The sequence below is a fragment of the Buttiauxella sp. AC038 genome (assembly GCF_979253565.1).
Map to the genome: position 1 here is coordinate 1 of NZ_CEEDCQ010000001.1, position 57,671 is coordinate 57,671.

The 57,671-nt window shown below is 49.9% G+C and carries 48 protein-coding genes, 3 rRNA genes and 2 pseudogenes (1 of these 53 running past the window's edge); 32 read left to right on the plus strand and 21 right to left on the minus strand.

Annotated features, from left to right (window positions below; all coding sequences use genetic code 11):
- On the plus strand, positions 1-83 hold an 83-nt coding region (locus AC0IXI_RS00005; protein WP_471683185.1), incomplete at its 5' end, for a hypothetical protein.
- Between the two features lie 8 nt (positions 84-91).
- The gene (gene glnG, locus AC0IXI_RS00010; RefSeq protein ID WP_064514955.1) at positions 92-1,501 is read left to right on the plus strand and encodes a nitrogen regulation protein NR(I); all 1,410 of its coding nucleotides are present in this window, start codon (positions 92-94) and stop codon (positions 1,499-1,501) included.
- Positions 1,502-1,607: 106 nt separating this feature from the next.
- Here the strand turns inward: glnG and hemN are convergent, their stop codons facing one another.
- Positions 1,608-2,981 carry an oxygen-independent coproporphyrinogen III oxidase gene (hemN, locus tag AC0IXI_RS00015; protein ID WP_413499601.1) on the minus strand — a complete coding sequence of 458 codons (1,374 nt, stop codon included), beginning with the start codon at positions 2,979-2,981 and terminating at the stop codon, positions 1,608-1,610.
- A 149-nt stretch (positions 2,982-3,130) separates the two neighbouring features.
- Positions 3,131-3,652 (minus strand): Der GTPase-activating protein YihI, encoded by a 522-nt coding sequence (gene yihI, locus AC0IXI_RS00020; RefSeq protein ID WP_064561467.1) that lies wholly within the window; start codon positions 3,650-3,652, stop codon positions 3,131-3,133.
- 587 nt (positions 3,653-4,239) lie between these two features.
- Between yihI and yihA the strand changes: the two genes are divergently transcribed.
- On the plus strand, positions 4,240-4,896 hold the full coding sequence (yihA, locus tag AC0IXI_RS00025; RefSeq protein ID WP_064515122.1) for a ribosome biogenesis GTP-binding protein YihA/YsxC: 657 nt from the start codon (positions 4,240-4,242) through the stop codon (positions 4,894-4,896).
- A gap of 96 nt (positions 4,897-4,992) precedes the next feature.
- Here the strand turns inward: yihA and spfP are convergent, their stop codons facing one another.
- Both spfP and polA read right to left on the minus strand, forming a co-directional pair.
- Positions 4,993-5,040: a small protein SpfP gene (gene spfP / locus AC0IXI_RS00030; RefSeq protein ID WP_071892919.1), complete on the minus strand. Its 48-nt coding sequence runs from the start codon at positions 5,038-5,040 to the stop codon at positions 4,993-4,995.
- A 153-nt stretch (positions 5,041-5,193) separates the two neighbouring features.
- On the minus strand, positions 5,194-7,986 hold the full coding sequence (polA, locus tag AC0IXI_RS00035; protein WP_471681781.1) for a DNA polymerase I: 2,793 nt from the start codon (positions 7,984-7,986) through the stop codon (positions 5,194-5,196).
- A 369-nt stretch (positions 7,987-8,355) separates the two neighbouring features.
- On the opposite strand from polA, the pseudogene AC0IXI_RS00040 reads away from it, so the two are divergent.
- Positions 8,356-8,821 (plus strand): annotated as a pseudogene (locus tag AC0IXI_RS00040) (hypothetical protein).
- Between the two features lie 31 nt (positions 8,822-8,852).
- Here AC0IXI_RS00040 and dsbA read toward each other — a convergent pair.
- The 3 genes from dsbA to AC0IXI_RS00055 form a co-directional block, all read right to left on the minus strand.
- Positions 8,853-9,476 carry a thiol:disulfide interchange protein DsbA gene (gene dsbA / locus AC0IXI_RS00045; protein ID WP_134187730.1) on the minus strand — a complete coding sequence of 208 codons (624 nt, stop codon included), beginning with the start codon at positions 9,474-9,476 and terminating at the stop codon, positions 8,853-8,855.
- Positions 9,477-9,504: 28 nt separating this feature from the next.
- Entirely contained in the window at positions 9,505-10,491 is a 987-nt protein-coding gene (locus tag AC0IXI_RS00050; protein ID WP_471681782.1) for a serine/threonine protein kinase, read from the minus strand.
- A 76-nt stretch (positions 10,492-10,567) separates the two neighbouring features.
- The gene (locus AC0IXI_RS00055; RefSeq protein WP_034461496.1) at positions 10,568-10,837 is read right to left on the minus strand and encodes a YihD family protein; all 270 of its coding nucleotides are present in this window, start codon (positions 10,835-10,837) and stop codon (positions 10,568-10,570) included.
- A gap of 72 nt (positions 10,838-10,909) precedes the next feature.
- Here AC0IXI_RS00055 and mobA point away from each other — a divergent pair, with 72 nt between their 5' ends.
- Entirely contained in the window at positions 10,910-11,491 is a 582-nt protein-coding gene (mobA, locus tag AC0IXI_RS00060) for a molybdenum cofactor guanylyltransferase MobA (protein ID WP_134187716.1), read from the plus strand.
- Entirely contained in the window at positions 11,492-11,995 is a 504-nt protein-coding gene (gene mobB / locus AC0IXI_RS00065; protein WP_424221681.1) for a molybdopterin-guanine dinucleotide biosynthesis protein MobB, read from the plus strand.
- Positions 11,996-12,096: 101 nt separating this feature from the next.
- Here the strand turns inward: mobB and rrf are convergent.
- The 3 genes from rrf to AC0IXI_RS00080 all read right to left on the minus strand — a co-directional run bounded on the left by rrf (position 12,097) and on the right by AC0IXI_RS00080 (position 17,015).
- Positions 12,097-12,212 (minus strand): 5S ribosomal RNA (gene rrf / locus AC0IXI_RS00070).
- A 111-nt stretch (positions 12,213-12,323) separates the two neighbouring features.
- Positions 12,324-15,231: ribosomal RNA gene (locus AC0IXI_RS00075) — 23S ribosomal RNA — on the minus strand.
- A 244-nt stretch (positions 15,232-15,475) separates the two neighbouring features.
- Positions 15,476-17,015, minus strand: a 16S ribosomal RNA gene (locus AC0IXI_RS00080).
- The 16S, 23S and 5S rRNA genes sit together here, the layout of an rRNA operon.
- Positions 17,016-17,513: 498 nt before the next feature.
- Here AC0IXI_RS00080 and AC0IXI_RS00085 point away from each other — a divergent pair.
- Positions 17,514-18,212 (plus strand): FadR/GntR family transcriptional regulator, encoded by a 699-nt coding sequence (locus AC0IXI_RS00085; protein ID WP_064514910.1) that lies wholly within the window; start codon positions 17,514-17,516, stop codon positions 18,210-18,212.
- Between the two features lie 42 nt (positions 18,213-18,254).
- Positions 18,255-19,637 carry a multidrug transporter subunit MdtD gene (mdtD, locus tag AC0IXI_RS00090; protein ID WP_064514908.1) on the plus strand — a complete coding sequence of 461 codons (1,383 nt, stop codon included), beginning with the start codon at positions 18,255-18,257 and terminating at the stop codon, positions 19,635-19,637.
- Here mdtD and rbsR read toward each other — a convergent pair.
- From rbsR to kup, 7 genes are all read right to left on the minus strand, one after another.
- Positions 19,634-20,626 carry a ribose operon transcriptional repressor RbsR gene (gene rbsR, locus AC0IXI_RS00095; protein ID WP_134186015.1) on the minus strand — a complete coding sequence of 331 codons (993 nt, stop codon included), beginning with the start codon at positions 20,624-20,626 and terminating at the stop codon, positions 19,634-19,636. The genes mdtD and rbsR overlap by 4 nt on opposite strands.
- Positions 20,627-20,628: 2 nt before the next feature.
- Positions 20,629-21,558, minus strand: a complete 930-nt coding sequence (rbsK, locus tag AC0IXI_RS00100; RefSeq protein WP_134186013.1) for a ribokinase — start codon at positions 21,556-21,558, stop codon at positions 20,629-20,631.
- A gap of 71 nt (positions 21,559-21,629) precedes the next feature.
- Complete coding sequence (gene rbsB, locus AC0IXI_RS00105; protein ID WP_064514934.1) at positions 21,630-22,517, minus strand: ribose ABC transporter substrate-binding protein RbsB; 888 nt, start codon at positions 22,515-22,517, stop codon at positions 21,630-21,632.
- A gap of 28 nt (positions 22,518-22,545) precedes the next feature.
- A complete protein-coding gene (gene rbsC, locus AC0IXI_RS00110; RefSeq protein ID WP_064514902.1) occupies positions 22,546-23,511 on the minus strand; it encodes a ribose ABC transporter permease in 966 nt (321 codons plus the stop codon).
- Complete coding sequence (gene rbsA, locus AC0IXI_RS00115; RefSeq protein ID WP_064514900.1) at positions 23,508-25,022, minus strand: ribose ABC transporter ATP-binding protein RbsA; 1,515 nt, start codon at positions 25,020-25,022, stop codon at positions 23,508-23,510. The genes rbsC and rbsA overlap by 4 nt, the downstream gene beginning before the upstream one ends.
- 7 nt (positions 25,023-25,029) lie before the next feature.
- Entirely contained in the window at positions 25,030-25,449 is a 420-nt protein-coding gene (gene rbsD, locus AC0IXI_RS00120) for a D-ribose pyranase (protein ID WP_413499567.1), read from the minus strand.
- A 194-nt stretch (positions 25,450-25,643) separates the two neighbouring features.
- A complete protein-coding gene (kup, locus tag AC0IXI_RS00125; RefSeq protein WP_064514895.1) occupies positions 25,644-27,512 on the minus strand; it encodes a low affinity potassium transporter Kup in 1,869 nt (622 codons plus the stop codon).
- A 227-nt stretch (positions 27,513-27,739) separates the two neighbouring features.
- On the opposite strand from kup, the gene ravA reads away from it, so the two are divergent.
- Entirely contained in the window at positions 27,740-29,233 is a 1,494-nt protein-coding gene (gene ravA / locus AC0IXI_RS00130) for an ATPase RavA (protein WP_471681783.1), read from the plus strand.
- On the plus strand, positions 29,233-30,684 hold the full coding sequence (gene viaA / locus AC0IXI_RS00135) for an ATPase RavA stimulator ViaA (protein WP_471681784.1): 1,452 nt from the start codon (positions 29,233-29,235) through the stop codon (positions 30,682-30,684). Before ravA ends, viaA begins: the two co-directional genes overlap by 1 nt.
- A gap of 3 nt (positions 30,685-30,687) precedes the next feature.
- Here viaA and asnA read toward each other — a convergent pair whose 3' ends face one another.
- Complete coding sequence (asnA, locus tag AC0IXI_RS00140; protein ID WP_064514891.1) at positions 30,688-31,680, minus strand: aspartate--ammonia ligase; 993 nt, start codon at positions 31,678-31,680, stop codon at positions 30,688-30,690.
- Positions 31,681-31,836: 156 nt separating this feature from the next.
- Here asnA and asnC point away from each other — a divergent pair, with 156 nt between their 5' ends.
- The 13 genes from asnC to AC0IXI_RS00205 all read left to right on the plus strand — a co-directional run bounded on the left by asnC (position 31,837) and on the right by AC0IXI_RS00205 (position 43,290).
- On the plus strand, positions 31,837-32,295 hold the full coding sequence (asnC, locus tag AC0IXI_RS00145; protein ID WP_034460708.1) for a transcriptional regulator AsnC: 459 nt from the start codon (positions 31,837-31,839) through the stop codon (positions 32,293-32,295).
- Between the two features lie 90 nt (positions 32,296-32,385).
- Positions 32,386-32,835: an FMN-binding protein MioC gene (gene mioC / locus AC0IXI_RS00150; RefSeq protein ID WP_134186005.1), complete on the plus strand. Its 450-nt coding sequence runs from the start codon at positions 32,386-32,388 to the stop codon at positions 32,833-32,835.
- Between the two features lie 372 nt (positions 32,836-33,207).
- Positions 33,208-35,097 (plus strand): tRNA uridine-5-carboxymethylaminomethyl(34) synthesis enzyme MnmG, encoded by a 1,890-nt coding sequence (gene mnmG / locus AC0IXI_RS00155; RefSeq protein WP_064514886.1) that lies wholly within the window; start codon positions 33,208-33,210, stop codon positions 35,095-35,097.
- Between the two features lie 56 nt (positions 35,098-35,153).
- Positions 35,154-35,777 carry a 16S rRNA (guanine(527)-N(7))-methyltransferase RsmG gene (gene rsmG, locus AC0IXI_RS00160; RefSeq protein WP_064514884.1) on the plus strand — a complete coding sequence of 208 codons (624 nt, stop codon included), beginning with the start codon at positions 35,154-35,156 and terminating at the stop codon, positions 35,775-35,777.
- 618 nt (positions 35,778-36,395) lie between these two features.
- Positions 36,396-36,776, plus strand: a complete 381-nt coding sequence (gene atpI, locus AC0IXI_RS00165; protein WP_064541969.1) for a F0F1 ATP synthase subunit I — start codon at positions 36,396-36,398, stop codon at positions 36,774-36,776.
- A gap of 8 nt (positions 36,777-36,784) precedes the next feature.
- A complete protein-coding gene (gene atpB, locus AC0IXI_RS00170; RefSeq protein WP_064514881.1) occupies positions 36,785-37,603 on the plus strand; it encodes a F0F1 ATP synthase subunit A in 819 nt (272 codons plus the stop codon).
- 48 nt (positions 37,604-37,651) lie between these two features.
- A complete protein-coding gene (gene atpE, locus AC0IXI_RS00175) occupies positions 37,652-37,891 on the plus strand; it encodes a F0F1 ATP synthase subunit C (protein WP_000429386.1) in 240 nt (79 codons plus the stop codon).
- A gap of 61 nt (positions 37,892-37,952) precedes the next feature.
- Positions 37,953-38,423, plus strand: a complete 471-nt coding sequence (atpF, locus tag AC0IXI_RS00180) for a F0F1 ATP synthase subunit B (protein WP_034460698.1) — start codon at positions 37,953-37,955, stop codon at positions 38,421-38,423.
- A gap of 14 nt (positions 38,424-38,437) precedes the next feature.
- Positions 38,438-38,971, plus strand: a complete 534-nt coding sequence (gene atpH, locus AC0IXI_RS00185; RefSeq protein ID WP_064514880.1) for a F0F1 ATP synthase subunit delta — start codon at positions 38,438-38,440, stop codon at positions 38,969-38,971.
- A 12-nt stretch (positions 38,972-38,983) separates the two neighbouring features.
- On the plus strand, positions 38,984-40,525 hold the full coding sequence (gene atpA / locus AC0IXI_RS00190) for a F0F1 ATP synthase subunit alpha (RefSeq protein ID WP_064514878.1): 1,542 nt from the start codon (positions 38,984-38,986) through the stop codon (positions 40,523-40,525).
- Between the two features lie 50 nt (positions 40,526-40,575).
- Positions 40,576-41,439, plus strand: coding sequence for a F0F1 ATP synthase subunit gamma (gene atpG / locus AC0IXI_RS00195; RefSeq protein ID WP_064514876.1), 864 nt, complete (start codon positions 40,576-40,578; stop codon positions 41,437-41,439).
- A gap of 28 nt (positions 41,440-41,467) precedes the next feature.
- Positions 41,468-42,850, plus strand: coding sequence for a F0F1 ATP synthase subunit beta (gene atpD / locus AC0IXI_RS00200; RefSeq protein WP_064514874.1), 1,383 nt, complete (start codon positions 41,468-41,470; stop codon positions 42,848-42,850).
- A 20-nt stretch (positions 42,851-42,870) separates the two neighbouring features.
- A complete protein-coding gene (locus AC0IXI_RS00205; RefSeq protein ID WP_124025055.1) occupies positions 42,871-43,290 on the plus strand; it encodes a F0F1 ATP synthase subunit epsilon in 420 nt (139 codons plus the stop codon).
- A gap of 67 nt (positions 43,291-43,357) precedes the next feature.
- Here AC0IXI_RS00205 and AC0IXI_RS00210 read toward each other — a convergent pair whose 3' ends face one another.
- Positions 43,358-45,535, minus strand: a complete 2,178-nt coding sequence (locus tag AC0IXI_RS00210) for a right-handed parallel beta-helix repeat-containing protein (protein WP_424222123.1) — start codon at positions 45,533-45,535, stop codon at positions 43,358-43,360.
- Between the two features lie 339 nt (positions 45,536-45,874).
- Between AC0IXI_RS00210 and glmU the strand changes: the two genes are divergently transcribed.
- Both glmU and glmS read left to right on the plus strand, forming a co-directional pair.
- Entirely contained in the window at positions 45,875-47,245 is a 1,371-nt protein-coding gene (gene glmU, locus AC0IXI_RS00215; protein WP_413499569.1) for a bifunctional UDP-N-acetylglucosamine diphosphorylase/glucosamine-1-phosphate N-acetyltransferase GlmU, read from the plus strand.
- 241 nt (positions 47,246-47,486) lie between these two features.
- The gene (glmS, locus tag AC0IXI_RS00220) at positions 47,487-49,316 is read left to right on the plus strand and encodes a glutamine--fructose-6-phosphate transaminase (isomerizing) (RefSeq protein ID WP_134186001.1); all 1,830 of its coding nucleotides are present in this window, start codon (positions 47,487-47,489) and stop codon (positions 49,314-49,316) included.
- A gap of 72 nt (positions 49,317-49,388) precedes the next feature.
- On the opposite strand, the gene AC0IXI_RS00225 is transcribed toward glmS, so the two are convergent.
- Positions 49,389-50,660 (minus strand): MFS transporter, encoded by a 1,272-nt coding sequence (locus AC0IXI_RS00225; protein ID WP_064514864.1) that lies wholly within the window; start codon positions 50,658-50,660, stop codon positions 49,389-49,391.
- A 319-nt stretch (positions 50,661-50,979) separates the two neighbouring features.
- Here AC0IXI_RS00225 and rluF point away from each other — a divergent pair.
- The 6 genes and pseudogenes from rluF to phoU form a co-directional block, all read left to right on the plus strand.
- A pseudogene (gene rluF, locus AC0IXI_RS00230) lies at positions 50,980-51,702 on the plus strand (23S rRNA pseudouridine(2604) synthase RluF); the annotation flags it as partial.
- Between the two features lie 143 nt (positions 51,703-51,845).
- A complete protein-coding gene (gene pstS, locus AC0IXI_RS00235; RefSeq protein ID WP_134185997.1) occupies positions 51,846-52,886 on the plus strand; it encodes a phosphate ABC transporter substrate-binding protein PstS in 1,041 nt (346 codons plus the stop codon).
- Between the two features lie 79 nt (positions 52,887-52,965).
- Positions 52,966-53,928 carry a phosphate ABC transporter permease PstC gene (pstC, locus tag AC0IXI_RS00240; RefSeq protein ID WP_064514859.1) on the plus strand — a complete coding sequence of 321 codons (963 nt, stop codon included), beginning with the start codon at positions 52,966-52,968 and terminating at the stop codon, positions 53,926-53,928.
- Positions 53,925-54,815 (plus strand): phosphate ABC transporter permease PstA, encoded by an 891-nt coding sequence (gene pstA, locus AC0IXI_RS00245; protein WP_413499570.1) that lies wholly within the window; start codon positions 53,925-53,927, stop codon positions 54,813-54,815. Before pstC ends, pstA begins: the two co-directional genes overlap by 4 nt.
- Before the next feature lie 47 nt (positions 54,816-54,862).
- Positions 54,863-55,636, plus strand: coding sequence for a phosphate ABC transporter ATP-binding protein PstB (gene pstB, locus AC0IXI_RS00250; protein WP_034460764.1), 774 nt, complete (start codon positions 54,863-54,865; stop codon positions 55,634-55,636).
- Between the two features lie 13 nt (positions 55,637-55,649).
- Positions 55,650-56,375: a phosphate signaling complex protein PhoU gene (phoU, locus tag AC0IXI_RS00255; protein ID WP_034499841.1), complete on the plus strand. Its 726-nt coding sequence runs from the start codon at positions 55,650-55,652 to the stop codon at positions 56,373-56,375.
- A gap of 81 nt (positions 56,376-56,456) precedes the next feature.
- Here phoU and yieH read toward each other — a convergent pair whose 3' ends face one another.
- Positions 56,457-57,122: a 6-phosphogluconate phosphatase gene (gene yieH, locus AC0IXI_RS00260; RefSeq protein ID WP_424221931.1), complete on the minus strand. Its 666-nt coding sequence runs from the start codon at positions 57,120-57,122 to the stop codon at positions 56,457-56,459.
- A gap of 180 nt (positions 57,123-57,302) precedes the next feature.
- Here yieH and AC0IXI_RS00265 point away from each other — a divergent pair, with 180 nt between their 5' ends.
- Positions 57,303-57,671 carry the beginning of an NCS2 family permease gene (locus AC0IXI_RS00265; protein ID WP_064514844.1) on the plus strand. 969 nt of this gene lie beyond the right edge of the window, so only the first 369 of its 1,338 coding nucleotides appear in the window; it begins with the start codon at positions 57,303-57,305; the stop codon falls past the right edge of the window.

The window sequence follows — 57,671 nt, forward strand, 5'->3', positions numbered from 1 at the left end:
TCGATCAGCATTCGGGGAAAATCGAATTTAACAGTTGGCCTGGTCATACCGAGTTTTCGGTTTACCTGCCTATTCGTAAGTAGAGGTCTTTATGCAACGAGGGATAGTCTGGGTCGTTGATGATGATAGCTCCATCCGTTGGGTGCTGGAACGTGCACTGACTGGGGCTGGTTTAAGCTGCACCACATTTGAGAGCGGCAATGAAGTTCTGAACGCTCTCGCAACCAAGACCCCGGACGTATTGTTATCTGATATCCGCATGCCAGGCATGGATGGTCTGGCACTGCTAAAGCAGATTAAACAGCGCCACCCGATGTTGCCGGTCATCATAATGACCGCTCATTCAGATCTTGAAGCAGCGGTGAGTGCTTATCAGCAAGGCGCTTTTGATTACCTGCCAAAACCATTTGATATTGATGAAGCGGTGGCACTTGTTGAGCGCGCTATCAGCCACTATCAGGAACAGCAGCAACCGCGCAATGTGCAGGTTAATGGGCCAACCACCGATATTATTGGTGAAGCGCCAGCTATGCAGGATGTATTTCGCATTATTGGCCGCCTCTCCCGTTCATCAATAAGTGTGTTGATTAACGGTGAGTCTGGTACCGGTAAAGAGTTGGTTGCACACGCTCTGCATCGCCATAGCCCACGAGTGAAATCACCTTTTATTGCGCTGAACATGGCCGCAATCCCGAAGGATTTGATTGAGTCTGAGCTGTTTGGTCACGAGAAAGGCGCGTTTACCGGTGCGAATCAAATTCGCCAGGGCCGTTTTGAGCAAGCCGACGGTGGCACACTTTTCCTCGATGAAATCGGTGATATGCCGTTGGATGTGCAGACTCGCTTGTTGCGCGTACTCGCTGATGGTCAGTTTTATCGCGTTGGCGGTTACGCACCGGTAAAAGTCGATGTGCGAATCATTGCCGCGACCCACCAGAACCTTGAGTTGCGCGTGCAGGAAGGGAAATTCCGTGAGGATTTATTCCATCGCCTGAACGTTATTCGCGTGCATTTGCCACCGCTGCGTGAACGCCGCGAAGATATTCCGCGTCTGGCTCGCCACTTCTTGCAAGATGCGGCCAAAGAACTGGGCGTGGAAGCGAAATTGCTGCACCCGGAAACAGAAAATGCGTTAACGCGCCTTGCCTGGCCTGGAAACGTGCGCCAACTGGAAAACACCTGTCGTTGGTTAACCGTGATGGCTGCGGGCCAGGAAGTGTTGATTCAGGATTTGCCTGCTGAGCTGTTCGAGACAACCATTCCCGATAGCCCAGCGCATTCTCAGTCAGACAGTTGGGCAACACTTCTGGCGCAATGGGCGGACCGCGCATTACGTTCCGGTCATCAGAACTTACTCTCTGAAGCTCAGCCTGAAATGGAGCGTACATTGCTAACAACAGCACTGCGACATACGCAGGGGCACAAGCAGGAAGCGGCTCGTTTACTTGGCTGGGGGCGAAATACCCTGACGCGTAAATTGAAAGAGTTGGGAATGGAGTAAAAAAAGGGATAAGTCAGCACCATCTGGCTCTTTCTGGTGGATGTCGCTTCGCTAATCCCCCTACGGATCGTGTAGGTCGGATTAGCGAAGCGACATCCGACACAGATCAGATAACGCGAGAGAACTGCTGCAACCGCGCCTTCTGACGCAAGTAACTATCAAAACACATGCAGATATTACGGATTAGCAGGCGACCTTTTGCCGTCACCTGAATGTGTTTTCCGTCGATATCCACCAGCCCATCTTTCGCCAGTGGTGACAGCAATTTCAGGTCTTCTGCGAAGTACTGTGCAAAATCCAAATCCCAAAGCTGCTCGATTTCCACAAAGCTAAGCTGGAAATTACAGATAAGCGCCTTGATCACGTCACGGCGAATGCAGTCATCACGGGTTAGCGCCAGACCTCGCCACAGCGCATCGCCTTGCTGATCAACCTGTTGATAGTAGGTTTTAAGCTCTTTCTGGTTCTGCGCATAGCAATCGCCAATCATGCTGATGGCAGAAACGCCCATCCCAAGCAAATCTGTATCGCCCTGCGTGGTATAGCCCTGGAAATTACGATGCAATTTCCCTTCACGCTGCGCGATCGCCAGTTCGTCATCTGGCCGGGCGAAGTGGTCCATACCAATAAACTGGTATCCGGCATGGGTCAGCGAGCCGATAGTTTCTTGCAGAATATCGAGTTTTTGCTGAGCGCTGGGTAAGTCTGCATCTTTGATTTTACGTTGTGCGGCAAACAGAGTCGGTAAGTGCGCATAGTTAAAAACGCTTAACCGATGCGGGCTCAGTTCTGCAACACGCTTGAGCGTGAAGGCAAAACTTTCTGGCGTCTGTTTTGGTAGGCCGTAAATCAAGTCGATATTGGTCGAGGTGAAACCGAGTTCACGCGCACGTTGAATCAGCGCAAAGATAAACTCTTCATCTTGCTCACGGTTAACCAGGCGCTGCACTTCTTTGTTGAAATCCTGCACCCCCATACTCAGGCGGGTAAACCCTTCCTGACGCAAATGGTCCAGCACATCGAGTTCAATTTCACGCGGATCAATTTCAATAGAGAGTTCAGCATCTTCGTTGAAACTGAAATGACCCCGTAGAAGCCCCATCAGACGGCTTATCTGCGTTTTACTGAGGTAAGTGGGTGTACCGCCGCCCCAATGCAGTTGACTGACGTGACGGCCCTTAAAGAGCGGTGCACGGTGGGCAATCTCTTGCTCCAGGGCATCGAGGTACTGATCGGCCTTATGCGTCTGGCGAGTCACGATTTTATTGCAGCCACAGAAGTAGCAAAGCTTGTGGCAGAACGGAATATGGACGTATAGCGAAAGCGGGCGCTCAGGATAACGAGCAACCGCTTCAAGAAATGCCGCCTCGCCGAAGCCTTCTGAGAACTCCAGCGCGGTAGGATAAGAGGTATAACGCGGCCCTGAATAATTATATTTCTGGATCAGGGCCAGATCCCAATCAATTAACTGCTCAGACATGCTTACTCCCTCCGGTGATGCCGCATTCGTTGACGGCGCAACGATTTTTGCAATCGCGACAACCGCCGTAGTTTAACGAATAACCACAGCAGATAACACACCAGAGGAATAACCACGCAAAGAACAGGTAATCCCATTGAGATTTACCGTTAGTCGGTGCCTTTGAGCAGACGCATCAAATCATCGCCTTTCTCTTTTTCTTCTTCATCTTCGTCATCTTCATAGGCGATGCCGAGTTCAGCCATCAGCGCATCGATGCGATCAAGCTTAGCGTTAACCCAAGCCTGCTCTTCTGCGTTGAGTGTTTCACCTTCTTCAAGACGCTCTAACAGCGCATCCAGGCGCTCATCGTTCTCCAGCAAATCCAGTTCAGCCTGTGGTGTTAGCATAGGTTTCTCGACTTTAGGTTTGTGCTGTTTAGGTTTTTTGACCTGGACTTCAGTTACGCCCAGGGCGATTGGTTTTTTGCTGCCAATGCGCGGATCTTTAGCCTGTGAGCTGCCACTTCCACTTTTTTCCTGCGTGCCACCGGTTGAACGGCTACCCGCTGCGTGCCCGCTGCGTTTTTTCTCACGCTTACGGTCACGTGCTTCACGATCGATCTCTTCACGTGTTTTGCGACGTGCTTTTGAAGGTTTAGAGCCAGGTGCTGCTGAGTTTTGTTGCTTCATAATAAATTATCTTGAGCCATTTTTATTCAGTATAGAATTGCGGCGGAATCTAGCAGAAAGCAAGCAAAGAAAAAAGGCGGCAGGTTAACCTGTCGCCTTTTTCTTGTCTTTGGACCCTTCATAAGTCACACAATCCCTGTTTGCACTCGACGCCCTGTCTTTCCCTTGCAAACAACTTCCGTGTAAATCCTTGTCCTTTTTAAACGTCTCCAGACGTTGCCTCCTGGCATTTTCCTGGTTCTTCGCCATCCTGACGATCCTGAACCCTCATCCTGAGTTGCTATCCTTGGTGGCTCTCCTTTGCCTGTGCCGCTTACTTTACTCTTACCCTTTGATTCTACAAGACGACTAATTGGGTTAAGTTATTAATGTAATCCATCGAATAACATCTAATGCATTGTTATATATATTCTTTTAATTATGTCTGCATCTAACAACACTGCGTTGTCTGTCATTATGAATGGTCAATGTCTTACAAACCAAGGGCGTATTTCTGTAATCCTGTAAGCCTTGCCCGAGAAACACGGCGTTTTCCCCATGTTCAGGTATAATCCTCCACAATGCTCATCCTGAGGGAGACAACCGTTTTGAAAAACTGGAATTACCAGCTGACCCACTTCGTGCTTAGCGCACCGGACATTCGCCATTTACCTTCTGATACCGGTATTGAGGTTGCTTTCGCAGGCCGCTCCAACGCAGGGAAATCCAGCGCATTAAATACGCTGACCAACCAGAAAGCCCTGGCGCGTACCAGTAAAACACCTGGCCGTACGCAGCTCATCAACCTGTTTGAAGTGGCTGAAGGCTTACGTGTGGTGGATTTACCGGGCTATGGCTACGCCGAAGTACCGGAAGAAGTAAAACTGAAATGGCAGCGCGCGCTTGGCGAGTATCTGCAAAAACGTAATAGCCTGAAGGGTTTAGTCGTGCTGATGGATATCCGTCATCCACTGAAAGACCTTGATCAGCAAATGATTAACTGGGCTGTTGCGAGCGGCATTCCAGTGATGCTGCTGTTAACCAAGGCCGATAAACTGGCGTCTGGCGCGCGTAAAGCACAGCTGAAAATGGTGCGCGAAGCGGTGGTAGATTTTGGCGGTGATATTCAGGTAGAAGCGTTTTCGTCACTGAAAAAGATCGGTGTCGATGTACTGCGTCATAAGCTTGATGGTTGGTATAACGATATCCCGCCAGCGACCGAAGAAGATGATGTAGAAGAAGACGACGAAACAGCTGGCGAATAAAAAGAGGCATGGGTTCGCCCGTGCTTTTCCTTATTTTCCTGACTTGCGCGCAATAAAAAACGCCCCAGTCATTACTGACTGGGGCGGCTAAAATATTCAGCCAAATCCGATTACGTGAAGTAAAAGGTCTGAAAGATAGAACATCTTACCTCTGTACCCTACGCAAATAACTCTACTCCTTTTTATTCGGTTGAAAAAGCATTTTTTGTAGTTTTTTTTCACCCTTTACACTCCGATATTGAAGCGTCATCACAAAAAGCTATGAGTTATGTTGCTTAGTTACATAAATCGCTTTATTTAGTGAGCTTCATCCCAATTTACGCCACTTCCGACTTCCACCAGCAATGGCACATCTAGCGTCATACTGCCTTCCATCAGTTCGTGGATTTTCTTCGATACCGCTTCCAGATCGTCCTGATGAACTTCAAACACCAGTTCATCGTGTACCTGCATGATCATTTTTACACGTGGCTTTTCTGCTTCCAGCCAGGCATCAACCGCAATCATTGCTCGTTTAATAATATCAGCCGCAGTTCCTTGCATCGGGGCATTGATCGCCGCACGTTCAGCTCCGGCACGGCGGGCTGCATTGCTGGAATTGATGTCCGGTAAATACAGGCGACGGCCATCCAGCGTTTCGACATAGCCTTTATCTTTCGCCTGAGTACGGGTGCGTTCCATATACTCCAGCACGCCCGGGTAGCGTTCGAAATAAAGATCCATATATTTCTGCGACTCTTTACGTGGGATGTTGAGTTGGCGTGACAAACCAAACGCACTCATACCGTAAATCAGGCCAAAGTTGATGGCCTTAGCGCTGCGGCGCTGTTCGCCTGAAACACTATCCAATGGCAGCCCAAACACTTCTGCGGCTGTCGCACGGTGAATATCTTTGCCTTCGGCAAAAGCAGTGAGCAGCCCTTTGTCGCGGGATAAATGTGCCATGATGCGCAATTCGATTTGCGAATAGTCGGCAGAAACGATCAGGTAATCTTTTGGCGCAATAAAAGCCTGGCGAATACGACGCCCTTCTTCATTACGCACCGGAATGTTTTGCAGGTTCGGTTCTGTGGAAGAAAGACGGCCGGTTGCCGCTACAGCCTGATGATAAGAGGTATGCACGCGCCCGGTTTTCGGGTTAATCATCAGTGGCAATTTATCGGTGTAAGTCGATTTCAGTTTTGCCAGGCCACGGTGCTCAAGAATAACTTTAGGCAGTGGGTAATCCAGAGCCAGTTCTTCCAGCACTTCCTCAGAAGTTGACGGTGCGCCACCCGGGGTTTTCTTCAGCGGCTTAATGCCCTGCTTTTCAAACAGAATAGTTTGCAGCTGCTTAGGAGAAGCCAGATTAAAGGCTTCGCCCGCGATTTCATGAGCCGTGATTTCCAGTTCAGCAAGACGTTTGGTGAGCTGCTCAGAATGTGTGTGCAGCACAGCCGGATCAATCTTCACGCCATTACGTTCAATGCGTGAAAGCACAGGCACCAGCGGCATCTCAATGTTTTTAAAGATGCTCAATGGCCCTTCGCGCTGCTCAAGTTTCGGCCACATTTTCAGGTGCAGCTGCAACGTAACATCCGCATCTTCTGCGGCGTAACGCCCCGCCTGTTCCAGATCTATTTGGTTAAAGGTCAGCTGCTTTTTACCCTTGCCGGCAATCTCTTCAAAAGTGATGGTTGTGTGCTTCAACCAGCGAGAAGACAAACTGTCCATATCATGGCGGCCCGCGACGCTATCAAGAATGTAGGACTCGAGCATGGTGTCGAACGCGATACCACGCAGTTCGATACCGTAGTTCTGCATAATGCCACGGTCATACTTGAGGTTCTGCCCAACTTTAAGAACGCTTTCGTCCTCAAGCAATGGCTTCAGCAGTTCAAGGGCACGCTCACGTGGGATCTGCACCGGAGCACCAATATAGTCATGCGCAACGGGGATGTAGCAGGCAACTCCGGGTTCAGTAGCAAATGAGAGGCCCACCAGGTTCGCACTGACGTTATCTAAACTGTCTGTTTCCGTATCAAAGGCAATAACCGGCGCTTTCTTCAGGCGGGCAATCCACTCCTCAAGGACGCTTTCTTCAAGAATGGTGACGTAGTTGTCATGCGAGAGTGCATTAGCTGGCTCTTCCGGTTCAACCTCGGCTTCAATCTCTACCGTTTTCGTGGATTGTGCCGCAGGTTTTGCACCCTTAGCTTGCATCCACTTGCCGGCTTCGACGTCCGTGATCCAGCGTTTAAATTCATATCGTTTGAACAAGTCGAGAAGCTCTTCATCTGCCGGCTGCTGGACTTCTAACTGTTCGCAGCCCAGCTCAAGCTCCACATCTGTTTTGATGGTGGCCAGCTTATAGGAGAGGTAAGCAAGGTCTTTGCTTTGCTCAAGCTTCGCGGCCATGGTCTTCGCACCACGGAACGTCAATTCTGCAATTTTCTCAGGGTTGGCATACAGCGTGTCCAGACCTCCTAAACCTTGCAGCAGCGCCTGTGCGGTTTTCTCACCCACACCTGGCACACCAGGGATGTTATCTGAGGAGTCGCCCATTAATGCCAGGAAATCGATGATAAGTTCTGGAGGAACGCCATATTTGGTACGGACTTCATCCGGGCCAAGAATGGTATTCGTCATGGTATTGATGAGCGTGACACCCGGCGTAACCAGTTGCGCCATGTCTTTATCGCCGGTACTAATCAGCACAGGGCGGCCAACACGTTCCGCCTCAAGTGCCAGAGTACCAATAACGTCATCGGCTTCCACGCCTGAAACAGCCAGCAGCGGCAAGCCCATAGCTTTAACCATTGCATGGAGTGGCTCAATTTGAGCACGCAGATCGTCAGGCATTGGCGGGCGGTGAGATTTGTAATGCTCAAACAGCTCGTCACGGAAGGTTTTGCCTTTAGCATCAAACACCACAGCGGCATGCGTCGGTTGATACTGCAACAACAGACTGCGCAGCATGTTCAACACACCGTACATTGCCCCGGTCGGTTCACCTTTGCTATTGGTCAGCGGTGGAAAGGCGTGATATGCACGATAGAGATAAGATGAGCCATCAACGAGGATAAGTGGGTTTTGCGCAATCTGAACCATAATGTTCCGTTCCGTGACTGGTTTTTTAGTTTATGGCTAAAGGATGCCATAGCCTGGCTGAAAACATGAACTTTTGAGGCAGATAAGGTGAAAAGTTTTGTTGATCTTCGAGATCGCCCTCAAGATCAATACTGTGGATAAGTTTGTGCATAATTCTTTAAGCAATTGATTACTTAATACAAAAGAAATCCAAACCCCAATAAATACCTTTATTTATCATGTCTTTATGTTTTGTCTATTCATTGAGAGGCGATTTCACGAATGATCTATAAATGTGGATATAAAAAATAACTATGTCTTAGCGCAATAATATCGGAACCTCATCACACACTGTTCTTTAATGAGCAGTTTTAGTTTCATCACCGACTAATGTTTTCTAATAAAATTTCCCCCTTATTATCCTTTCCCCAACAACTGACACTCTCTAACCAACTGAAAAATTTACTTATGACGAGATTATTCGCCGCAATAACGTTGATTCTGAGTGTCGCTCTTACCATTCTGGTAACTATTGCCTGCTCAGTACCCATTATTATCGCCGGCATCATTAAGCTGCTATTACCCGTTCCCGTCATCTGGCGCTCAATGTTTAGGGAAACAGTTCGACAAGCTGCTCAATGTGACGCTCTGCTATCCTGAAAACGCGCAAAGCCCGTTCTACGATATGTTAACCGGCAAAATGACACGGATCGTAGTGAGAGTTTCGCTTGTGCCGATTGCAGAGGATCTGCATGGAGACTATGTGAATGACAAAGGATTTAAACGACGCTTCCAGCAATGGCTGAATGCGGTGTGGCATGAGAAAGACGCTTTACTTACGAGTATCAAACAATAGAAGAAAGCCGGTCAATGACCGGCTTTTTTAATTACTTTTTCTCAACCAGGAACTTGGCCACATCAGCATACTGCTGGACGAATACGTCCATATTGCTGGTGTCCATTCCTTGTGGATTCAGTTGGTATTTACCATTGACGAAAATAGCCGGGACACCCTGCAATTGCAGGTCAGCTGCTGCTTTCTCTTGTTGAGCAACCAGAGATTTCACCACAAAGCTGTTCCATGCCGCATCGTATTCTTCTGCTTTAATGCCAGCATCAATGAACACTTTACGGATGTCCGCAACGTTTTGAACAGATTGGGTTTTCTGAACAGCTTCAAACATTGGAGCGGTGATTTTATCTTCCACGCCCAGTGCCAATGCAACAGCCCATGCCTGAGTCAGATCCTTGCCCAATGGGCCGAGGAACTCAACATGGTATTTAGTCATTTTGGTGCCTTCTGGGAGTTTTTTCTTCACGGTATCAGAAACATGAAGCACTTCTTCAAACTGGTAGCAATGCGGGCAGTAGAAAGAGAAGAACTCTAAAACCTGTGGCTCACCAGCAACAGGTTTTTCCAGAGTCACGAACTCTTTGCCGTCAGTGAACTGCGCTGCAGACACGCTAAATGCCAGGACCATCCCCGCCAGCGCCAGCCAAATCTTTTTCATCATCAAATCTCTCCTGAATAAATACTGATTAATACATTGGCGTTAATGTTAGTGGTGGTTCACGTAGAACCCGAACCTGCTCTGTAAAAGTCGCAGTTTGTGTTCTCCAGTAATCTTCGTCGGTAAGCCACGGAAAATTTCTGGGGAAAGCAGGATCATCCCAGCGTCGAATTATCCACGCGAGATAATAGACCATACGCATCGCTCGTAAAGGTTCTATGAGCGAAATTTCATCTGAATTAAAGGGGGCAAACTCTTCATATGCCTCAATAATCATTTCCAACTGCATTCTCTGCTCAGCTTTATCGCCATTAAGCAGCATCCAGATATCCTGAATTGCCGGGCCATTGCGGGCATCATCGAGATCGACGAACAAAGGGCCGTCGCGCCAGAGAATGTTCCCAGGATGGCAGTCACCATGTAGACGCAATGGTTGGAAATCAGAATGCCAGTGAAGCTTAACTTCCTCGATTAGAGCATCTGTCGCTTTAAGGAAATTTTGCTTCAGGGCTGATGGAATGAGAGGCGTATGCTCAAACAGTGCGCGTGGCTCAAACAAATATTCACTCAAACCTATGTCAGGACGCGCTGCAAAGAGCTTGCGTCGCCCAGTTTGATGGATACGGCCAAGATAACGGCCAACCCATTCCATTTGATCGAGATTATCTGTTTCGTATTGTCTCCCACCTAAGCTGGGAAACACGGCGTACATAAAGCCTTGATGGCGCAGCAATGTCTGGCCGTTGAAATGCAGCGGTGCGGCTAGCGGAACCTCATCAGCTTGTAATTCTAATGCAAACTGATGCTCTTCTTCTATTTGCTCTGGGGACCAGCGATGAGGGCGATAAAACTTCACCACATAACGTTTACGATCCTCATCCTGAAACTGATAGACGCGGTTCTCAAAACTGTTTAATGGCGTCAAGCCGGAATCCACCCGTAAACCCTGTTCGAAAAGGGCATCCATGATGGTATCCGGATGTAGTGTTTGGAAATTGAAAGCGCTGTCTGTCATCCAGCCAACCAACTGTAAATGCGAATAGTTGAGGATAACATTTCGCAGCCATTTAGGTGGGCTGGCTTACAAGCTTTTACTCTTTAATTACGCCGCGAGCACGCAGTAATGCTGTCTTAAAATCTTCTTCGTAGTCTTTCTGAATACCAGGAATAACAGCATCTTTCGAAGAATCACGCATTTTCAGATGATAGATAAGCACATCATCAGTGAGATCGGTTAATTCACCGGTATAACCTGACTCTTTGCTGAGTTTCTGCAAAAATTGAATCAAGTTGAGATCCGGCTCTTTCTGCCATGCGGGCTGAAGTAGCTCGAGCAGTTCGTTAAGGCGTTTACATTTCATGATTGTGCTCCATTCACATGAGAGATGTCACACGTTAGCAGGCTCAAACCCACATTAAAAGAGGCGATATAGGTGAGATGTTTAACAGAAGTTACTGGTGTGGTGTTGGCCGGTGGAAAAGCAACAAGGATGGGCGGTCAGGATAAGGGACTCATAAACCTTAATGGCCGGCCACTGTTTGAACACGTCATGAGTAAGCTAGCACCTCAGGTGGGTAATGTGGTGATCAGTGCTAACAGAAATATTGAAATATATCAGTCTTTTGGGGTTAATGTCCTAAGTGATACGCTCCCTGATTATCCAGGGCCGCTGGCTGGAATCTTGTCTGCAATGCAGCATCTGATTGGTGAATGGTTTCTGTTCTGTCCTTGCGATACGCCTAATATCCCGGACAATCTGGCATACAAACTGTGGATGCAAAAAGGTGAATCCAATGCAGTATGGGTGAACGATGGCGAGCGAGACCATCCAACCATTGCGCTTATACACCGTAAGTTAGTCACAGATCTTGAGCAATATTTGGCTGCTGGCGAGCGCAGAGTGATGATTTTTCTGCGTGAAGTCGGAGGGAAACCCATACTGTTTGCGAAGCAGATACAAAACTTCATCAACGTAAATACACCTGAAGATCTTATGCAATGGGAGAAACAATAGATGCTGCCATTGTTAGCGTTTGCTGCTTGTAGTGGGACGGGGAAAACCACGCTGTTGAAGCGAGTAATTCCTTTATTGAATGAACGAGGTATTCGTCCTGGGCTGATTAAACATACGCATCACGATATGGACGTAGATAAGCCTGGAAAAGATAGTTATGAACTACGCAAGGCTGGAGCGGCGCAAACCATTGTTGCGAGCCAAAAGCGCTGGGCACTCATGACTGAAACACCTGATGAGAACCAGTTAGATCTTTACTACCTTGCCAGCCGAATGGATGAATCATCACTGGATGTGATACTGGTCGAGGGTTTTAAGCATGAATCAGTACCCAAGATACTGCTTTATAGAGAGGGTACTTCTCTGAATGCTGGCGATTTAGCGATCGATAGCCATGTCATTGCCATCGCCAGTGATGTAAATCTGCACACATTACTCCCTATCCTGGACATTAATCACCCGGAACAAGTCGCTGATTTCATCGTTAACTGGTTGAAAAAATAGAAATCTAAGAAACAAACTGAGAAAAGTAGGCAGGAATTTCATAAATCGCATAAAACAAAAAAGCCCCATGCTTTCGCATGAGGCTTGTTTGTTTATTTGGAGCCTGGCAGTTCCCTACTCTCGCATGGGGAGACCCCACACTACCATCGGCGCTACGGCGTTTCACTTCTGAGTTCGGCATGGGGTCAGGTGGGACCACCGCGCTAGTGCCGCCAGGCATATTCTGTTTCATCAACCGTCATGCTTTCACATAACCATCGACTTAAAATCTCGGTTCAAGCTGAAAATCAAATGCTTAGTCTCTCAACCAAAACACCTTCGGTGTTGTAAGGTTAAGCCTCACGGATCATTAGTACTGGTTAGCTCAACGTATCGCTACGCTTACACACCCAGCCTATCAACGTCGTAGTCTTCAACGTTCCTTCAGGGGAATCAAGTTCCCAGGGAGAATTCATCTCGGGGCAAGTTTCGCGCTTAGATGCTTTCAGCGCTTATCTTTTCCGCATTTAGCTACCGGGCAATGCCATTGGCATGACAACCCGAACACCAGTGATGCGTCCACTCCGGTCCTCTCGTACTAGGAGCAGCCCCCTCAATTCTCCAGCGCCCACGGCAGATAGGGACCGAACTGTCTCACGACGTTCTAAACCCAGCTCGCGTACCACTTTAAATGGCGAACAGCCATACCCTTGGGACCTACTTCAGCCCCAGGATGTGATGAGCCGACATCGAGGTGCCAAACACCGCCGTCGATATGAACTCTTGGGCGGTATCAGCCTGTTATCCCCGGAGTACCTTTTATCCGTTGAGCGATGGCCCTTCCATTCAGAACCACCGGATCACTAAGACCTGCTTTCGCACCTGCTCGAGCCGTCACTCTCGCAGTCAAGCTAGCTTATGCCTTTGCACTAACCTCACGATGTCCGACCGTGATTAGCTAACCTTCGTGCTCCTCCGTTACGCTTTAGGAGGAGACCGCCCCAGTCAAACTACCCACCAGACACTGTCCGCAACCCGGATTACGGGTCTACGTTAGAACACCAGCCATTAAAGGGTGGTATTTCAAGGTTGGCTCCACAAGAACTGGCGTCCTCGCTTCAAAGCCTCCCACCTATCCTACACATCAAGGACCAGTGTTCAGTGTCAAGCTATAGTAAAGGTTCACGGGGTCTTTCCGTCTTGCCGCGGGTACACTGCATCTTCACAGCGATTTCAATTTCACTGAGTCTCGGGTGGAGACAGCCTGGCCATCATTACGCCATTCGTGCAGGTCGGAACTTACCCGACAAGGAATTTCGCTACCTTAGGACCGTTATAGTTACGGCCGCCGTTTACCGGGGCTTCGATCAAGAGCTTCAGCTTGCGCTTAACCCCATCAATTAACCTTCCGGCACCGGGCAGGCGTCACACCGTATACGTCCACTTTCGTGTTTGCACAGTGCTGTGTTTTTAATAAACAGTTGCAGCCAGCTGGTATCTTCGACTGCCTTCAGCTCCATCCGCGAGGGACTTCACCTACCGACAGCGTGCCTTCTCCCGAAGTTACGGCACCATTTTGCCTAGTTCCTTCACCCGAGTTCTCTCAAGCGCCTTGGTATTCTCTACCTGACCACCTGTGTCGGTTTGGGGTACGATTTGATGTGACCTGATGCTTAGAGGCTTTTCCTGGAAGTGCGGCATTTGTTACTTCAGCACCGTAGTGCCTCGTCATCACACCTCAGCGTTAGATAAGAGTCCGGATTTACCTAAACTCTCCGCCTACATGCTTAAACCGGGACAACCGTCGCCCGGCTAACATAGCCCTCTCCGTCCCCCCTTCGCAGTCACACCGAGTACAGGAATATTAACCTGTTTCCCATCGACTACGCCTTTCGGCCTCGCCTTAGGGGTCGACTCACCCTGCCCCGATTAACGTTGGACAGGAACCCTTGGTCTTCCGGCGAGCGGGTTTTTCACCCGCTTTATCGTTACTTATGTCAGCATTCGCACTTCTGATACCTCCACCTACCCTCACAGGTAAGCTTCGACGGCTTACAGAACGCTCCCCTACCCAACAACGCATAAGCGTCGCTGCCGCAGCTTCGGTGCATGGTTTAGCCCCGTTACATCTTCCGCGCAGGCCGACTCGACCAGTGAGCTATTACGCTTTCTTTAAATGATGGCTGCTTCTAAGCCAACATCCTGGCTGTCTGTGCCTTCCCACATCGTTTCCCACTTAACCATGACTTTGGGACCTTAGCTGGCGGTCTGGGTTGTTTCCCTCTTCACGACGGACGTTAGCACCCGCCGTGTGTCTCCCGTGATAACATTCTTCGGTATTCGTAGTTTGCATCGGGTTGGTAAGCCGGGATGGCCCCCTAGCCGAAACAGTGCTCTACCCCCGAAGATGAGTTCACGAGGCGCTACCTAAATAGCTTTCGGGGAGAACCAGCTATCTCCCGGTTTGATTGGCCTTTCACCCCCAGCCACAAGTCATCCGCTAATTTTTCAACATTAGTCGGTTCGGTCCTCCAGTTAGTGTTACCCAACCTTCAACCTGCCCATGGCTAGATCACCGGGTTTCGGGTCTATACCCTGCAACTTAACGCCCAGTTAAGACTCGGTTTCCCTGCGGCTCCCCTATACGGTTAACCTTGCTACAGAATATAAGTCGCTGACCCATTATACAAAAGGTACGCAGTCACCCCATAAAAGAGGCTCCCACTGCTTGTACGTACACGGTTTCAGGTTCTGTTTCACTCCCCTCGCCGGGGTTCTTTTCGCCTTTCCCTCACGGTACTTGTTCGCTATCGGTCAGTCAGGAGTATTTAGCCTTGGAGGATGGTCCCCCCATATTCAGACAGGATACCACGTGTCCCGCCCTACTCTTCGAGTTCACAGCAAGTGCATTTTTGTGTACGGGAGTATCACCCTGTACCCTGCGACTTTCCAGACGCTTCCACTAATGCACAAACTGATTCAGACTCTGGGCTGTTCCCCGTTCGCTCGCCGCTACTGGGGGAATCTCGGTTGATTTCTTTTCCTCGAGGTACTTAGATGTTTCAGTTCCCTCGGTTCGCTTCGTTAAGCTATGTATTCACTTAACGATAGTGCAACGAATTGCACTGGGTTTCCCCATTCGGAAATCGTCGGTTATAACGGTTCATATCACCTTACCGACGCTTATCGCAGATTAGCACGTCCTTCATCGCCTCTGACTGCCAGGGCATCCACCGTGTACGCTTAGTCGCTTAACCTCACAACCCGAAGATGTCTCGTAAGACACACTCGTATGTTGTGAAAATTTGAGAGACTCGAACACACTTCTATTCCTTTCTTATTACGGAGAAAGGAAACAGTGTGTCGTTTCAATTTTCAGCTTGTTCCGGATTTTTAAAGAGCAAATACTTCGCAGCATACTGTTACCAGCACACTTGGAAGTATTTCATTACATTCATCAGACAATCTGTGTGAGCACTACGCGGGTTTGTATCTTTTAGGTAAGGAGGTGATCCAACCGCAGGTTCCCCTACGGTTACCTTGTTACGACTTCACCCCAGTCATGAATCACAAAGTGGTAAGCGCCCTCCCGAAGGTTAAGCTACCTACTTCTTTTGCAACCCACTCCCATGGTGTGACGGGCGGTGTGTACAAGGCCCGGGAACGTATTCACCGTAGCATTCTGATCTACGATTACTAGCGATTCCGACTTCACGGAGTCGAGTTGCAGACTCCGATCCGGACTACGACGCACTTTATGAGGTCCGCTTGCTCTCGCGAGGTCGCTTCTCTTTGTATGCGCCATTGTAGCACGTGTGTAGCCCTACTCGTAAGGGCCATGATGACTTGACGTCATCCCCACCTTCCTCCAGTTTATCACTGGCAGTCTCCTTTGAGTTCCCGGCCGAACCGCTGGCAACAAAGGATAAGGGTTGCGCTCGTTGCGGGACTTAACCCAACATTTCACAACACGAGCTGACGACAGCCATGCAGCACCTGTCTCACAGTTCCCGAAGGCACTAAGGCATCTCTGCCGAATTCTGTGGATGTCAAGAGTAGGTAAGGTTCTTCGCGTTGCATCGAATTAAACCACATGCTCCACCGCTTGTGCGGGCCCCCGTCAATTCATTTGAGTTTTAACCTTGCGGCCGTACTCCCCAGGCGGTCGACTTAACGCGTTAGCTCCGGAAGCCACTCCTCAAGGGAACAACCTCCAAGTCGACATCGTTTACGGCGTGGACTACCAGGGTATCTAATCCTGTTTGCTCCCCACGCTTTCGCACCTGAGCGTCAGTCTTTGTCCAGGGGGCCGCCTTCGCCACCGGTATTCCTCCAGATCTCTACGCATTTCACCGCTACACCTGGAATTCTACCCCCCTCTACAAGACTCTAGCTTGCCAGTTTCGAATGCAGTTCCCAGGTTGAGCCCGGGGATTTCACATCCGACTTGACAAACCGCCTGCGTGCGCTTTACGCCCAGTAATTCCGATTAACGCTTGCACCCTCCGTATTACCGCGGCTGCTGGCACGGAGTTAGCCGGTGCTTCTTCTGCGAGTAACGTCAATCACTGCGGTTATTAACCACAATGCCTTCCTCCTCGCTGAAAGTACTTTACAACCCGAAGGCCTTCTTCATACACGCGGCATGGCTGCATCAGGCTTGCGCCCATTGTGCAATATTCCCCACTGCTGCCTCCCGTAGGAGTCTGGACCGTGTCTCAGTTCCAGTGTGGCTGGTCATCCTCTCAGACCAGCTAGGGATCGTCGCCTAGGTGAGCCATTACCTCACCTACTAGCTAATCCCATCTGGGCACATCTGATGGCAAGAGGCCCGAAGGTCCCCCTCTTTGGTCCGAAGACGTTATGCGGTATTAGCTACCGTTTCCAGTAGTTATCCCCCTCCATCAGGCAGTTTCCCAGACATTACTCACCCGTCCGCCGCTCGTCACCCAGGAGCAAGCTCCCTGTGCTACCGCTCGACTTGCATGTGTTAGGCCTGCCGCCAGCGTTCAATCTGAGCCATGATCAAACTCTTCAATTAAAAGCTTGATTTGCTTCAACTCGTGAAGCGGTGCTCAAAAATTAACTTTCGTAATAATTCAACTAAATGAATTACTGCTTGGTCACTCTTCAAGACTTGATATTTTTTTGATACCCGGAGGTATCTGAGATATCAATCCTGCGAGTGCCCACACAGATTGTCTGATAAATTGTTAAAGAGCAGTGAGTTAGGCGCTTTCGCTTGCTAACTCGAGGTGGCGTATATTACGCTTTCCTCTTTCAGAGTCAAGCGTTTATTTTCGCTTTTCGTCTGGCTGACAAGCCGGTTTGTAAGCCGTTGTGCCGTGTCAGTGGAGGCGCAGTATAGGGATTTTCTGGAAGCTGACAAGTGTTTATTGCAAATAGATTACCAAGCGTCTTTTTTTCGCCAAAAGCACTGCAAAACAGCAGTAACACGGGATATTTGCTGTTTTAAGCATCAGGAAAGGACACCTGGTGGCATACTACTAATAGAAACAACGCTAAAGGAATTGCATTTATGTCTCTCTCTGCACAACAACTCGCGGCACAAAAGAACCTTTCCTATGTTCTTGCGGAAAAACTAGCGCAACGCATTCTCCGCGGAGAGTACGAAGCTGGCAGTATATTGCCTGGTGAAATCGAATTGGGTGAGATCTTCGGTGTTAGCCGCACAGCGGTACGAGAAGCAGTAAAGACATTAACAGCAAAAGGAATGGTTCTACCTCGCCCGCGTATTGGTACTCGAGTTATGCCTCGCAGTTACTGGAACTTCCTTGATAAGGAGTTGCTCGCGTGGTGGATGACAGAGGAGAACTTTAATGATGTGGTGGATTACTTCCTTGTTATGCGTAATAGCCTGGAACCACAAGCCTGTGCCATGGCCGCTATTAATGGTACTCAAGAGCAGAAAGCCTTTCTCAACGAGATGATGGTAGAAATGGTAACGCTGAAAGGCTCGTTTGACCGCCAGCGCTGGATAGAAGTCGATATGGCTTACCATGAACAAATCTATGCAATGAGTGGTAACCCTTTCCTTTGTTCTTTCGCTAACTTATTCCGTTCTATTTATTACAATTACTTTACCGCAATAACAGATAACGAAGTTATTAAGCTCGATTTGCACCAGGCAATTGTGGATGCCATTACCCAGAGCGACAGCCAGGCCGCGTTAATTGCAGGTCAGGCATTGTTAAAAGAACCTCTCGCTCAAAGGTAAGGACACGCATTTTCCTGGTTGCCTTAAAACATCAGGATAAAAATGACCAAAACAGCTCGCAGTATGGCCGGGTTACCGTGGATTGCGGCAATGGCCTTCTTTATGCAGGCGCTGGATGCCACCATTCTAAACACCGCGTTGCCCGCCATCGCTCATAGTCTTGGACGATCACCGCTGGCAATGCAATCAGCGATTATTAGTTACACGCTTACCGTTGCAATGCTAATCCCTGTCAGCGGCTGGCTTGCCGACCGCTTTGGCACACGACGTGTGTTTATGTTCGCGGTGTCTCTCTTCACTCTTGGCTCGTTTGCCTGTGCAATGTCAAACTCACTTGGTGAGTTGGTTGTCTTCCGTGTGATACAGGGTATCGGCGGGGCGATGATGATGCCGGTCGCCCGCTTAGCATTACTGCGAGCCTATCCGCGCAGTGAACTCTTGCCTGTTTTAAACTTTGTAACCATGCCAGGGCTCGTCGGCCCAATTCTTGGCCCATTGCTCGGTGGCGTATTAGTTACCTGGGCAAGCTGGCACTGGATTTTCCTCATTAATATACCTATCGGTATTCTCGGGCTCATCTACGCGCGAAAATACATGCCAAACTTTACGACTCCCCGTCGTGGCTTTGATATGACTGGCTTCCTTCTCTTTGGATTAAGTCTGGTAATGATCTCAAGCGGGATGGAGTTATTCGGGGAGCGTATTGTTGCCAGCTATATCGGCATTCTGACGATTTTGGGTGGCCTTGTTCTGTTGGCAACTTATATATGGCATGCACGCCGACACCCCACGCCGCTTATCGCCCTTCCGATGTTTCGCACCAGAACCTTCTCTATAGGTATTGTCGGGAATCTAGCTTCGCGCCTGGGAACCGGTTGTGTACCGTTCCTTATGCCTTTAATGCTACAGGTTGGCTTTGGCTATTCGGCGTTGATCGCAGGCTGCATGATGGCACCGACTGCGATTGGTTCACTATTGGCAAAATCCACTGTGACGCAAGTATTGCGTAAGCTTGGTTACAGGAAAACTTTAGTGGGAGTGACACTGGTTATTGGTTTGCTGATTGGGCAATTCTCACTGCAGTCGCCAGGGATGGAAGTGTGGCTACTCATTTTGCCACTGTTTATTCTGGGGATGGCGATGTCCACGCAGTTCACCGCAATGAACACAATTACGCTTGCCGATCTTACCGATGAAAATGCCAGTAGCGGGAATAGCGTGTTGGCCGTGACGCAACAACTGGCAATTAGCCTTGGCGTCGCGGTAAGTGCAGCAGTACTTCGTCTATATGAGGGCATCGAGAGTATTAATACTGTCGAGCAGTTCCACTATACGTTCCTGACGATGGGGGCGGTGACGCTCGTTTCGGCTCTGGTGTTCTTACTGTTACGCCCGAAAGATGGGCGCAACATGATTAAACGCTAGGCTGAACCACGCACCACCAGCTCAGGCGTCAGAAACAGGCGCTGTTTATCCAACGTGGGTTGCGCCATTCGATGTATCAGGACATCAACGGCCAGCTCACCTAGCTCATCTTTAGGCTGATGAATAGTGGTAAGCGGTGGCGTCATATAGCGGGCAAGTTCGATATCGTCATAACCGACCACGGCCATATCTTGTGGAACCTTAAGCCCGGCCTGATACAGCGCGTGGTAAGCCCCGACCGCCATCGCATCGTTGCCAGTAAACACGGCGTGCGGTGGCTCTTCCAGTGCAAGCAGCGAGTTCATAGCAGTGAAACCGCCCTGAAACTCAAAGTCACCGATAATCTCAAAGCCTTCATGAATCTCAAGACCGGCGCGATTCATCGCTTTGCGATAACCCTCGAGGCGCAACCGCGCCGGCGTTTTATCCTGCGGCCCTGTAATGCAGGCGATGCGGGTATAACCTTTATCAATAAGATGTTGCGTCGCGGTCTCACCACCAAGCAGTGAGTTGTCCTGAATAACATCGCTCTCACCTTCAAAAGGTGCCCAATCCATCATCACTGTAGGAATAGAAGGGTAGCGGCTCATTATTTCTGGGGAAGGGAGATGCGTTTCGGTGCACAACAGCAAAAGCCCGTCGACACGCTTTTGCAGCAATGTCTCCAAATTGCGGTTCATGCGCTGCTCGTCGCCTTCGGTATTGCAAAGCACCAGACTGTATCCACGCTCAAAGCAGCTTCGCTCAACCCCTCGCACCAGTTCAGAATAAAACGGGTTACTACTGGCGGTGATTAACATACCAATAGTATGTGTTTGATTGAGCTTGAGGCTACGAGCTAAAGCAGAAGGCGCGTAGTTAAGTGTTTTAATTGCCGCATCAACTCGTTCACGAATGGCATCACTCACGAAACGGTCGTTATTAATGACGTGCGAAACCGTAGAAGTCGAAACCCCCGCCATTTTCGCAACGTCTTTCATGGTGGCCATGATTATCCTTGCAGCTGCAAAAACTCGTCGATTTCATGACGCCACGGCACTGAAGGCTGTGCGCCTTTACGCGTCACGGCAATAGCGGCGGCGGCATGGGCAAAACGTATTGCCTCGGCCATTGGTTTATCTTCCAGTAATGCTGTGACCAGCGCACCATTAAAGGTATCGCCCGCCGCAATGGTATCCACGGCTTTGACCTTAAAGCCTGCAACGCGTTGCCCTTTACCCTTTTCACTCAGCCAGACACCACGGCTACCGAGGGTAATAATGACGGTTTCAATGCCTTTAGCGTGAAGCGCCTGAGCCGCAACCGCCGCGTCGTCATCATTTTCGACGCGCACACCTGTCAGTTTTTCCGCTTCAGTTTCATTCGGAGTGATCATATCCACCAGCCCGAGCAGTTCGTCAGATAACTCACAGGCAGGTGCAGGGTTGAGGATCACTTGGGTATTGTTCTGATGAGCAATTTTAGCGGCCGCCAGTACGCTTTCCAGCGGTGACTCCAGCTGCATTAAAAGCGCTGATGCTTCAGCGATTTTTTGATGTTGTTGTGCGACAAGCGCAGGCGTTAATGCCCCATTCGCGCCGGCATGAATGCCAATCACGTTTTCACCGGCAGCGTTAACGAAGATCAGTGCCACACCTGTAGAGGCTTCTTTAATAGTACTGACAGGGGAGGTATCAATTTTGTCGCTTGCCAGTTGCTTGCAAACACGGCTTCCGGTGTCGTCATCGCCTACACAGGCAATAAAGGCAATGTCTGCGCCGCTGCGCCCGGCTGCGACAGCCTGGTTGGCACCTTTCCCACCGAACGCGACCTGGTACTCTTGCCCGGTAACGGTTTCACCCGGCGTCGGGAAATGTTCGAGATTAAGGATATGGTCAGCGTTAATACTGCCCAGCACGACGAGATTGCCTTTAGTTTTCATTTTTATCAGTCCAGTTAAGTGTGCCACCCCATTTCTGTAGTGGCACGATGCCCTGCTTTTCTATTGTTTTCTTATTTAGTAATCAGCTTCAGGTCAACCGGGATTTTGGAGTCGACTTTTTCGCCTTTCAATACTTTGTCGGCAGTTTCTACGCCGATGACACCAATCTGGTCAGCCATCTGAGCCACAGTGGCCCCCAGTTTGCCACCTTCAACAGCTTTCACCCCGTCTGCTGTGCCATCGAAGCCAACAACCAGAACATCGGATTTACCGGCAGTTTGCAGAGCACGCAACGCGCCCAGTGCCATTTCGTCGTTCTGAGCAAAGACCGCCTGCACATCAGGATGCGCAGTCAGCAGGTTTTGCATGACGTTCAGGCCCTTAGTACGGTCGAAGTCAGCAGGCTGGCTCGCCAGAACAGTAAACTTGTGCGCAGCAGTCGCTTGTTTGAAGCCTTCGCCACGTTCACGTGCAGCGGATGCACCAGCAATGCCCTGCAATTCGATAACTTTCGCGCCTTCACCCAGTTTCTTAGCGATGAAGTCACCCGCCATTTTCCCGCCGGCCACGTTATCAGAAGCAATGTGGCTGACCACAGTACCCTGATTCGCCATACGGTCGAGTGTAATCACAGGGATTTTAGCCTGGTTGGCCATTTTTACCGCATTACCTACCGCATCGGAATCAGTTGGATTGATAAGCATCAATTTAGTGCCGCGAACGGTTAGGTCCTGCACGTTCGCCAGTTCTTTCGCTGGGTTATTCTGGGAGTCCAACACAATCAGGTTATAGCCCAGTTTGTCTGCTTCTTTCTGTGCGCCGTCTTTCAGGGAAACGAAGAACGGGTTATTCAGCGTGGAAACAACCAGCGCGATGGTATCTTTAGCCATGGCGTTAGCGCTGACAGTGGCGCTCAGTGCAACAGCGGAAACCAGAGTAGCCAGTTTTTTCATATTCATAGTCAGATGTCCTGTAGGGTTATGATTGTTACTGCTTTTTGTTGTCCACCAGCACCGCCAGTAAAATAACCACTGCTTTGACGATCATCTGGTAATAAGAAGAAACACCTAATAAATTCAGCCCGTTATTGAGGAAGCCTAAGATCAGCGCCCCGATCAGCGTCCCAACAATTCGCCCTTTCCCGCCAGCGAGGCTTGTGCCGCCAAGAACCACTGCCGCGATGGCATCCAGTTCATAGCCCGTGCCCGCCGTCGGTTGTGCAGAAGAAAGACGCGCCACTTCGATGATCCCGGCCAAAGACGCCAGCAGACCGCAAAGTGAGTAAACGATAATTTTGACTTTATTAACGCTGATGCCGGACAGGCGCGTTGCCGCTTCGTTACCGCCCAGCGCATAGATATAACGCCCCAGGCGAGTGTGGTGCAGCATGTACCACGCAGCCAGGAAAACGATACCCATGATCCACACAGGCGTTGGGATCCCCAGTGGGCGACCAATACCAAACCAGCCAAACAGATCGGCGTTATCAGAAAACCCCATGTTTACCGGGCTGCCATTGGTGTAAACCATGGTCACGCCACGCAGTAAAAGCATCATCACCAGCGTGGCGATAAACGCCTGCACTCGGCCTTTCGCGACAATAATCCCCGTCACCGCACCGATAGCCGCGCCTAACGCCAACGCACCAGCAATAGCCACCAGCGCATTGACTTCTAAACCCACAATCGATGCCGCAACCGCACCGGTCAACGCCAGCAATGAACCGACGGACAGGTCGATCCCGGAAGTCAGAATCACCAGCGTCATCCCAACCGCCATAATGGCGTTCACAGAGGTTTGTTGCAGGATGTTGAACAGGTTATTGACGGTGAAAAAGTTCGGGCTAAGGCTCGACACAATCGCAATCAGTACCAGCAGAGCGATAAGGGATTTTTGTTCTAACAGCCACGCTTTAGTGAACCAGCGACGGCCAGGAATAGCTTGGGTACTCATTTTACAGACTCCTGATTCACGCGATTGAGCTTGCCGACGGCTGCCGCCATTAAGACTTCCTGAGTGGCTTCTTCACGGGTAAATTCCCCGCCCAGATGCCCCTCGTGCATCACCATGATTCGGTCACTCATACCGAGCACTTCCGGCATTTCGGACGAAACGAGAATGATGCTTAACCCATCGGCTTTGAACTGATTGATTAACTGATAAATTTCTTTCTTAGCGCCAACGTCAACGCCGCGTGTTGGCTCATCAAGAATCAGCACTTTCGGGCGCGTCATCAGGCCACGGGCAATCGCCACTTTTTGCTGATTGCCCCCTGAAAGCAGGCCGATTGGCTGCTCCATTGACGGGGTTTTCACGTTGAACAAACGGATAAAGTCCTGCACCGCTTGCTGTTCATCTTTATGCCGCAGGCTACCCACGTTATGGCTGAAGTAGCGCAGCGCAGTCAGCGACATGTTCTCTTTGACTGACATGCCGAGCACCAGCCCGTCACGCTTACGGTCTTCGGAGATATAAACGATGCCGTTTGCCAGGCCATCTTGCGGTGAGCGCGTCACCACTTCACGACCATCAAGCGCAACATAGCCGCCGGTACGCGGCAGTGCGCCATAAAGCACTTTCATTAATTCGGTACGGCCCGCGCCCATCAAACCGGCAACGCCGAGAATCTCGCCCTTGCGCAAAGTGAAGCTGACGTCATGCACGCCTGGCCCGGAAAGGTTGTCGACGCGCAAAAGGGTTTCGCCAGGTTGTTTATCCAGGCGAGGGTATTGATCCTCAAGTTTGCGGCCGACCATCATTTCGATAAGCGTATCTTCGGTCAGCGTCACCACTTCACGCTCGGCAATAAATTGCCCGTCGCGGAACACGGTCACGTCGTCGCAAATCTCGAAGATCTCTTTCATGCGGTGCGAGATATAGACGATGCCACGCCCCTGAGCTTTCAGCTCGCGAATAACGCGGAATAAAGAATCGGTTTCGGTATCGGTCAAAGCATCGGTTGGTTCGTCCATCACAATGACTTTCGACTCGAAACTCAGAACCTTGGCGATTTCGACCATCTGCTGATCGCCAATCGACAAATCACCCACCAGCTTCTGGCTGTTAAAGCGCAGGTTGAGCTTAGCGAGCAACTTATCCGCCTCGGCATACATCGTTTTCCAGTCGATTTTGCCAAAGCGGTTAACGTATTCACGGCCGAGAAAGATGTTTTCCGCGATGCTGAGCTGCGGGATCAGGTTCAGTTCCTGATGAATAATGCCGATGCCCGCTTCCTGTGAGGATTTCGGGCCATTAAAGGTGGTTTCTGTGCCAAGCCATAACAACGAACCCGCATCACGTTGATAGATGCCGGTCAGCACTTTCATCATGGTGGACTTGCCTGCGCCGTTTTCGCCCACCAGCGCCATCACGCGCCCGGCGTACACATTCAACGCGGCACCAGAAAGGGCTTTCACGCCCGGGAACGATTTATCGATCCCTTTTAATTGCAGTAACGGTTCCATGCCGGCCTCAGAAAGTTACGCCAGCACAAAGAATGATATTCGCATACGGGGAACACTCCCCGCTGCGAATAACCGCCTGGCTATCAGCGGTATGTTGTTTGAACTGCTCATGGCTAATGTAACGAATAGAAATGGAGTTTCCCTGGTGTTGTTGCAGTTGCTCGATGTGCTTGAGCAACGTTTCATGGAGTTGGGGATTATGTTGTTTAATTTCCGAAGCTAAGACTGCAGCTTCAACCTGCATCTCTTGCGTTACGACTTCAACGACCTGCATAAAACCCGGTACGCCGTGAGTCAGTGCCAAATCAATACGCGGTGTATTGCGAGGAATGGGCAACCCGGCATCGGCAATCACCAGCGTGTCGGTGTGGCCAAGACGGGAAATAACAGACGAGATATCAGCGTTGAGAACTGTGCCTTTCTTCATTTTCTTACTCCACTAGCGAAACGTTTCGCTGAGATGAAGTGTAGGAAATGTAGTGGTGGTAAAACAACCAGCAAGTTACAGAAGTGTGATCGGTATCGAAACGTTTCGCTGTCTTGTTTCACTACGGGGGAAATGAGAGCGTGCACAATCAAACAGGCAAAAAAAACGCCCCTTCGATTGAAGAGGCGTTAGCGTTATATCTCGACCTGAGTACCTAACTCGATAACCCGGTTCGGTGGGATTTCGAATTGGTCAGGCGCGCGCAAGGCGTTGCGTTGCAGCGCGAGGAACAGTTTGCCACGCAGGCGCAGATACCACGGGCGTTTACCGATGATCAGCGACTCATGCGACATAAAGAACGAAGTCTCCATCATTCGGCAGCTTAACCCTTCCAGGCCACAGCGGTGGAACACCTCTTCCACGTTTGGCGTTTCGCGCCAGCCGTAGCTTGCCACCACACGCCAGAAGGTAGGCGAAAGCTGCTCGATAGAAACACGGCGAACGTTATGCACATACGGTGCATCTTCAGTTCGCAGCGTCAGCAGCACCACACGCTCATGCAGCACTTTGTTGTGCTTGAGGTTGTGCAGCATGGCAAATGGAATCACGTTCAAGGCACGGGACATATAAACCGCAGTACCCGGCACACGTACCGGCGGCGATTTTTCCAGTGAGGCAATCATCGCTTCCAGAGAATTTCCGTGCTCATGCATACGGCGCAGCAGGCGGAAACGCTCGCTCTTCCAGGTCGTCATAATGATAAACATCACCAACGCCAGGCACAGTGGCAGCCAACCACCAGAGAAGATTTTGACCACGTTTGCCGAGAACAGTGGAATGTCGATGCAAAGGAAAGCAAAGCCCATCAGTAGCACGGCAATTTTGTTCCAGTGCCAGTTTTTGGTGGCAACGGTACAGCAGAGTATGGAAGTCAGTACCATCGTACCCGTAACAGCAATACCGTATGCCGCCGCCAGGTTGCTGGAGTGCTCGAAACTTACTATGACAATAACCACGGAGATATAGAGGAGCCAGTTAATTGCTGGCACATAAATCTGCCCGGATTCCATTTCCGAGGTGTGGATGATGCGCATTGGCGACAGGTAACCCAGGCGCACAGCCTGACGAGTCAATGAGAACACGCCAGAGATAACAGCCTGAGAAGCGATAACCGTAGCAAGCGTTGCCAGAATCATCAGCGGTATTAGCGCCCAGTCAGGAGCTAATAAGAAGAATGGGTTCTTTATAGCTTCCGGGGTTTTGAGCAGCAACGCACCCTGGCCGAAATAGTTAAGTACTAGTGACGGCAATACCACCGAGAACCACGCAATACGAATCGGTAACTTACCAAAGTGGCCCATATCCGCATATAACGCTTCAACCCCGGTAATAGAAAGCACTACAGCGCCGAGAGCAAAGAATGAAACTGTTTTGTATTCGATGAAGAAGTGCACCGCCCACGCAGGATTCAGCGCATGAAGCACTTCCGGGTTGGCAATAATACTGCGCGCACCCAAGACTGCCAGCACCAGGAACCAAAGCATCATAACCGGAGCAAACAGTTTGCCCACCAGACCAGTACCGTGTTTCTGAATCATAAACAGCAGAGTCAGTACAGCTATCGACAGTGGAACAATATAGGCGTCGAGCTGCGGCGCGGCTATCTCAAGCCCTTCAATGGCAGACATAACCGATATTGCCGGGGTGATGACTACCTCGCCATAGAAGAAGCTGCCGCCGATCAATCCCATGATCACCAGCACCGACGTCATTCTTGCCGAAGTATTACGCCCAGCCAAAGACATTAGCGTCAAAATACCGCCTTCACCGGCGTTATCAGCACGCATGACAAAAGTAAGATATTTAACAGAGACGACTAAGATCAATAACCAGAAAATTAAAGATAAAAAGCCAAATACGGCGTCACGTTCTACGCCAAACCCAAATTGACCAGACAGACATTCACGAAGGGTATAAAGCGGGCTAGTACCGATATCACCGTATACCACCCCAATTGCAGCCAGCGTTATCGCAGGCAATGATTGTTTATTATCAGCGCTCATAGACTAATCTTTTGTTGGAATCCTGAAAGCGTGTGCTTAGTCCCTTGGCCCACAAAAAGGCGCACAGTATGCACGATAATGAAGTAAATCGTACCCCTAAATACAACAGGCTTAACTTATGTCAGGGAAAAAAGAGCCGTTCATCAATCCATTAACGATAATATAGATGAACGATATACTCGCTGTACCCAATGAGTTTTATACCGCGTAAGGATGCAATGCTAATTATGGCTCAATCACATTTATTGGCTGAAAGAATTTCACGGCTTAGCCAGGCACTGGAAAAAGGATTGTTTGAACGCCAACACGCGGTGCGTCTTTGCCTGCTGGCAGCGCTAAGCGGAGAAAGTGTTTTCTTGCTTGGCCCTCCAGGTATAGCCAAGAGTTTGATTGCCCGCCGACTGAAGTTTGCATTCCAGCATGCGCGCGCTTTTGAATACCTGATGACGCGTTTCTCCACTCCAGAAGAGGTGTTTGGTCCGCTTTCCATTCAGGCTTTAAAAGATGAAGGCCGCTATGAACGTCTGACCGCGGGCTATTTGCCAGAAGCTGAGATCGTCTTTCTTGATGAAATCTGGAAGGCAGGTCCAGCAATTCTGAATACCCTGCTGACCGCAATAAATGAACGACGTTTCCGTAATGGGGCAAGTGAAGAAAAAATCCCAATGCGTTTGCTGGTAGCCGCTTCCAATGAACTCCCGGAAGCAGACAGCAGCCTGGAAGCGCTATATGACCGTATGCTGATTCGCCTGTGGCTCGACAAAGTGCAGGACAAAGGTAATTTCCGTTCCATGCTCACCAGTCAGCATGATGAGAACGACAACCCGGTTCCCGAAAGCTTGCAAGTCACTGACGATGAGTATTTCAAATGGCAGAAGGAAATTGGCACCGTTGTACTGCCAGAGAATGTATTTGAGCTGATCTTCACCTTACGCCAGCAACTCGATAATGCTTCAGGGGCACCTTATGTTTCTGACCGCCGCTGGAAGAAAGCCATTCGCCTGTTACAAGCCAGTGCCTTCTTTAGCGGCCGCAATGCTGTCGCCCCGATTGATTTGATCCTGCTAAAAGATTGCCTGTGGCATGACCATGCAGCGATGAATTTGATGCAGCAACAGTTGGAAATATTGATGACTGGGCACGCCTGGCAGCAATATGCGATGCTCAGTAAATTGGGTTCCATTATTCAGAACCGTATTCAATTACAGCAGCAACACAGTGACCGGGAAGCAATCACCGTAACCAAACAAGGCGGTATGTTTACCCGTCGTCCACAGTATCAGTTACCAGATTCACTGGCTGGCGAAACGCTGACGTTATTACTCCAGCAGCCGCTGAAACTACACGATATCGAAGTTATCCACGTCTCTATCTCCCGCGAAGCCTGTGCGCAGTGGCTAATAAAAGGCGGGGAGCTGCGTGGCAAGCTCAACGGTATTGGTTTTGCCCAAGTATTGAATATGGAAGTCGACGCAAGCCAGCATCTGGTTCTGCGCGATATAAGCCTGCAAGGTACGCGTCTGCTGCTTCCGGGCAAACAGCAAGAAGGGATGCCGGATGAGATCAAACAACAATTCGACTCTCTCGAAGCCACACTCCACCAGCAACACGAACGTTTTAACGATCAGCAAAAATGTTTGTTCATCCACAACGAATGGCTGGGGAAAATTGAAGCCAGCCTGCAAGACGTTGCGGAACAGATTAAACAGGCACGCCACTGATGTTAAGCGTTGAGGCTCTTGATGTGATCCTCGCGATTAGCGAAGGTGAGCTAATAGAAGGAATTATTGTCGCACTGTTGGCAGCACCTCAGTTGGCGGTGTTTTTTGAAAAATTCCCACGCATGAAAAACGCGGTAACTAAAGATATTCCTCGCTGGCGCGAATTGCTCAAAGCGCGATTACACGATACCAACGTGCCGCAAGAGCTAACTCTGGAAGTCATGTGTTATCAGGAGAGCCAACTGCTCACCACAAACCAACTATCCGCTAAGCTTCCGGATATCTTACGCCAGCTGGAAAGTCTTGATTCTCCATTCTTCGGGCAAGCCCAGAAGCTGGTGGCAGAAACACCTCGGCTGACACCCGCCCAACAAACGCTGTTTCTGCAACGCTGGCGTCTGAGCCTGGTGGTTCAGACCACATCACTTAACCAACAATTACTGGAAGACGAGCGTGACCAGTTGCTCGCTGAAGTGCAGCAGCGTCTGGCATTAAGCGGCCAGCTAGAACCGGTTTTAGTCGATAGCGATAACGCCGCAGGGCGCCTGTGGGATATGAGTGCCGGTTCGCTTAAGCGTGGGGATTATCAGCTCATCGTTCAGTACGGCGATTTTCTTGCCAGCCAGCCTGAATTGCTCAAACTGGCCGAACAGCTTGGCCGCTCTAAAGAAGCAAAAGCGGTACCGAAAAAAGATGCACCAACCGAAACCTGGCGCATGCTGGTGCGTGAACCAGCAACGGTGCCAGAACAGGTTGACGGGCTTCAGCGTAGCGATGACATTTTGCGGTTATTACCGCCAGAGTTGGCAACACTTGGCATTAGTGAGCTGGAATTTGAGTTTTATCGCCGGCTGGTGGAAAAGCAGCTGCTGACTTACCGGCTACATGGTGACTCCTGGCGCGAGAAAGTTGTCGAGCGCCCTGTCGTTCACCAGGATTTTGACGAGCAGCCCCGTGGGCCTTTCATTGTTTGCGTGGATACGTCAGGTTCAATGGGCGGTTTTAACGAACAATGTGCCAAAGCGTTTTGCCTCGCACTGATGCGCGTGGCGCTGGCCGATAACCGTCGCTGTTTCATCATGCTGTTTTCCAGTGAAGTGGTGCGTTACGAGGTGTGTGGTGCAGATGGTATTGAGCAAGCGATCCGTTTTCTGAGCCAGCGTTTTCGCGGCGGCACAGATATCGCCAGTTGTTTTCGTGCGATCGCAGAAAAAATGCAGGGAAGTGAATGGTTTGACGCCGATGCGGTAGTGATTTCTGACTTTATTGCTCAACGCCTGCCAGATGATGTGGTGACGCAAGTGAAGGATCTCCAGCGTAAACACCTGCATCGTTTTCATGCCGTCGCCATGTCCGGGCACGGCAAGCCCGGCATCATGCGCATATTCGATCATATCTGGCGCTTCGATACCGGGATGCGTAGCCGCCTGATTCGTCGCTGGCGGCGTTAATTCTTACAACAGTGACGCAACCTTAGCGTGGACTTCCGCAGGCCACACGCCGCACTGTACCTGGCCAATGTGTGGCTGTTGCAGCATCAGCATCACCAAACGAGACTGCCCGATGCCACCACCAATGGTTTGCGGCATTTCGCCTTTGAGCAGTGACTGGTGCCACTCAAGTTGCAGACGATCCTCATCACCGGTGGTTGCTAACTGATGTTGCAATGCTTGCGCATCCACACGGATCCCCATAGAAGAGAGTTCAAACGCATCTTCAAGCAGCGGGTTCCACACCATAATGTCACCGTTCAACCCTTTGAAATCGCCCTGGCTGGCGGTTGACCAGTCATCGTAATCTGGTGCACGAACATCATGGCGTTTTCCATCTGCCAGTTTGCCACCAATACCAATCAGGAACACCGCGCCCAACTCTTTCGCAATCGCACGCTCACGCCCTTTTGCATCAAGGTCCGGGAAGCGCTGTTGTAGTTCTTCGCTGTGAACAAAGTGGATTTGTTCTGGCAGGAAAGGCGTCAAACCGTACTGCTCGCTCACTGCGGCTTCCGTGGCTTTCATTGCCGCCCAGATGCTTTCTACAGTTTGCTTAAGCGTACCGAGATGACGTTCTCCTTCACCCATAACACGTTCCCAATCCCACTGATCGACGTACACAGAATGAATAGGAGTCAAACGGTCTTCATCGGGGCGAAGAGCTTTCATGTGCGTGTAAAGCCCTTCGCCCGCGCTGAAGTCGTGCTGGCCTAGTGTTTTTCTTTTCCATTTGGCCAGCGAATGCACCACTTCAAACTGCGCGTCAGGCAAGGTTTTCACCTTCACCTGCACCGCCTTTTCACAACCAGACAGATTGTCTTGAGTACCATCACCCACGCGGCTGAGAATCGGAGCCTGGACTTCCATCAGACCAAGCTTTTCTTCCAGTTGACGAGAGAAGTGGGACTTAACAAAACTAATCTGGCGTTGTTTAGCGATGTAGGCAGTTTTCATGGTTTTCTCTTTATTGTGTTGTTTTACTGACGATGATTAAGCAACAAAGTCGGCATAACATTCAATAATCAACAATAAAAAAGCCTTACTGGTTTTCAATCGACTAATTTAAGGCTATAAAATCTGAACTATCGTTACTAATCATAGGAAAAAGTGATGGATAATTATCAGATCGACAATCTCGATCGCGGCATCCTCGACGCTTTAATGGCAAATGCCCGTACTGCTTACGCAGAACTGGCTAAACAATTTAGTGTCAGCCCCGGCACGATTCACGTACGTGTAGAGAAGATGAAGCAGGCAGGGATCATTACCGGCGCACGCATCGATATCAGCCCTAAACAACTGGGTTACGACGTTTGCTGCTTTATCGGCATCATCTTGAAGAGTGCGAAGGACTACCCTTCGGCACTGGCAAAACTGGAAAGCCTCGAAGAAGTCACTGAGGCGTATTACACCACCGGCCACTACAGCATCTTTATTAAGGTGATGTGTCGATCTATCGATGCGCTTCAACAAGTACTTATCAACAAGATCCAAACAATTGATGAAATTCAGTCCACCGAAACACTGATCTCCCTCCAGAACCCGATCATGCGCACCATCAAGCCCTGACAGTTATTTTTAATACCCATATTATCCACAGGTAGATCGCAGGCCTTACACAGCGTACAATGCCCATCGTTTCGAAAAGGTGGGATCGCAATGACAGAAGTTACTCTGATTAGCGGCAGTACCCTGGGCAGTGCTGAATATGTCGCTGAACATTTAGCTGAAAAGCTCGATGAGGCGGGTTTTACGACCCAAACGCTGCATGGGCCACTGTTAGAAGATCTGCAAACCAGTGGAATTTGGCTGATTGTCTCTTCTACTCATGGGGCTGGGGATCTTCCTGAAAATCTGCAACCTCTCTTCGATGCTATAAATGAAGAACGTCCAGATCTGAGTTCTCTTCATTATGGTGCAATCGGAATTGGTAGTCGTGAATACGACACTTTTTGCGGCGCAATTGAAAAATTGGACACCCTTCTGACGGAGTGCGGAGCTAAAAGAGTGGGCTCTTTACTCAAAGTGAACATCCTTGATCACGATATTCCTGAGGATCCGGCTGAGATTTGGGTCGGATCATGGAAGAATTTACTCCTGGATTTGTAAAGATCTCACTTTTATCTGTGTATAAGTATGCTTAAAACCTTGGGTTAAGCAGTAGTTATCCCAATAACAACTCCTGTTCACTTTTTGAGGTGTGCATAAGTACCTGTTTTGATCCCAGCTTATACTGCGTAGGATCACCGATCATTCACAGCTAACGATCCTTCTTAATCGCTTGATCTCTTTACCATAAAAGCGCTTATCCACAGAACATGCCGATCCTAATAAGAGATCATAATAAAGAGATCTTTAAATAAAAAAGATCTTCTTTTAATTACCGGGGATCCCAAGGCTTTCTCGAAAGGCTAAAGTTAAGTAGAATCGCCAACCCCGGGAATCAGTCATCCCCCATTTGCAAAACCGTGAGGCAGTACCATGTTTTATCCAGATCCTTTTGACGTCATCATCATTGGCGGGGGTCATGCAGGCACCGAGGCTGCAATGGCTGCTGCACGGATGGGCCAACAAACCCTTCTTTTGACTCACAATATCGACACGTTAGGGCAAATGTCTTGTAACCCAGCGATCGGTGGTATTGGCAAGGGACATCTGGTTAAAGAAGTGGATGCTTTAGGCGGTTTGATGGCAAAAGCTATCGACCATGCCGGTATCCAGTTTAGGATACTAAACGCGAGTAAAGGCCCCGCAGTACGGGCTACTCGTGCTCAGGCAGACCGAGTGCTTTACCGCCAGGCGGTACGCACTGCGCTGGAAAACCAGCCCAATCTGATGATCTTCCAGCAGGCTGTTGAAGATCTGATTGTTGAGAACGATCGCGTTGTCGGTGCTGTCACGCAAATGGGCTTGAAGTTCCGCGCTAAATCCGTGGTACTGACTGTTGGTACATTCCTGGATGGCAAAATTCATATCGGACTGGATAACTACAGCGGTGGTCGTGCAGGCGATCCGCCATCCATTTCGCTTTCACGCCGTCTACGTGAACTGCCACTTCGTGTCAGTCGCCTGAAAACAGGCACACCTCCACGTATCGACGCACGCACTATCGATTTCAGCGTACTTGCTAAGCAGCATGGCGATAACCCAATGCCGGTGTTCTCGTTCATGGGAAATGTGAACCAGCATCCTGCGCAAGTACCGTGTTACATCACGTATACCAACGAAAAAACGCATGACGTTATTCGTAATAACCTCGATCGCAGCCCGATGTATGCAGGCGTTATCGAAGGGATTGGCCCGCGTTACTGCCCGTCAATCGAAGACAAAGTGATGCGTTTTGCTGATCGTAACCAGCACCAAATCTTCCTTGAGCCTGAAGGGCTAACCAGCAACGAAATCTACCCGAACGGTATCTCCACCAGCCTGCCGTTTGATGTTCAGATGCAGATCGTCCGTTCGATGGAAGGCATGGAAAATGCGAAGATCGTCCGTCCTGGCTATGCCATTGAATATGACTTCTTCGATCCTCGCGATCTGAAACCAACGCTGGAAAGTAAATATATCCAGGGTCTGTTCTTTGCTGGCCAAATCAACGGCACTACCGGTTACGAAGAAGCTGCGGCGCAAGGCTTATTGGCTGGTTTGAACGCAGCACGCTTCTCTGCTGAGAAAGAGGGTTGGGCACCAGCTCGCTCCCAGGCATACCTTGGCGTACTGGTCGACGATCTTTGCACCCTGGGCACGAAAGAGCCGTACCGCATGTTCACCTCACGTGCTGAATACCGCTTGATGCTGCGTGAAGACAACGCCGATCTGCGTTTAACCGCCGTTGGCCGTGAAATGGGTCTGGTGGATGACGAACGTTGGGCACGCTTTAACGAAAAACTGGAAAGCATTGAGCTTGAGCGTCAGCGTCTGAAAGACATCTGGCTGCATCCTCATTCTGAGAGCGTTGAAGAAGTAAACGCTAAGCTAAGTGCTCCACTATCGCGTGAAGCAAATGGCGAAGATCTGCTGCGTCGTCCAGAAATGACCTATGCTGAGATGATGCAACTGTCAGTATTTGCGCCAGGCCTTCAAGATCCAGAGTCTGCTGAACAGGTAGAAATTCAGGTCAAATACGAAGGCTACATCGTTCGCCAGCAAGAAGAGATTGAAAAACAACAACGTAACGAAAATACGTTGCTTCCTGCAACGCTGGATTACAAGCAGGTGAGTGGTCTTTCTAACGAAGTGATCGCAAAGCTTAACGATCATAAACCAGTCTCAATTGGGCAGGCATCACGCATTTCAGGGGTAACCCCGGCGGCGATCTCCATTTTGCTTGTCTGGCTAAAAAAACAAGGCCTGCTACGCCGTAGCGCCTGATGAATACATTTCAGGGCCAGGATTTCCTGGCCTTTTTTTGATGGGTATAGACCACAGTGCTTAACAAACTCAATCGCCTGCTGGATAGCGCAGGCATTACGTTGCCAGAAAACCAAAAACAACAATTGGTTGGCTATGTTGAACTACTTCACAAATGGAACAAAGCATACAACCTGACTTCCGTGCGTCTTCCTGAAGACATGTTGGTGCGCCATATTCTGGATAGTATCGTTGTAGAGCCGTACTTGCAGGGCTCACGTTTTATCGATGTGGGGACAGGTCCAGGTTTACCAGGGATCCCGCTGGCGATCGTGCGCCCGGACTCACATTTCACGCTGCTCGACAGCCTCGGTAAGCGTGTGCGGTTCCTGCGCCAGGTTCAGCATGAGCTTCACCTTGATAACATTACGCCAGTGCAAAGCCGTGTAGAAGAGTTCCCGGCCGAGCCGCCTTTTGATGGGGTTATCAGCCGTGCTTTTGCCTCAATGACTGACATGGTGACCTGGTGTAAACATCTTCCAGCTGAGAATGGTCGCTTCTATGCTCTGAAGGGATTGCGCCCGGATGATGAAATTGCAGCCTTACCCGCAAGCTTCACGGTTGAAGACGTTATCCGTCTGCAGGTGCCAGAGCTTGATGGTGAACGCCATCTGGTGATGATTAAGCCAAACAAAAATTAATATTTATCAAAAAAAGGCGAAAAAGGATTGTTTCTTTTAGGTTAAAAAATCAAGAGAAAAAGCCTGAAACCTCTGGTTACATTCAACACTGGTTTAACTTTTCGTCATCACATTTTTAACGCGAAATGCAGAGTTAGGTTTAAAATTAGTTAAGCATGAAAATATAACCCTGCTAAATATTACGTAAGTATCAAATGCGGATAATTGTTAAAATATAAATAAAAATGTCAATGAAATGTTTTAATGATGTTTCAGGCTATTTTAAATAGAGTAGACAGTAATCAGCTTATTTATCAGACATCTGTGTTTCGCACTTAATGAGACAGACAAATGCATAATGGTTGTGACATGTTTGATTTGTGATCTTGTGCACGCTTTATTAGGCAGCTATTTCGATTGTTTGCCCTTTTAGGGAAAATAACCAGTATTTAGAAAAAGTTGAAAAATAACTGCGTTGGAAAATATTTAAACATTTGTTCACCTTTTTGCTACTTATTGTTTGAAATCACGGGGCCGCACCGTATAATTTGCTCGCTTTTTGAGGCTTGACTCAAAAGCGTAAAGGCAGTTTTATACCAGCGCGACATACCCCGAAGGGAGCAGGAGTTAGGATACGCCATGTCTGTGTCGCTATTGAGTAGAAACGTTGCTCGTAAGCTTCTGTTCCTTCAGCTTCTTGCAGTGATAGCAATTGGATTGCTGTTTTGCCTCAAAGACCCCGCGTGGGGTGCTTCTGCTTTTGGCGGAGGCCTGGCAGCCTGGTTGCCAAATGCTGTATTTATGAATTTTGCCTGGCGTCACCAAGTGCATACACCGTCAAAGGGCCGTCTGGCCTGGACCTTCGCTATTGGCGAAGTATTAAAGGTGATAGCGAGCTTTACCATATTGGTGGTGGCGTTAGCTGGTTTTAAGGCGGTATTGTTGCCGCTTATTGTGACGTGGGTTTCGGTGCTGGTTGTGCAGATACTCGCACCAGCTGTAATTAACAACAAAGGGTAAGAGGCATCATGTCTGCAGGAGAAATCTCTACACCGCAGGAGTATATAGGCCACCATCTGAATAACCTTCAGTTGGACCTGCGTACTTTCTCGCTGGTTGATCCGTATCACCCCCCAGCTACCTTCTGGACACTCAATATTGACTCCATGTTCTTCTCCGTGGTTCTGGGTTTCTTGTTCCTGGTGTTATTCCGCAAAGTAGCAAAAAACGCTACTAGTGGTGTCCCAGGTAAATTCCAGACAGCAGTTGAGTTGGTCATCGGCTTTGTTAATACCAGTGTCAAAGACATGTACCATGGCAAAAGCAAGGTCATTGCACCGCTTGCTCTGACGGTCTTTGTCTGGGTATTCCTGATGAACCTGATGGACCTGCTGCCAATCGATTTCCTGCCGTTTATCGGCGAGCATATCTTTGGCCTGCCAGCCCTGCGTGTGGTGCCGTCTGCGGACGTGAACATCACCCTGTCTATGGCGCTTGGCGTGTTTATCCTGATTCTTTTCTACAGCATCAAAATGAAAGGCATTGGCGGCTTCACGAAAGAGCTGACGCTGCAGCCGTTCAATCACTGGGCATTTATACCGTTCAACTTAATCCTTGAAGGTGTGAGCCTGCTGTCCAAGCCTATTTCTCTTGGTCTGCGACTGTTCGGCAACATGTATGCCGGTGAATTGATTTTCATTCTGATTGCTGGTCTGTTGCCGTGGTGGTCACAGTGGATTCTGAGTGTGCCTTGGGCCATTTTCCACATCCTGATCATTACGCTGCAAGCCTTCATTTTCATGGTTCTGACGATCGTCTATCTGTCGATGGCATCTGAAGAGCATTGATTTTACTTACCACTACTGCGTTTTAACTGAAACAAACTGGAGACTGTCATGGAAAACCTGAATATGGATCTGCTGTACATGGCTGCCGCTGTGATGATGGGTCTGGCGGCAATCGGTGCTGCGATCGGTATCGGCATCCTCGGGGGAAAATTCCTGGAAGGCGCAGCGCGTCAACCTGATCTGATTCCTTTGCTGCGTACTCAGTTCTTTATCGTTATGGGTCTGGTGGATGCTATCCCGATGATCGCTGTTGGTCTGGGTCTGTACGTGATGTTCGCCGTCGCGTAGTAAGCATTGCTTAATACACCAAGCAATATCAGAACGTTAACTAACAAAGAGGCATTGTGCTGTGAATCTTAACGCAACAATCCTCGGCCAGGCCATCGCGTTTGTCCTGTTTGTTCTGTTCTGCATGAAGTACGTATGGCCGCCAATCATGGCTGCCATCGAGAAGCGTCAACAAGAAATTGCTGACGGTCTCTCTTCTGCAGAACGTGCCAAAAAGGACCTTGACCTTGCACAGGCCAACGCGACCGACCAGCTGAAAAAAGCCAAAGGTGAAGCTCAGGTGATTATTGAGCAGGCGAACAAACGCCGTGCTCAGATCCTTGAAGAAGCTAAAACCGAGGCAGAGCAGGAACGTGACAAAATCGTTGCACAGGCTCAGGCAGAAATCGACGCAGAGCGTAAACGCGCTCGTGAAGAACTGCGTAAGCAAGTGGCTCTGCTGGCTATCGCCGGTGCCGAGAAGATCATTGAACGTTCCGTGGATGAAGCTGCTAACAGCGACATCGTTGATAAACTGGTCGCTGAACTGTAAGGAGGGAGGGGCTGATGTCTGAATTTGTAACTGTAGCTCGCCCCTACGCCAAAGCAGCTTTTGACTTTGCCGTCGAGCACCAAAGCGTTGATAACTGGCAGCATATGCTGGGTTTCGCCGCTGAGGTGTCTAAAAACGAACAAATAGCAGAGCTTCTTTCCGGCGCATTAGCTCCGGATACTCTCTCTGCGTCGTTTATCTCCATCTGTGGTGACCAGCTAGACGCCAATGGCCAGAACCTGATTAAGGTGATGGCTGAAAACGGGCGTCTGAAAGTTCTTCCTGATGTTCTTGAGCAATTCGTTCAACTGCGTGCAGCCCAAGAGGCTACTGTTGAAGTCGAAGTGACTTCTGCCAGCGCACTAAACGAAGACCAGCTTTCGAAAATCAGCGCCGCGATGGAAAAACGTCTGTCACGCAAAGTTAAGCTGAATTGCAAAATTGACAAGTCTGTAATGGCGGGTGTCATTATCCGCGCAGGTGATATGGTTATTGATGGTAGCGTACGCGGCCGTCTTGATCGCCTGACAGACGTCTTGCAGTCTTAAGGGGACTGGAGCATGCAACTGAATTCCACCGAAATCAGCGAACTGATCAAGCAGCGCATTGCTCAGTTCAGTGTTGTGAGCGAGGCTCACAACGAAGGTACAATCGTTTCTGTAAGTGACGGTATCATCCGCGTACACGGCCTGGCCGATGTAATGCAGGGTGAGATGATTTCCCTTCCGGGAAACCGTTACGCCATTGCACTGAACTTAGAGCGCGACTCTGTAGGTGCAGTAGTAATGGGTCCGTATGCTGACCTTGCCGAAGGCATGAAAGTTAAGTGTACTGGCCGTATTCTTGAAGTACCGGTAGGCCGTGGCCTGCTGGGTCGTGTGGTGAACACCCTGGGTGCACCTATCGATGGTAAAGGTCCGCTTGAGCATGACGGCTTTGCTGCCGTTGAAGCGATCGCACCAGGTGTAATCGAACGTCAATCCGTAGACCAGCCTGTACAGACTGGTTATAAGTCCGTCGATGCCATGATCCCAATCGGTCGTGGACAGCGTGAACTTATCATCGGTGACCGTCAGACAGGTAAAACTGCTCTGGCAATCGATGCCATCATCAACCAGCGTGATTCCGGCATCAAATGTATCTACGTTGCTATCGGCCAGAAAGCGTCCACTATCTCTAACGTGGTTCGTAAACTGGAAGAGCACGGCGCACTGGCTAACACTATCGTTGTTGTTGCAACTGCATCAGAATCTGCTGCACTGCAATACCTGGCACCGTACTCCGGTTGCGCGATGGGTGAATACTTCCGTGACCGTGGTGAAGATGCACTGATCATTTATGATGACCTGTCTAAACAGGCTGTTGCTTATCGTCAGATTTCCCTGCTGCTTCGCCGTCCACCAGGTCGTGAAGCTTACCCAGGCGACGTATTCTATCTCCACTCCCGTTTGCTGGAACGTGCTGCGCGTGTAAACGCTGATTACGTTGAAGCATTCACTAAGGGTGAAGTGAAAGGCAAAACAGGTTCCCTGACTGCGCTTCCGATTATCGAAACGCAAGCGGGTGACGTTTCCGCGTTCGTTCCGACCAACGTAATTTCTATTACCGATGGTCAGATCTTCCTGGAATCAACACTGTTTAACGCCGGTATTCGTCCTGCGGTTAACCCGGGTATCTCCGTATCTCGTGTTGGTGGTGCTGCTCAGACCAAGATCATGAAAAAACTGTCCGGTGGTATCCGTACCGCTCTGGCACAGTATCGTGAACTGGCTGCGTTCTCTCAGTTTGCATCAGATCTTGACGATGCGACCCGTAAGCAGTTGAGCCATGGTCAGAAAGTGACCGAGCTCCTGAAACAGAAACAATATGCGCCGATGTCTGTTGCGCAGCAGTCTCTGGTTCTGTTCGCTGCTGAACGTGGTTACCTCGAAGATGTGGAACTGGCTAAAATCGGTAGCTTCGAAGCCGCTCTGCTGGCTTACGTTGACCGTGACCATGCTCCACTGATGCAAGAAATCAACCAATCTGGTGGCTATAACGACGAAATCGAAGGCAAGCTGAAAGGCATCCTCGATTCCTTCAAAGCAACTCAGTCCTGGTAAAGTCTGGCGGCTTGTCTTAGGGCAAGCCGCAAGGCATTGAGGAGAAGCTCATGGCCGGCGCAAAAGAGATACGTAGTAAGATCGCAAGCGTCCAGAACACGCAGAAGATCACCAAAGCAATGGAAATGGTCGCCGCGTCCAAAATGCGTAAAACGCAGGAACGCATGGCTGCCAGCCGTCCTTACGCAGAAACTATGCGTAAAGTGATTGGCCACCTGGCTTTGGGTAATCTTGAATACAAACACCCTTACCTGGATGAACGCGAAGTCAAACGCGTGGGCTACCTGGTGGTGTCCACTGACCGTGGTCTGTGTGGTGGATTGAACACTAACCTGTTCAAAAAGCTGCTGGCTGACATGAAAGAGTGGTCCGATAAAGGCGTTCAAAGCGAAATCGCAATGATCGGCTCTAAAGGCGTCTCTTTCTTCAACTCTGTAGGCGGCAATATTGTTGCTCAGGTGACTGGTATGGGTGATAACCCTTCCCTGTCCGAGTTGATTGGCCCGGTGAAAGTGATGTTGCAGGCCTACGATGAAGGCCGTCTGGACAAGCTGTATGTTGTCAGCAACAAATTTATTAACACAATGTCTCAGGTTCCTACCCTTACCCAACTGCTGCCGTTACCGCCAGCAGAAGATGGTGAGCTGAAGAAGAAAACCTGGGATTATCTGTATGAACCTGATCCTAAAGCGCTGCTGGATACTTTGCTGCGTCGTTATGTGGAATCTCAGGTTTATCAGGGCGTCGTAGAAAACCTGGCCAGCGAGCAGGCCGCACGTATGGTGGCGATGAAAGCCGCTACCGACAATGGCGGCAGCCTGATTAAAGAGCTGCAGTTGGTTTACAACAAAGCTCGTCAGGCCAGCATTACTCAGGAACTCACCGAAATCGTCGGTGGCGCTTCCGCGGTATAACCAGGTTTACGTATTTAGAGGATTCGAGATGGCTACTGGAAAGATTATCCAGGTAATCGGCGCCGTGGTGGACGTCGAGTTCCCTCAGGATGCCGTACCAAAAGTGTACGACGCTCTTGAGGTTACAAATGGTAAAGACCGTCTGGTGCTGGAAGTTCAGCAACAGTTAGGTGGTGGCGTAGTTCGTACTATCGCCATGGGTACTTCTGATGGTTTGCGTCGTGGTCTGGAAGTTTCTAACCTCGATCACCCAATCGAAGTGCCGGTAGGTAAAGCAACTCTGGGTCGTATCATGAACGTCCTGGGCGAGCCTATCGACATGAAAGGCGATATCGGCGAAGAAGAGCGTTGGGCTATTCACCGTTCTGCTCCAAGCTACGAAGAACTGTCCAGCTCTCAAGACCTGCTGGAAACCGGCATTAAAGTAATGGACCTGATTTGCCCGTTCGCTAAGGGCGGTAAAGTGGGTCTGTTCGGTGGTGCGGGTGTTGGTAAAACTGTAAACATGATGGAGCTTATTCGTAACATCGCGATCGAGCACTCCGGTTACTCTGTGTTTGCAGGCGTGGGTGAGCGTACTCGTGAGGGTAACGACTTCTACCACGAAATGACCGACTCCAACGTTCTGGACAAAGTATCACTGGTTTATGGCCAGATGAACGAGCCACCAGGTAACCGTCTGCGCGTTGCGCTGACCGGTCTGACCATGGCTGAGAAGTTCCGTGACGAAGGTCGTGACGTTCTGCTGTTCGTTGATAACATTTACCGTTATACCCTGGCCGGTACAGAAGTATCTGCACTGCTGGGTCGTATGCCATCTGCGGTAGGTTACCAGCCAACTCTGGCAGAAGAGATGGGTGTTTTGCAGGAGCGTATTACCTCCACCAAAACTGGCTCAATCACTTCTGTTCAAGCGGTATACGTACCTGCGGATGACTTGACTGACCCATCTCCAGCAACCACCTTTGCTCACTTGGATGCAACCGTGGTACTGAGCCGTAACATCGCGTCTCTGGGTATCTACCCTGCGGTAGATCCACTGGATTCCACCAGCCGTCAGTTAGATCCACTGGTTGTTGGCCAGGAACACTACGACACCGCGCGTGGCGTGCAGTCTATTCTGCAACGTTACCAGGAACTGAAAGACATCATCGCCATTCTTGGTATGGATGAACTTTCTGAAGAAGATAAATTGGTTGTAGCACGTGCGCGTAAGATTCAGCGCTTCCTGTCTCAGCCATTCTTCGTAGCAGAAGTCTTTACCGGTTCTCCGGGCAAGTTTGTATCGCTGAAAGATACTATCCGTGGCTTTAAAGGCATCATGGACGGCGAATATGACCATCTGCCAGAGCAGGCGTTCTACATGGTTGGTACTATCGACGAAGCCGTTGAGAAAGCTAAAAAACTTTAACGCCTTAATCGGAGGGTGACATGGCAATGACTTATCACCTGGACGTCGTCAGCGCGGAGAGCCAAATGTTCTCCGGTCTGGTTGAGAAGATCCAGGTAACGGGTAGCGAAGGTGAGCTGGGGATTTATCCTGGCCACGCCCCGCTGCTCACCGCCATTAAGCCTGGTATGATCCGCATCGTTAAACAGCACGGACATGAAGAGTATATCTACTTGTCTGGTGGTGTGATGGAAGTGCAGCCTGGCACGGTAACCGTGCTGGCCGATACCGCAATTCGTGGTCAGGACCTCGACGAAGCTCGAGCCCTGGAAGCGAAGCGTAAAGCGGAAGAGCGCATCCATAGTTCCCACGGTGATGTGGACTACGCTCAGGCTTCTGCTGAACTGGCTAAGGCGATCGCGAAACTTCGCGTTATCGAGTTGACCAGAAAAGCGATGTAACTACCTGCTTGAAAAGACAAATGCCAGCCAGGTTTCCCTGACTGGCATTTTTTTCGTCTGAACTATTCTACTGCTTTGTCAGAAACTCACCTGTTTTGAATGAACCATCAGCATTACGTTGCAACGGGACTGGCAGCGTCAACGACTGATAATCTTTTATACTCAGCTGCTTACCTTCGCTGTTTACCGTTTTACCATCCCGAATGAAATAGTTGCTGCTATCTACATTTCCCGAGATAGCGTCATCATATTTTCCCTCAACGCTACGCAATGAAATGTTATCGGTGAACTTACCTTGAGTTTCCGCGCTGCCGTAAGGGCTTGGGCGGAAGATGTAGTTAAAGCGTTGGTTATCAACCGAAACGTTGTTAGCCACTACCAGCGCACCAGGGTTAAAGTTATCGGTAAAACCATCAAGGTGGTTATCAATCGCGATGCTGTTGTGGATTTCATGTGCGACAGGCTGCCCTTCCCCGCCCAGCTTGAAACCGTTGCTGGTGTTGTTACGGGCAATAGAGTTCTCGATCACCACAACGCCATTTGCACCGTCTTCAATCTTGTTGAACAGGTCATAGCCATCATCAATATTGTCGTGCGCATAGCATCCTTCAAGACGGTTGCCATCACCCACACGCATCTTCACCGCAAAGCCATCAGCATTGATTTTGCCCGGATCTTCATTACTGAAGGATTCGGCATTAACGACTTTGTTGTAGCTTGCCCACAACGGACGGCCTACATCAGCAGGAGATGAAATCTGGATGCCTGTGTCGTCATTTTTGTAGGCGATTACACTTTCGATAAGGTTATGGCTGCCCTGAACTCGTAAGCTCTTATCGGTGACTTCAATGCCTTTGACATGCCAGTAGTTACCATCCAAAGCCAGGCCGCGAATCACGACTTTGCCATCGGCCTCGAGGGTTTTCAGTTTGCCTTTTATGCCACTGTCAGCCGTCGAAATGGTAGTAAGTGGGTACTCACCGCTGCTTAAGATGATTTTTCCACCAGGAGAGATGAGGGAGATTGCGCTAGCCAAATCTAGTGGTGCGGATTTAGAACCATTGTTACTTGATGCACCATCTGGCGCTACGTAAAGCGTATTGCCTTCCATGTTTTTGACTTGCTCAACCATGAAGTTTTGGGTGACAGGGGTTTTGTCTTTACCGCTGGTTGGGGTAAAAGTCACGGTGAAACGTGCTTGCTCTTTAAGTGTGGTTGGCAGAGTGAACATCTCCCCGGCCTTGGCCACTTTTTCCTGACCGATCACAACTTCGTCTTGGCGTACGGTGAAATTGCCGTCATAGTTAGCGCGTGCCTGTACCACGTATTCGCTGGTTGTACTTTTTGCCGGAGAGGCAATTTGCATCACAACAGGCCATGCTTTCGGCACGAAAGACGCGGAAGCAACAGTATTTGCTGCACTCGTTTCTAATGACGCATCGCTAACAGTGATTTTGGCATTCCGGGAAGCAAAGAAACCGACGTAATACTTCTCTTTATCCTGGCTTGTGATGATATCGGCGCGTTTAACATTTTCAGAAACCCATGCGTCGCTTCCGGCTGGAGCCCAAGAAGTCACAAACCCATCATTGGTACGCTCGAGCTTCATGCGGAAAGTCGGTGCTTTACTCAGATCAATGGCTTCCTGGTAGCTTTTACGAGAAATAGTTGAGCCGGTATTTCCCCATGGCTGAGTAATACCATCACGAGCTATAGCTTGCATTTTTACTCGTGATGCGTCCTTTTTATCCTGCGTCATTATGGCATTCATCACCATATTGGAAGCCGCAGGAAACTCTTCGTAGCCTTCCTTCAGCGGCTCCTGGCGCGGATTGCCTAATACATCCCTTACCAGCATCCCGGCACCTTCCTGCGCGGCCGGTTTCGCACCATTTTCAGGGCCAAACTGATCGACGGTGACCGTTGCCTGTAAGACAAAATTCTCACTGGTGGGTAATGCGGTATAGAAGAACGTTAATCCATCGTGAGAGTTAGCAATTTTACCGCCACGGCTTTCGATGGTTATGGGTTTGGAAAGATCGGCGGAATCTGCAGTGGCCAGCTTTTTGCCGTCGATCGTTACGTTGTTCACACCCACTTTTTCAGGTAACACGTTAGATGAAAAGTTAATATCTGTTGATTGCCCAAAAGCAATTGCGTGCCAGATGGGTTGTTGCTGTGCGGTTGCTGGCAGGGATAAAGCCGCGCCACAAAGCGTAAGAGCCAGAGGTATTTTTGACGCCATCATTATTCTCCTTATAAATGTCCGTGCCATTATCTATAAAAATGAAATGACGTTTCTTTTATACTTGTCACAAAGGCTGATTTTTAAAACACTAACATTTCAAATATGTGGACTAGCTTTGTTTCTGACCGAAAAGAAGTCTTAATCCACAGAGATCTATGGCTTTTGTTATTTCAGAAGTACTTTTTCCGAGCTTATCCACCTACAATTGAGCACATGAGCAACTGAAAAGAGCATCAGAAGCCTGTTTTTTAGGCATCGCGTTTTTTGTTGCAAAATATGTAGAATTTTCAACGTGAAATCGTTTTACTTCCCTCTCAAATTAAAGTCAGGACGCGTATGTCAAACAATGCGATGAGCGTGGTTATCCTAGCCGCAGGCAAAGGAACCCGCATGTATTCAGACCTCCCGAAGGTGTTACATACTCTTGCCGGGAAACCGATGGTTCAACATGTTATTGATGCGGCTAATAATCTAGGCGCGCAGCGTGTACATCTGGTTTACGGCCATGGCGGCGATCTGCTCAAAAATAAACTCAGCGATAGCTCTCTTAATTGGGTATTGCAGGCTGAGCAGCTTGGTACCGGCCACGCCATGCAGCAGGCCGCACCTTTCTTTGCTGACGACGAAGACATTCTGATGCTCTACGGCGACGTGCCGCTGATTTCTGTTGAGTCTTTGCAACGTCTGCGTGATGCCAAACCGCAGGGCGGTATCGGTTTGCTGACCGTAAAACTCGACGATCCAACCGGCTATGGCCGTATCGCTCGTGAGAATGGCAAGGTCGTTGGCATTGTTGAGCATAAAGACGCGACTGATGAACAACGCAAAATTGACGAAATCAATACCGGGATCCTGGTCGCGAACGGCGCGGACCTGAAACGCTGGCTGGCGAAACTCGATAATAACAATGCTCAGGGTGAGTTCTATATCACCGACATTATCGCGCTGGCGCACCATGAAGGCCGTGCAATCACCGCCGTACATCCTGACCGCTTAAGTGAAGTGGAAGGCGTGAACAACCGCCTGCAACTATCACGCCTTGAGCGCGTCTACCAGAGTGAACAAGCAGATAAACTGCTGCTGGCAGGTGTGATGCTGCGCGATCCTGCTCGTTTCGACCTGCGTGGTGAACTGACGCATGGGCGTGATGTAGAAATTGATACTAATGTCATTATTGAAGGTTCGGTGACCCTGGGTCATCGCGTCAAAATTGGCACCGGCTGCGTTATCAAAAACAGCGTGATTGGCGATGACTGTGAAATCAGTCCGTACACCGTTGTAGAAGACTCAACCCTTGCTGCTGCTTGTTCTATCGGCCCGTTTGCGCGTTTGCGCCCTGGCGCAGAACTGGCAGAAGGCGCACACGTCGGCAACTTCGTGGAAATGAAAAAAGCGCGTCTGGGTAAAGGTTCGAAAGCGGGTCACCTGAGCTATTTGGGTGATGCTGAAATTGGCGACAACGTGAATATTGGCGCTGGTACCATCACCTGTAATTACGACGGTGCGAACAAATTCAAAACCATCATCGGTGATGATGTATTTGTTGGTTCCGATAGCCAACTGGTGGCGCCTGTGACCATTGCTCGCGGTGCAACAATTGGCGCGGGCACAACTGTCACTCGTAACGTTGGTGAAGACGAACTGGTTATCAGCCGCGTGAAGCAGACTCATATCCAGGGTTGGCTGCGTCCGGTTAAGAAAAAGTAATTTTGTATTTTCCTTCTCCCTGAATGGGAGAAGGCTGGGGTGAAGGTTGTTCTCGAAAATGACCCACCCCGCAGTACTACCAAAACTATAACCCCACTCTCTACAAGGCTCGGGGCCCCGGAAAACGGGATATTTACCCAAAGAATTTCGTGCAGCCAACGCATATGTAGTGCGAAAGGCGACGGGTAAAACAGGTCAGCGACAACACATGGCGTAATGCCATTATCAGGAATCTAATCTTATGTGTGGAATTGTTGGCGCGGTCGCGCAACGTGATATCGCTGAAATCCTTCTCGAAGGACTACGTCGTCTGGAATACCGTGGTTATGACTCTGCGGGCCTGGCAGTTGTTGACGAAAAAGGTCATATGACCCGTCTGCGCCGTCTGGGTAAAGTGAATAAGCTGGCTGAAGCCGCCGCGGAAACTGCGCTGCATGGTGGCACCGGTATTGCGCACACGCGTTGGGCGACTCACGGCGAACCATCAGAAGTTAACGCTCACCCGCATGTTTCCGAACATATTGTGGTGGTTCATAACGGTATCATCGAAAACTATGAACCGCTGCGTGAAGCTCTACAGGGTCGCGGTTACACCTTCGTTTCACAAACCGATACCGAAGTTATTGCTCACCTGGTTCACTGGGAACTGGAGCAAGGCGGTAGTCTGCGTGAAGCTGTGCTGCGTACTATCCCGCAACTGCGCGGCGCTTACGGCACCGTTATCATGGACACCCGTAACCCAGACGTGCTGCTGGCAGCTCGTTCAGGTAGCCCGATGGTTATCGGCCTGGGCATGGGTGAAAACTTTATCGCCTCCGACCAACTTGCTTTGCTGCCAGTCACCCGTCGCTTCATCTTCCTCGAAGAAGGTGATATTGCGGAAGTGACTCGTCGCTCTGTAACAGTATTCGATACCAAAGGTGAGCAGGTTAAACGCCCTGATATCGAATCCAGTCTGCAATATGACGCGGGCGACAAAGGTATTTATCGCCACTACATGCAGAAAGAGATCTACGAACAGCCGAACGCGATTAAAAATACCCTGACTGGCCGCATTAGTCATGGCGCTATCGATCTCTCTGAGCTTGGCCCGCAGGCCAATGAAATGTTGTCTCAGGTTGAGCACATTCAAATTGTCGCGTGTGGCACCTCCTACAACTCAGGCATGGTTTCGCGTTACTGGTTTGAATCACTGGCAGGTGTGCCTTGCGATGTCGAAATCGCATCTGAGTTCCGCTACCGTAAATCAGCGGTGCGTCGTAACAGCCTGATGATCACCCTTTCCCAGTCTGGCGAAACGGCAGATACCCTTGCAGCATTGCGATTGTCTAAAGAGCTGGGCTATTTGGGGTCGCTGGCAATCTGCAACGTGCCGGGTTCTTCTCTGGTGCGTGAGTCCGATCTGGCGCTGATGACCAACGCAGGCACTGAAATCGGTGTGGCATCTACCAAAGCGTTTACCACTCAGCTGACCGTCTTGCTGATGCTGGTGGCGAAACTGAGCCGCCTGAAAGGTGCTGATGCCTCTATTGAGCAAGACATTGTTCATGGTTTGCAGGCACTGCCAAGCCGTATCGAGCAGATGCTGTCCCAGGATAAACGCATTGAAGCATTGGCCGAAGATTTCTCTGACAAACATCATGCGCTCTTCTTAGGCCGTGGCGATCAGTACCCAATCGCAATGGAAGGCGCGCTGAAGCTCAAAGAGATTTCATATATTCACGCCGAAGCGTATGCGGCAGGCGAGCTGAAACACGGCCCGCTGGCGCTGATTGATGCAGATATGCCGGTTATTGTTGTGGCACCAAACAACGAATTACTTGAAAAGCTGAAATCGAATATCGAAGAAGTGCGCGCGCGTGGCGGCCATCTGTATGTATTTGCAGATAAAGATGCAGGGTTTGCCAGCAGCGACAACATGCACATCATTGAGATGCCGCATGTAGAAGAAGTTATTGCACCTATCTTCTATACCGTACCGTTGCAGTTGCTGTCTTATCACGTTGCGCTGATTAAAGGCACCGACGTTGACCAGCCACGAAATCTGGCGAAATCAGTGACGGTTGAATAAGCCGTTCTAAATAGACACGCAAAATAAAAAAGGCCGGTTGCGCTAAGCACAACCGGCCTTTTTACTGCTAAATCAATTCTCTTCCTGCGTCACCAGTTTTGGTTCTTCAGGGGATTTCAGCAGAACCCACAAGACAATCGCCCCGATTACGTCGAACACGGAAAGCACCGCGAACAACGGGCTGAAACCAACCGTGTCGGCCAGAGCACCCACAACCAGTGCAAACATGGTGCTGGCAGTCCAGGCTGCCATGCCGGTAAAACCGTTGGCGGTGGCGACTTCGTTGGAGTCGAACATATCAGAAGACAACGTGATAAGCGCACCAGACAATGACTGGTGGGCAAAGCCGCCAACGCACAACAGTGCGATCGCAACCATCGGGCTGCCAAACAAACCGACCATGCCTGGCAGAATCATCAGTGCAGCACCCATTGTGACCACCAACTTGCGGGATACCACGATATTCACGCCAAAAGCTTTCTGGAACATACCCGGCAGGTAACCACCAATGATGCAGCCGAAATCAGCGAACAGCATCGGGATCCAGGCAAACATAGCGATATCTTTGAGGTTAAAGCCGTAGGTGTGCACCATAAACAGCGGGATCCACGCGTTAAACGTCCCCCACGCAGGTTCAGCCAGGAAACGCGGTAATGCGATACCCCAAAACTTACGTTGTTTGAGCAGGCGGCCAATGCGGACTTTCTCAACCTTTGGTTTCTCAGGCTGCCCATCGGTTATATAGAGATACTCTTCCCGGGACAGTGATTTGGTTTTTGACGGGCGGTTATAGGTGAAATACCAACCAGCTGCCCATAGCACGCTGAAAACACCGACGATAATAAACGCCAGTCTCCAGTCTCTGATATAGATTGCCCATGCGACCAGTGGAGGAGCAATAACCGCGCCAATAGAGGAACCAACGTTGAAATAGCCCACTGCTACCGAACGTTCAGTATCCGGGAACCATTCAGTTACTGATTTCAAACCAGCAGGTATCATCGCACTTTCGGCGAAACCGCCGAGACCACGGAACATTGCCAGACCTTTCCAGCCGGTAGCAAATGACGCACCAATGCAGAACACGCCCCACATCAGGCCAAAAATGGTGTAACCCACTTTAGTGCCTAATGTATCAAGCAGATAGCCAGCAATAGGCTGTGCAATGGTGTAGCAGGCCGAAAATGTCGCAATAATGTAAGAATATTGCTGGGTGGTAATGTGCAGATCGCTCTGTAATGTTGGCGCTGCGGCAGAAATAGTATTTCGGGTTAAATAACAAAGAATGGTGCCTAATGTCACCAGTGACAGCATAAACCAGCGCTTGTGGCCTGTTTTGCGCATAACGAATCCCCGTTTTTCAAGCAATAAGTGGCCTGACCGCTGCAAGGCAGCAGGCAATTAAATAATTCAGAGGAGATAAAAATCAGCGGCGCTTCAGAAGACGTCGAGGATTCTGGTTTGGCCCATCCTGGACTTGTTTTTGTTATGTAGATCACACTATGTGTTGATAATGAACCTGTGTTTCACTTTTATTTGTGATTCATCTCAATTTTTTGTGTGTAATCTACCCCTAACGGGTAACGTATGTGACGTGCGTCACATTTCTTTAAGTGATGAGTAAATGGTGATTATGCAAAATATGAATGATACGCACCGCGAAATGCCCGCCGATTCACCCATACGAATTAATAAGTACATTAGCGATTGCGGTATCTGCTCCCGCCGTCAGGCCGATCATTACGTTGAGCAGGGCGAAGTGTTTATTAATGACAGGCAGGCGAGTTTTGGCGCTCAGGTATTTTCCGGGGATGTGGTGAAGCTAAACGGTCAGCTTATTGCACCACGTGATGACAACGATCTCGTGCTGATGGTTTTGAATAAGCCTGTAGGCATCATCACCACAATGGAAAAGAGTGTGCGCGATAACATCAGCGGTCTCATTCATAGCGACAAACGCGTTTCTCCTATCGGGCGTCTGGATAAAGATTCGCAGGGACTCATTTTACTGACCAACCATGGTGATGTAGTTAATAAAATTCTACGCGCTGGTAACAATCACGAAAAAGAGTATGTAGTCACCGTCAACAAACCGATATCTGACGAGTTTATTGTTGGGTTGAGCGCGGGTGTTCCGATACTGGGTACAGTAACCAAACCCTGCAAAGTGACGAAAGAATCTCCCCAAATATTTCGCATCACATTAGTTCAGGGGTTGAACCGTCAGATCCGCCGAATGTGTAAATATTTTGGCTATGAAGTCACCCGGCTTGAACGAATCCGTATCATGAATATCCATCTGGAAGGGTTGCCGTTAGGGGAATCACGCCATTTAACTGGCGAGGAAAAAAGCGAGTTATTGAAGCGGATTAAGCACTCAGAATCAGCAGTGTGACAGGTAGAAATATGCAGCAAAGCTGTCTGTCATAAAACTGTCATATTTAATACATTTAACTGTCACCAAACTGTCCTATTTTCTATCCTGCATCCACTAAACAACGATTTACGTTCACCTCTGCAGGAGACACTATGAAAGCTATGCGTACCACTGTCGCAACTGTTGTCGCCGCGACCTTATCCCTGACTGCTTTTGGCGCAAACGCCGCTGCAAGCCTGACTGGTGCCGGTGCAACATTCCCTGCGCCGGTGTATGCCAAATGGGCAGATACCTACAATAAATCAACTGGTAACAAAGTTAACTACCAGGGTATTGGCTCCTCCGGTGGCGTTAAACAAATCATTGCTAACACCGTGGATTTCGGTGCGTCTGATGCTCCTCTGGCTGAAGATAAACTGCAACAAGAAGGGCTGTTCCAGTTCCCGACTGTTATCGGCGGTGTCGTTCTGGCAGTTAACCTGCCTGGCGTGAAATCCGGTGAGCTGGTGCTCGACGGTAAAACTCTGGGTGACATCTACCTGGGCAAAATCAAAAAATGGGATGACGAAGCAATCGCTAAACTCAACCCAGGCATGAAACTGCCACAGCAGAATATCGCCGTTGTGCGTCGTGCTGACGGTTCCGGTACTTCCTTCGTATTCACCAGCTACCTGGCGAAAGTGAACGAAGAGTGGAAATCTAAAATCGGTGCAGGCTCAACGGTAAACTGGCCAACGGGTCTGGGCGGTAAAGGTAACGACGGTATCGCAGCCTTCGTTCAACGCCTGCCGGGTTCAATTGGTTATGTTGAATATGCTTACGCTAAGCAAAACAACCTCGCTTATACCAAACTGGTTTCAGCAGATGGTAAGCCAGTAGCACCTTCGGAAGAAAACTTTGCTAATGCAGCGAAGGGTGCGGACTGGAGCAAATCATTCGCTCAGGATCTGACTAACCAGAAAGGTGACGGCGCGTGGCCAATCACGTCCACCACTTTCATCCTGGTTCACAAAGAGCAGAAAAACCCAGAGCAAGGCGCTGAAGTGCTGAAGTTCTTCGATTGGGCATATAAAGACGGTGCTAAACAGGCAAGTGACCTGGATTACGCCGCTCTGCCAGACGCTGTGGTTGAGCAGGTTCGTGCTGCATGGAAGACCAACGTGAAAGACAGCTCCGGTAAGGCGCTGTACTAATTTTTTAAAGCTCGGGTGATAAAACCCGGTGTATAGAGTAACTTACGCCGGGTAAACCCAACACTACAAAGAGTAAGCTATGGCAGTAAGTAAGCCGGTGTTCAAAGCTCCTGGCAAACAAGGTGATGTCATTTTCAGTGCGCTGGTAAAACTGGCTGCGCTGATTGTGCTATTTCTGCTGGGTGGCATCATCATCTCCCTGATCATCTCCTCCTGGCCGAGTATCCAGAAGTTTGGTTTCTCATTCCTGTGGACTAAAGAGTGGGATGCTCCAAATGATATTTATGGTGCGCTGGTGCCGATTTACGGCACGCTGGTCACCTCGTTCATTGCGCTGTTAATTGCTGTACCGGTGAGTTTCGGTATCGCGCTGTTCCTGACAGAACTTGCACCAAACTGGTTGCGCCGCCCGCTGGGTATCGCCATCGAACTGCTGGCTGCAATCCCAAGTATCGTGTACGGCATGTGGGGCCTGTTTATCTTTGCTCCGCTGTTTGCGAAATACTTCCAGGAACCTGTCGGCAACGTGCTCTCTTCTGTGCCGATTGTTGGCGAGCTGTTCTCTGGCCCGGCATTCGGTATCGGTATTCTCGCCGCAGGCGTAATACTGGCCATTATGATCATTCCGTACATTGCAGCCGTTATGCGTGATGTATTTGAACAAACCCCTGTGATGATGAAAGAGTCGGCCTACGGCATTGGCTGCACCACATGGGAAGTTATCTGGCGCATCGTTTTACCGTTTACCAAAAACGGCGTGATTGGTGGTGTGATGTTGGGTCTGGGCCGTGCTCTGGGTGAAACCATGGCAGTGACCTTTATCATCGGTAACACCTACCAGCTCGACAACGCCTCGCTGTATATGCCGGGCAACAGTATTACTTCTGCACTGGCGAACGAATTTGCTGAAGCGGAATCTGGCCTGCACACCGCAGCGCTGATGGAGCTTGGCCTGATTCTGTTTGTGATCACCTTTATCGTACTGGCTATCTCTAAGTTCATGGTTATGCGTCTGGCGAAGAATGAAGGAGCGCGTTCATGACGACAATGGAAATGCAAAGCCGCGCGGCGCTCGCAGAATCACGCCGCAAAATGCAGGCACGTCGTCGGTTCAAAAACCGCATTGCTCTGACACTTTCAATGGGAACCATGGCGTTTGGCCTGTTCTGGTTGGTGTGGATACTATTCTCTACGGTGACTCGCGGTATCGATGGTATGTCGATTGCGCTGTTTACCGAAATGACACCACCGCCAAACACCGAAGGTGGTGGTTTAGCCAACGCCCTTGCGGGTAGCGGCCTGTTAATCCTGTGGGCGACCGTGTTTGGTACGCCGCTTGGCATCATGGCGGGTATCTACCTGGCGGAGTACGGACGTAAATCGTGGCTGGCAGAAGTGATTCGTTTTATTAACGACATCCTGCTTTCAGCCCCATCCATCGTCGTCGGCCTGTTTGTTTACACCATTGTTGTCGCGAAGATGCAGCACTTCTCTGGCTGGGCTGGTGTGATTGCACTGGCGCTGTTGCAGGTGCCAATCGTGATTCGTACTACGGAAAACATGCTGAAACTGGTGCCAGATAGCCTGCGCGAAGCGGCTTACGCTCTGGGCACGCCAAAGTGGAAGATGATTTCCGCAATTACATTGAAGGCTTCTGTTTCCGGGATTATTACCGGGGTATTGCTGGCGATTGCTCGTATCGCGGGTGAAACCGCCCCGCTGCTGTTCACGTCGCTCTCCAACCAGTTCTGGAGCACTGACATGATGCAGCCGATTGCCAACTTGCCAGTGACGATATTCAAATTTGCGATGAGCCCATTTGCCGAATGGCAACAGTTAGCCTGGGCTGGTGTTCTGATTATTACCCTTTGCGTACTGCTGCTAAATATTCTGGCGCGCGTGATTTTTGCAAAGAGTAAACACGGTTAAATTTTGCGGCGCGGCAAAGGCGGCGTCGGATGGAGATTAAGAAACAGATGAGTATGGTCGATACTACCCCAGACAAAATTCAGGTTCGTGATTTGAACTTCTATTACGGTAAGTTCCATGCCCTGAAAAACATCAATCTGGATATCGCTAAGAACCAGGTTACCGCGTTCATTGGCCCGTCAGGCTGTGGCAAATCCACCCTGCTGCGTACATTCAACAAAATGTACTCGCTCTACCCGGAGCAGCGTGCGGAAGGTGAGATTCTGCTGGATGGGGAAAACATCCTCACCCAGAGCCAGGATATCGCCCTGCTGCGTGCCAAAGTGGGCATGGTATTCCAGAAGCCGACGCCATTCCCAATGTCGATTTATGACAACATCGCGTTCGGCGTGCGCCTATTTGAGAAGCTGTCACGCAGCGACATGGACGAGCGTGTGCAGTGGGCTTTGACCAAAGCCGCATTGTGGAATGAAACCAAAGATAAATTACACCAGAGCGGATACAGTCTCTCCGGTGGCCAGCAGCAACGCCTGTGCATTGCACGCGGTATCGCGATTCGCCCGGAAGTGTTGTTGCTTGATGAGCCGTGTTCAGCCCTTGATCCCATTTCAACCGGTCGTATCGAGGAGCTTATCACCGAGCTTAAACAGGATTACACCGTGGTTATCGTGACGCACAACATGCAGCAGGCCGCGCGTTGCTCCGACCACACCGCGTTTATGTACCTGGGCGAGCTTATCGAATTTAGCGAAACCGACACGCTATTTACCACACCAGCTAAAAAGCAAACCGAAGATTACATTACTGGCCGCTACGGTTGATTTGGAGAAACAAATGGATAGCCTCAATCTCAACAAACACATTTCCGGCCAGTTTAACGCCGAGCTGGAATATATCCGCACTCAGGTTATGACCATGGGTGGGCTGGTGGAGCAACAGCTTTCTGATGCGATCACCGCCATGCACAATCAAGATGGCGAGCTGGCAAAGCGCGTTATCGAAGGCGACCAGAAAGTTAACATGATGGAAGTGGCAATCGATGAAGCCTGTGTGCGCATCATCGCTAAGCGCCAGCCAACCGCCAGCGACTTACGCCTGGTGATGGCTATCATCAAAACGATTTCTGAGCTGGAACGTATTGGCGATGTGGCAGATAAAATTTGCCGCACGGCACTGGAGAAATTCTCGCATCAACACCAGCCGCTGTTGGTGAGCCTGGAATCACTGGGCCGCCACACCGTGCAAATGCTGCATGACGTGCTGGATGCGTTTGCGCGTATGGATCTCGACGAAGCTGTGCGTATCTACCGCGAAGATAAGAAAGTTGACCAGGAATATGAAGGCATCGTGCGCCAGTTGATGACTTATATGATGGAAGACTCGCGCACTATTCCAAGTGTGCTGACCGCGTTGTTCTGCGCGCGTTCTATCGAGCGCATCGGCGACCGTTGCCAGAATATCTGCGAGTTCATCTTCTACTTCGTCAAAGGACAGGACTTCCGTCATGTCGGTGGCGACGAGCTGGATAAGCTGCTGGCGGGTAAAGACCCGAAAGAGTGAGATCTATGAGTGGGGAATCCCGCTCTGTGAATATCATATTTAGTAAGCCGGATGAGCATGATTGCTATCCGGCTTTCTTTTTTACTTCGTAATATCCCAGCCCCGCGCACGCCATAACTCCGGCAACTGCGCTAAATCGGTAAAGGTTGTCACTTTTGGGTGGTCAATCGGCTTGTTATGCGGGTCGGCGCAAAAATAGAAAACTTCCATGCCTGCGGCAATACCTGATTGTGCACCAGCCATTGAATCATCCACCAGCACGCAGTTTTTCACATCCACATTCATCGCGTTGGCGGCGTGGTACATAATGGCCGGGTCCGGTTTCCACGTCTGAATATCGTAGCCGCTAAACAGTTTGTCCGGGAAATGGTGGAGCATGCCGGTTTTGCCCAGCGACTGATGCATCTTGCTGACCGGGCCGTTGGAAACGATACACATCGGCACGGTGATTTTCTCGACTAACGCTGCTGCCCCTTCAATCTCAACCAGTTCGCTGTCGAACAGCCGAGAAACTTCCGCGCGATAAATCGGCTCCAGCTCCTCTTTTGGCAAGCTCACTCCATGTTGGGCATTTATCGTGTCGATTATCTCGTAGAGCTTGATCCCCTTGAAGGTCTTATGAACCTCATCGAGCGCAAGCTCGATGCCGTATTGCGCAAACATATGCACGTAGGCTTTGGAGCAAATAACCTCACTATCAACGAGCGTGCCATCGCAGTCGAAGAACACCGCATCTATCCGGGACATACCGCCTCCTTTTATTAAAGTGAACATGCATCTTACCCAATTTGCGCAATTTTTGCGGCACGCAATCGTTGCCGTATAAGAAAATGCAATGAAAAAAAATCTGTGTTGACCATCATGTTTTGTATTTTTTGGTATAGGATAGCGACGGATTTTCCCTCTCAATGTTCGGAATTAAGACTAATGAGCCAACCACAATCTACTCCGGCCGCAAATCCGGGGCTGCTCGAGCGCGTGTTTAAACTGCGCGAACACGGCACCACGGCCCGCACTGAAGTGATCGCCGGTCTTACGACCTTCCTGACGATGGTGTATATCGTTTTCGTCAACCCGCAGATCCTTGGCGCCGCTGGTATGGATACCCAGGCCGTTTTTGTCACCACCTGTTTGATTGCCGCATTAGGTAGCATCCTGATGGGTATTTTCGCCAACCTGCCAGTCGCACTGGCTCCGGCAATGGGCCTGAATGCGTTCTTCGCCTTTGTGGTTGTTGGCGCGATGGGGATCTCCTGGCAAATCGGGATGGGCGCCATTTTCTGGGGTGCCGTAGGT

What these genes read in the sequence shown, in the direction of transcription:
- atpE (WP_000429386.1), top strand. Translation starts at nt 37,652, where the DNA reads ATGGAAAACCTGAATATGGATCTGCTGTACATGGCTGCCGCTGTGATG.
- kup (WP_064514895.1), bottom strand. Translation starts at nt 27,512, where the DNA reads ATGAGCGCTGATAATAAACAATCATTGCCTGCGATAACGCTGGCTGCA.
- atpB (WP_064514881.1), top strand. Translation starts at nt 36,785, where the DNA reads ATGTCTGCAGGAGAAATCTCTACACCGCAGGAGTATATAGGCCACCAT.
- rbsD (WP_413499567.1), bottom strand. Translation starts at nt 25,449, where the DNA reads ATGAAGAAAGGCACAGTTCTCAACGCTGATATCTCGTCTGTTATTTCC.
- mioC (WP_134186005.1), top strand. Translation starts at nt 32,386, where the DNA reads ATGACAGAAGTTACTCTGATTAGCGGCAGTACCCTGGGCAGTGCTGAA.
- glnG (WP_064514955.1), top strand. Translation starts at nt 92, where the DNA reads ATGCAACGAGGGATAGTCTGGGTCGTTGATGATGATAGCTCCATCCGT.
- yieH (WP_424221931.1), bottom strand. Translation starts at nt 57,122, where the DNA reads ATGTCCCGGATAGATGCGGTGTTCTTCGACTGCGATGGCACGCTCGTT.
- atpD (WP_064514874.1), top strand. Translation starts at nt 41,468, where the DNA reads ATGGCTACTGGAAAGATTATCCAGGTAATCGGCGCCGTGGTGGACGTC.
- pstB (WP_034460764.1), top strand. Translation starts at nt 54,863, where the DNA reads ATGAGTATGGTCGATACTACCCCAGACAAAATTCAGGTTCGTGATTTG.
- glmS (WP_134186001.1), top strand. Translation starts at nt 47,487, where the DNA reads ATGTGTGGAATTGTTGGCGCGGTCGCGCAACGTGATATCGCTGAAATC.
- phoU (WP_034499841.1), top strand. Translation starts at nt 55,650, where the DNA reads ATGGATAGCCTCAATCTCAACAAACACATTTCCGGCCAGTTTAACGCC.
- pstC (WP_064514859.1), top strand. Translation starts at nt 52,966, where the DNA reads ATGGCAGTAAGTAAGCCGGTGTTCAAAGCTCCTGGCAAACAAGGTGAT.
- mdtD (WP_064514908.1), top strand. Translation starts at nt 18,255, where the DNA reads ATGACCAAAACAGCTCGCAGTATGGCCGGGTTACCGTGGATTGCGGCA.
- AC0IXI_RS00055 (WP_034461496.1), bottom strand. Translation starts at nt 10,837, where the DNA reads ATGAAATGTAAACGCCTTAACGAACTGCTCGAGCTACTTCAGCCCGCA.
- hemN (WP_413499601.1), bottom strand. Translation starts at nt 2,981, where the DNA reads ATGTCTGAGCAGTTAATTGATTGGGATCTGGCCCTGATCCAGAAATAT.
- rbsA (WP_064514900.1), bottom strand. Translation starts at nt 25,022, where the DNA reads ATGGAACCGTTACTGCAATTAAAAGGGATCGATAAATCGTTCCCGGGC.
- asnC (WP_034460708.1), top strand. Translation starts at nt 31,837, where the DNA reads ATGGATAATTATCAGATCGACAATCTCGATCGCGGCATCCTCGACGCT.
- AC0IXI_RS00050 (WP_471681782.1), bottom strand. Translation starts at nt 10,491, where the DNA reads ATGACAGACAGCGCTTTCAATTTCCAAACACTACATCCGGATACCATC.
- yihI (WP_064561467.1), bottom strand. Translation starts at nt 3,652, where the DNA reads ATGAAGCAACAAAACTCAGCAGCACCTGGCTCTAAACCTTCAAAAGCA.
- pstS (WP_134185997.1), top strand. Translation starts at nt 51,846, where the DNA reads ATGAAAGCTATGCGTACCACTGTCGCAACTGTTGTCGCCGCGACCTTA.
- asnA (WP_064514891.1), bottom strand. Translation starts at nt 31,680, where the DNA reads ATGAAAACTGCCTACATCGCTAAACAACGCCAGATTAGTTTTGTTAAG.
- viaA (WP_471681784.1), top strand. Translation starts at nt 29,233, where the DNA reads ATGTTAAGCGTTGAGGCTCTTGATGTGATCCTCGCGATTAGCGAAGGT.
- AC0IXI_RS00085 (WP_064514910.1), top strand. Translation starts at nt 17,514, where the DNA reads ATGTCTCTCTCTGCACAACAACTCGCGGCACAAAAGAACCTTTCCTAT.
- atpA (WP_064514878.1), top strand. Translation starts at nt 38,984, where the DNA reads ATGCAACTGAATTCCACCGAAATCAGCGAACTGATCAAGCAGCGCATT.
- rbsB (WP_064514934.1), bottom strand. Translation starts at nt 22,517, where the DNA reads ATGAATATGAAAAAACTGGCTACTCTGGTTTCCGCTGTTGCACTGAGC.
- AC0IXI_RS00210 (WP_424222123.1), bottom strand. Translation starts at nt 45,535, where the DNA reads ATGGCGTCAAAAATACCTCTGGCTCTTACGCTTTGTGGCGCGGCTTTA.
- ravA (WP_471681783.1), top strand. Translation starts at nt 27,740, where the DNA reads ATGGCTCAATCACATTTATTGGCTGAAAGAATTTCACGGCTTAGCCAG.
- AC0IXI_RS00205 (WP_124025055.1), top strand. Translation starts at nt 42,871, where the DNA reads ATGGCAATGACTTATCACCTGGACGTCGTCAGCGCGGAGAGCCAAATG.
- glmU (WP_413499569.1), top strand. Translation starts at nt 45,875, where the DNA reads ATGTCAAACAATGCGATGAGCGTGGTTATCCTAGCCGCAGGCAAAGGA.
- AC0IXI_RS00225 (WP_064514864.1), bottom strand. Translation starts at nt 50,660, where the DNA reads ATGCGCAAAACAGGCCACAAGCGCTGGTTTATGCTGTCACTGGTGACA.
- rbsC (WP_064514902.1), bottom strand. Translation starts at nt 23,511, where the DNA reads ATGAGTACCCAAGCTATTCCTGGCCGTCGCTGGTTCACTAAAGCGTGG.
- rbsR (WP_134186015.1), bottom strand. Translation starts at nt 20,626, where the DNA reads ATGGCCACCATGAAAGACGTTGCGAAAATGGCGGGGGTTTCGACTTCT.
- pstA (WP_413499570.1), top strand. Translation starts at nt 53,925, where the DNA reads ATGACGACAATGGAAATGCAAAGCCGCGCGGCGCTCGCAGAATCACGC.
- rbsK (WP_134186013.1), bottom strand. Translation starts at nt 21,558, where the DNA reads ATGAAAACTAAAGGCAATCTCGTCGTGCTGGGCAGTATTAACGCTGAC.
- atpG (WP_064514876.1), top strand. Translation starts at nt 40,576, where the DNA reads ATGGCCGGCGCAAAAGAGATACGTAGTAAGATCGCAAGCGTCCAGAAC.
- atpI (WP_064541969.1), top strand. Translation starts at nt 36,396, where the DNA reads ATGTCTGTGTCGCTATTGAGTAGAAACGTTGCTCGTAAGCTTCTGTTC.
- mnmG (WP_064514886.1), top strand. Translation starts at nt 33,208, where the DNA reads ATGTTTTATCCAGATCCTTTTGACGTCATCATCATTGGCGGGGGTCAT.
- atpH (WP_064514880.1), top strand. Translation starts at nt 38,438, where the DNA reads ATGTCTGAATTTGTAACTGTAGCTCGCCCCTACGCCAAAGCAGCTTTT.
- mobB (WP_424221681.1), top strand. Translation starts at nt 11,492, where the DNA reads ATGCTGCCATTGTTAGCGTTTGCTGCTTGTAGTGGGACGGGGAAAACC.
- dsbA (WP_134187730.1), bottom strand. Translation starts at nt 9,476, where the DNA reads ATGAAAAAGATTTGGCTGGCGCTGGCGGGGATGGTCCTGGCATTTAGC.
- polA (WP_471681781.1), bottom strand. Translation starts at nt 7,986, where the DNA reads ATGGTTCAGATTGCGCAAAACCCACTTATCCTCGTTGATGGCTCATCT.